This window comes from Streptomyces sp. NPDC021019 (assembly GCF_044333295.1).
Lineage (GTDB): Bacteria > Actinomycetota > Actinomycetes > Streptomycetales > Streptomycetaceae > Streptomyces.
Genome location: NZ_JBIRQR010000012.1, coordinates 1 through 57,671 on the forward strand (window position 1 = coordinate 1; position 57,671 = coordinate 57,671).

Genomic DNA, 57,671 nt, shown 5'->3' on the forward strand with positions numbered 1-57,671 from the left:
ACCCCCCGGATCATGGTTAACAAGGGGGGGAAGTCATGCCGGGCCCGGAGGCCGGCAGCCCCGTTGCGAGGCCACCAAAAAGGTAATGGGGGGGGCCGCCGGACGCGCACCCGTCTCTCGAAGGACGCGAGGTGCCCGGGGGCGCGACGGTGGAGAAGTTCTGAAGCGGGGGCGGCCGGTGCGGGACGACCCGGTCCGGGCCCGCCGCCGTCACCCGGCCGCGCGCCGGAAAAGGGCTGGCTCCCCCCGCCCTCGTACCGCAGAGTGACCGCATGACGCCGCCCGACCCCGTGTTCCTGCCCGGACTCGCCCTGTCCCGGATCCTCTACGAGGAGGCCGTGCGGCCGATCCTCGACGCGGAGTACCCCGGCCTGCGGTACGCCGCCGCCCGGATCGGCTCCGGCTCCGAGGTGCTCGGCTTCGACACCGCCCGGTCGGCGGACCATGAGTGGGGCCCGCGCCTGGACCTGTTCCTGGAACCGGCCGATGCCGCCGCGCACGGGGAGCGTCTGCACCGCCTGCTCGCCGAGCGGCTGCCCAAGCAGGTGCGCGGCTGGCCGACGCACTTCCGGCACGCCGACCCGGACAGCCCCGTCGGGCACATGGAGCTGACGGACGGCCCGGTCCACCACCGCGTCCTCGTGGCCGACGTCGGCGGGTGGCTGCACGATCGGCTCGGCCTCCGCCCCTGCCCCGGCGGGGAGCCTCCGTCGCCGGAGACCCGCGACTGGCTGGCCATGCCGCAGCAGAAGCTGGCGGAGACCACGGGCGGCGCGGTGTTCCACGACGGCATCGGCACGCTGACCCGGGCGCGGCAGGTGCTGGACTGGTACCCGGACGAGGTCTGGCGCTACCTGCTGGCCTGCCAGTGGCAGCGGATCTCCCAGGAGGAGGCGTTCGTCGGCCGCTGCGCCGAGGTGGGGGACGAGCTGGGGTCCGCCGTGGTCGCGGGGCGGCTCGTGCGCGACCTGATGCGCCTGTGCCTGCTCCTCGCGCGGGAGTACGCGCCGTACGGCAAGTGGCTCGGCAGCGCCTTCGCCCGGCTGCCCGGGGCCGACGAGCTGCTGCCCGCCCTGCGCGGGGCCGTCACGGCCACGGACCACCCGGCGCGGGAACGGCACCTCGGCGACGCGTACGAGGCCTTGGCCGCGCTCCAGAACGGCTCGGGCCTCGCGGAGGCGGTGGACCCCGGGCGGCGGCCGTACCACGGCCGCCCGTTCCAGGTGCTGCACGCCGAGCGCTTCGCCCACGCCCTGGCCCGGAGCATCACCGACCCGGAACTGCGGGCCCTGCCGCTGACCGGGAGCGTGGACCAGTGGGCGGACAGCACGGACTTCCTCGGGCGGCAGGGGCCCGTGCGGGCCGCGGTCGACGCGCTCGGCGGCTGACGGGGCCCGCGCCACCGGACGGCGGTCAGGTGAGGGCGATCACCAGGAGAAAGCCGATGACGACCGCCGCGATCGCGAGGAGGGTGCCCACGAACCAGTTCTCCCAGGGGAAATCCGGCCGCCGGGGGCTTCTGTCCCTTTCCGAGGGGGACGGCTGCGCCGCCTTCGGCGCGGGTGTGACCGGCCTCGCCGCGGGCATCGGCGCCATCTTCGGCGACGGTGTGGTGGACGACACCGATGTGTACGAGGACGGGAGAGGCACCGGCGGCTTGGCGGGGGCCGGCCCGGCGGTGGGCCGCACGGGTTCCTGTGTCCGTGCCGGTGCCGGTGCGGGTGGGGACGCGGGTACGGACGCGGAGCGGGGAAGGATGTCCGCCACGACCTGCTGCCACAGCTGCGGGGGCAGGTCGGGGGCCCGGCCGCCCGGGGGCGTGACCAGGATGCGCCGCAGCCATTCCATACCCGTGTCGCGACCGTCCTTGAGGACGATGTTGAACAACGGCCGGAGATCGGGGGCCCGGAGGGGGTCCCGTGCGAGCGGGGCGACGGCCCAGGAGAAGAGATCGGCCGCCCGCTCCCGCATCTCCGGGGCGGACGGACCGTCCGCCCCGGACCTGGCGGGCCGGAAGTACAGGTTGTGCCGCAGCACTTCGGTGCAGAGCGCGTGTGCGGTCGCTTCGTCGCGGGACCGCTGTCGCGCCTCGTCGGCCAGTTCGGCCAGGACGAGATCGCGGGAGGCCCACGGCAGCCCGTCGGCGGACAGGAGGGTCAGCAGCGCGGCGTCCAGGAGGTCCCGGAGCCGGGCGGCCAACCGCGCGGACTGGGCGGTGCCGGCGCTCCGGTGGACCAGCAATTCCTCGCGCAGGCGCTGGAGTTCCTGCTCGTGACGGGCCTCCCGGTCCTGGCGCGCGTACCGGTCCTCCTGCGGTTCCCGACGCGCGTACCGGTCCTTCTCCAGGGGTTCGATCGCGTACGGGTCTTCGCGCCGGGGTTCGATCGCGTACCGGCCCTCCTGCCGGTCCCCGCGCCCATGCCGGTCCTCCTCCCGTACACGGCGGTGGCGGCCCTCCTCCCCCGGTGCGGGGGCGTGCCGGGCGTCCAGCATGCGGCGCAGGGCCTCGCGCCGTTCCCTCCGGGGCAGGTGGGCCCCGGAGAGGAGTTCACCGGTCAGATGGGGCACGCCCGGAGGTGCGTCGGGGCGGTCGAGCACGTACTCGACCATCTCCTTCGCCGCTGCCATCTCGACGTCCCCCTCGGCGGGCAGCCGCAGCCGGATGCGGGCCAGCGACCGGGCCCCCGTCGCCTGTGACGACCACTCGGGCACGCAGGTCAGGCGCAACGAGTGAGTGTCCACGGTGTCGAACGTGGCGTAGCTCCACTCCGTGCCGAACCAGTCGCCGAACACCGACAGCAGCCCCAGATACAGCAGGGAGGCCGTGTTCCGGCGCGGCCAACCGGGCAGCTCGTGTTCCCTGGCGAGGACTGAGAGCCGCCGGGAGGGGTCGCGCAGCCACTCGGCGGTCACCACCATCAACGGCTTCTTCACCGCGGGGAGTTCGTCGAACATGTCGGCTAGCCGCTCGGCCGCCGTCGCCCGCAGCAGGGCCCCGTCCAGCGTCGGCAGCCCCCCGGCGGCGGTCTTCGCGACGGAGGGGTCGCTCCAGGCGGTGCCGCCCAGAGCCAGGCAGCGCTGCGGCGTCAGGGTGTCCGCGTCGCCGAACACCGCGTGGCAGGCCATGCTGGGCCGGCCGCCCCGGTCCAGGGTGGGCCACCGCTGGAGGAGCACGGTCCCACAGGTCTGGGAGGAGACCCGGACGCTGCTCCGGCGGGGCGCCGGGACGGGGCCCGGCACCCAGAGCAGCGGGCCCAGGTCACGGAGGAGGGACTCCGCGCGCTCGGCCGAGCAGGAGTGCGCCACCGCCGTCATCCCTGAAATGGAGCGGCCCTGGTTCCCGTTCCAGCGGAAGACCACCTGGTCGAGCCGGCCGCCCGGGCCGCTCTGCTCGCGCCGATCTAGGGCGTCGTTCACCACTTCTACCTTCCCACGCCGAATGATGCGGCGCCCCCGGGCGCCTCGATGATCCCGTGCATCGCCAGCAGCGACACCAGGGGTTCCAGCACCCGGCGTGGCCCCGCGCCCGCCGGGTAGCGGCCCTGGCTCTCCTGGCCCCCGGTCGCGGACGCGATGTGCAGGGTGCAGCGGCGGAACGCGTCGAAGGGCCGCAGCCAGGCCTGTCCGGCGTGCTGCCGCAGCAGTGCGTAGACGTCCCCGCTCTCCTCCCGGAACTGGTCCGGGCCGATCGCGGCGGGCGGTGGTTCGCCCAGCCAGCGGTCGACCGGCGGCTGGAACCGGAGCAGGTCGGACTTGCCGAGCACCATCGCCGCCGGGGTCTCCAGATAGGGGCCCCGGCGTGGCAGCCGGTCGAGGACCGTGCCGAACGCCGCGTCGCCGTCCCGGTCCACCTCGGTGCCCCAGCGCTCGCGCACCCCGTCGAGCTGCGGCAGCGGCAGCGCGAGCGCCGGGTCGACGACGAAGACCAGGGCGTCGATGCCGAGCAGGAAGCGCAGCGCCCCGTCGGTGCGGACGAGGTCCTCGCCGCCGAGGTCGAAGAAGGCGACCGGGCGCACCCGCCCGCGCGCGTCGGTGAGCAGCAGCGACTCGACGAACTGGGCGAAGCCGTCCAGCCCGACCCCGCTCGTGTGTTCGAGCACCTTGCCGCTGCGCAGCGGCTGCACCCGCTCACGTACGAAGCGCGCGTGCTGTTCCGGGTTGACGGACTGCCAGCCCACCCCGTACCGCTCCAGGCCTCCGTCGGTGATCTCGGCGATCATCTGGGTCAGCAGATGGCTCTTCCCGGTGCTGGACTGGCCGATCATGGCGACCGTCAGCGGGCGGCCGTGGGTGAGGTAGGGCACCGGGATGTGGTGGTCCGGGAAGCCCTCCGTGTCGGCCGTGCACTGCTGGACCGCGCCCCGCATCACGTCCTCGCGCCGCACCGGGTTGCCGATACGGGAGAGATCCAGGGGCCGGTACTGCATCTGGTCGTCCGTCACGAACAGCGCGCTGAGGTCGAGTTGGATGCCTTCCAGGCAGTAGGGGCAGAGCACCTCCCCGGGCGGCCGGTCCTCGGATGTTCCGTCCGCCGGGTCCTCCGGGGGAGCGGGCGTCCGCCGCTTGGCGTCCAGCGCCCGGTCGAACGCCTCCTGGTGCGGGCGGGAGCCGTCCGCCGGGGTCGCGGACCCCAGCCGCCGCGCGTCCTCGGGGGCCAGCAGCTCCAACAGCGCCCCGGGAGTGGGGCGTCCGGCCGCCGTGGGGGCGAAAGCGCGGGGCAGCGTCCCGGCGAGCACGCGGTGCCGGTCGAGGTCGGCGGGTGCCCGGTCGGCGGGGCCGGGCCGACCGGTCACGAGCTGGTAGAGCACCTGGGCGGCGCTCCACACCGCGTCCCGGGGGTCGACGAGGCCCTCGCCCCGGTGCTGTTCCGGCGAGGCGAACGGGGACCGGCCCCACGGAACCCGGGGCCGCCCGGCGCGGGTGACGCCCTCGACTCCCCAGAGCTGCACCGACGTACCGTCCCAGAACACGGTCGCGGGGGAGATCCCGCGCGCCACGAGACCCTGGGTGTCCAGCAGGCACAGGGCCAGCGTCAGGTCCCGGGCGAACACCCGCTGGTCGGACGCGGACATCACATGGGTGCGCCCGACGGGGGCGCCGCGCGGGGCGGCGTACAGCAGGAACGGCTCGGCGGTGTCCAGCTCGTAGCCGATGACGGTGGGGAACAGATACGCGTACGGGGTGTTCTCCAGGGTCCGTTCGAGGCGCAGGGCGGTGCCCGCCTCGGTGTCCAGCAGGGTGCGGGCCGCCGGGTTGGCGGCGTCGGCCGCCGACAGGAACACCTGGACGCACCGCCGTCCCGGCTCGTCGAGCAGCCCGTTGCGGATGCGCTGGGGCAGCGCCGGGTCCCGCCGCGAGTCCGGGCCGAAGCGGGCCGGGACGGTGCGTCGCCGCCCGGTGGGGTCGGCGAAGACGAGGTGGGGGCGCGGGGCCCCCGGTGACGCGGGCCGGCCCGGCGCCGTGGTGTTCACCACCGGTCGTCCTCCCCGAACTCGGTGTCGACGGCGGGCTCGGCGCGGTCGGCGCCGGTCCGGGGATCGCCACCGGTGCTCTGCCGGGGCAGGACGGTGTCGACCACGCCCATCCGCAGCGGGGTGAGCCGGATCAGCCCCGCGTACCGTCCGGAGGAGGTCCACAGCGCCTCCTCGGCCGACGACGAACCGGTCTTGCGCCAGGCGGCCTCGATCTCGGCCTGGAGGGTGGCCGGGGCGAACCGGATCCACCGGGCGGCCTCCGGGTCGCGGCTGAGGAGGGCGCCCTGTTCCGGCGAGGACAGCTGGACGACAGCCCCCCGGTCCGCCTCCCGGCCCACCAGCTCGGCGACCCGCAGCGCATCGGTGCCCAGCAGCCCCGCGGCGGTGGTGCGGGCCCGGTGGTCGGCCGGGTACGGCGGTGGGGCCAGCACCCCGTAGCGCCAGAGGTGGTGGCGGGCGGCGGACAGCAGTTCGCGGACCCGCTCCTCGGTCCGCGCGAGTGCGAGCGTCCCGGCCTGACCGCGTTCGACGGCGCCCCAGTAGGGGGCCATGGCGGCCATCGCGGTGTTGCGGAGGTCCCCGGCGAGGGTGGCGACCAGGTCCGGTCCGCCCTCGCCGATCTCCCGGTCCAGCCAGCGCGGTGCGCGGTCGCCCTCGCCGCTCTCCCACGGGGCGACGTCAGGACCGGCCGGGTACGCGGCCGGGGAAGGCGCGCCGTACGGTCCGGGGTCCCCGCCGTCCCGGTCGCCGTAAGGAGTGCCGTACAGGTCGCCGACCCGGTCGGCCCCCGGATCGCCGTGCCGGTCCGGGGTGTTGTCCCAGGCGTAGGCGGCGGCCCAGTCGTCGTCGTCCGCGCTCCCGTCGGCGGCGTCGGGCTCCTGGCTCTCCAGCGCGGAGCGCTCGTTGATCCAGCAGGTGTCCTCGTACGGATCGGCGCCGCTCGCCACGGCCGGGGCGGGGGGCTCCGGTGAGGCCTGGGCGTCGGCGGCGGCAGCGGTCGCCCGCAGCATCCCGGCGACCGAACGCGCCGCGTCCGCGCAGTACAGCCGCTCCTCCGCCGCCCAGTGCTCGCGCACCAGCTCCGCAAGGAGGGTGTCGAGCCCGTCCAGCGCGGTGCGCAGCGCCGTCGTACCGCGCCCGGCGGCCCAGGAGTCGGCGGCGTCCCGCCAGAGCCTGCGGACCGCCTCGGCGGTGAGACCGAGACCGACCAGCAGCCCGGTCCCGCCGAGCCAGAGCGGCGGGGCGGCGGCGTGCGCGACCGCCGCCCCGGCCACCGCACCGACGACGGCGGCGATCCGGGGACCCATCGGCCACCGGGCGGCGCGCCGGCCCGTGCGCAGCCGGTTCGCGCCCAGCAGTGCGACGACCACGAACAGCACCGGCACCAGCAGCGCCGCCAGGACGGCGGGCCACTGCCACAGACCGCCCAGCAGCCCGGCCGCGCCCGCCATGAGCAGCACCGCGCCCGGGGCTCGGGGCGGCGCGGCGTACTCGGTGGCGGAGCCGCGGGTCACCGACTCCTCGGAGTGGTCGGCGAGCCGGTGCAGCAGGGCGGTGCCCGGCACCGGCTCGACCCGCCCGGCCAGCGCGGTGAAGTGCTGGGCCACCGAACGCAGCGCGAGCCCGTCGCCCAGCAGCCTGCCCGCCAGCTCGCGGAGCCCCTCGCCGACGCGTTCCCCCGCACTGTCGGCCGCCGGCACCCGCAGTCCGAGCGCGCCGAGCCGGGCGGCGGCCTCCGGGGTGGGCGCCGTCGCTCCGCCGCCGCCCTGGAGGGCCCGTTCCACCAGGGCGCGGAACCCGTCCAGATCCTCGCGGGCCTGGTGCAGATCCGCCTCCAGGGCATCGCGCCGGGCCGGGTGCAGCAGACCGGGGAAGGACCGCAGCGCGACGAGGTCCTCGTCCGCGCGGTCCAGGGACTCCGCGCACGTGCGGTGCGCGAGGTTCGCCCGGCCGTCCGGCCGCCGGTGCCCGTGGCCCCGGCCGTCCCGCCCTGTCACGAGTGCGCGCAGCGGTTCGGGCAGCTGGGAGTCCGGGACGATGTCGACCGGGTCGACCGCCCCGCTGTCCTCACCCGCGAACCGGGTCAGCGCGTCCCGCCAGGCCCGGTCCCTGACCTCCGTCGGGAGATCCTGCTCCAGCAGCCGTACCCCGGGGGCGGCGACGGAGTCGGGCAGCGTCCGCAGGTCCTCCAGGACCCGGACGAAGACGTCCGGGACCGACAGGAGGTCCACCAGGACGGCGAGCGCCGCGGGGTCGTCCGGCTCCACCCGGTCCAGGGCGGTACGTGCGGAACGCAGATCACCGGCCCACACCAGGCCGGTCGTGGCGGCCCGCAGAGTCGTGGGCCGCACCAGCCGGCGGTCGGGGAGGTACGCCTCCTCCCCGCCGGTGTACGAACCGGGGGAGCTGCCCACCAGCAGCACCAGGATCCGGGTCTCGCCCACCGCCCGGTAGCCGGAGAGCAGTTCGTACTGGAGCTGGTGGTCGGTCAGCCCGGCCGGGGTGTCCGTGACCAGGAACAACGGGTAGTCCGGTTCCGGCAGTCCGGCCCGGCCCAGCTGCTCGGCCACCCGGTCGCGCACGGCCTGCGGGGTCGCCAGGGCCGCGGCCCCGGCGCGCAGGTCGAGACGGACCACGGCGGTGGTGTCCTCGGGAGAGGTCACTGCGGGCCCCCGTTCCGGCGCCCGGCGTCGCCCTCGTCGTCCGTGCCCCAGCCGTCGGTGTCCCAGCCGCCCTCGGCCGGAGGCCGGACCGGCGGCGTGTCCTGTGCGCCGAACCCTTCGGCGGCGCCGTCGTCCCTGCCGCCGAAGCCCCTGGCGTCGATGTCCCTGCCGCCGATGCCCCGTGCGCCGGCGGGCTCACCCCCGCCGAACCGGCCGTCGTCGGACCGGGAGCCGGTGTACCGGTCGTCGCCGGAGCGGGAATCGGCGAACCGGCCGTCGCCCGCCCGGGAGCCGGTGTACCGGTCGTCGTCGTCGAACCGGGCGTCGCCGGGGAAGTCGGTGAACCGGTCGTCACCCGCCCGCGGCTCCGCGTACGGGTCGGTGAACCGCTCGTCCCGGGGCCGCTCGTCCGCGAACCGCTCGTCCCGGCGTCCCTCGCCCCGGACCGGCCGGTCCTCGCGTGAGGCGTCCGGCCCGTACCGCTCCTCCCCGTACCGGGCGCCTGCGGGCCGGGCGCCTGCGGGCCGGGTGTCCGTGTGCCGGGCGTCCGTGTGCCGGTGCGCGCCGGCGTACCGCTCCTCCGGGTCGTACGGGGCCGAGGGGGGAGCCGGGCGCGGACCGGGCAGGGTGTCGTCGCCCGGCCGTTCGTCGGTGCGCGGGGCCGAGGTGCCCCAGTCCTCGTCGTCCTCCACGACGCGTCGGCGCTCCGGCGCGGGCCGGGCGGGGGGCGTCTTCGGGACGCCGCCGCGTGCGTACTCCAGCAGCGTGCGCAACGTGGGCTGGATCGCCTTCTTGTCGCCGAACTCCATGTCCAGGGCCGCGGGCAGGGTCTCCGCCCAGAACTCCCACAGCGGCCTGATCCAGCCGTCCACGCGCCGGCCTCCCAGTTCCCGGCGCTCCTCCAGGAGCTCCAGCTGGCGCGGGGCGATGCGCTCGACGAGCTCGACGAACATCGGGTGCGGCTCGGTGCCCGCCCGTCCGACCCCGAGGGGCTGGGCGCTCATCAGCTTGCTGCAGTAGTCCTCGACGGTCCGCTCGTCGTCCAGCACCGTCCAGCGTTCGTAGGAGCGCAGCAGCTCCGACCAGCTGGAGATGGAGCCGGGGAAGTCCCCGAGCCGCAGCCGTACGCCCGGGACGCTCGCCCCCTTCTCCGGGAACAGCCGCAGCCGCACCCGGGAGGGCGAGGCGGTGTCGCCGTCCAGGACGTCGACCTGGCCGTTCCACATGCAGCACAGCAGGCGGTGCAGGATCGTGCGCCGGTCCTCCTCGCTGCTGACCATCCAGTCGTCCTCGAACCCGAGGCGCTGCCGCCAGCGCAGCACGTCGTGGGCCTGCTCGTCGTCCTTGGCCCTGGCCCACTGGCGCAGCACCTTGCGGGCCTCGGGCACCTGGGTGAGGCTCATCTCGCTGCGGAAGAGGACCACGGTGATCGAGTCGCTCTCCACGCCCCGGTACTCGACGGAGTTCTTCGCGTCGGACGGCAGCCGCAGCGCCTTGGAGAGGTACTCCTGAACCTCCTCCGCCGCCTGGACCCGCGGGTGGGTGACCAGGACCCGCAGTGGACCGGTGCCCTCCGGGGTGAAACCGACCGGCAGCAGACCGGCGAGCTTGCGGCTGAACAGGTCGAGTGCCTCCTTGCTGACCTGGTCGGTGGCGTCCGCGTCACCGGCGGCGGCCGCCAGCAGGGTGCTCATCGAAGGCAGCAGGGGCCGCTCCTCCAACTGCGCGCCGCTCTCGGCGAAGAGCCGGGTGATCCGCGCCTCCAGCCGCGCCTTGACGGCCCCGACCGCCCCGTCGGGGTCGCGGTGGCTCCGGGTGTGCACCTCCCGCCACGTGTCCCCGTCGACGAGCCGCAGCAGCAGCGACGCCTCGTCGTCGCTCTCGCGGAGGCCCTCGCCGCGGACGAGCCGGTCCACGACGTCCTCGTAGAAGTGGTTGAGACTGCGCTGCGGCGGCAGGAGGTAGGAGATGCCGGTGCGCTCCGCGTACAGCTCCAGGCCCTTCTGCTGCGAGGCCTTGGGCTCACGGTCGGCGTGTTTGCGGAAGGCGGTCACCAGCCGCGCCAGGTCGGTGCCCGCCGTGTCCGCCTGCGACTGCCAGCGCTGCTGCTGCTCCCGCCAGGCCTCGTGCCACACGGCCCGGCTGCGCCAGCGGTACCAGCTGTCCTGGGCCTGGAGGGCGGCCCGTACGTCGTCGTCGCCCCACCGGGCCGGGGACAGTCCGGCCATGCTGCCCTTGATCCGGGGGGTCTTCGGCGGCTGGTCGGTGACGCCCGGGGGCCGCTTCGGGGAGCGGGAGCGGGCGGTGAGCATGCCGAGGAACCCGAGCCGGGTGATCTCGTCCTCGCTGTCCGGGACCCCCCGGACGAGACGTTCGGCGAGGAACGGGTCGACGCTCTGGAGGAGCTTCTCGATCGCCGGGCGCGGGCTGAACCGGGCGGCCATCGCGGCGGCCTGCCGGTCGGCGACGGACTGGAGCTCGGACAGCAGGCGCTGCATGTCCCCGATCCGGTTGTTGAGCGCCTCCTCGACCGCCTTGCCGCCGCGCGGCAGCGGCTGCGGGTCCTCGACGGGCAGCTGCTTGCGCTCCCACAGCTCTTCGAGCTGGGAGTCCGCGAACAACTGCCGGACCAGCGGCACGGTGTCGTCCTTCACCGGATTGCGCGGCCGCTCCACCAGTTCGGTGACCGCGACCCGCAGCAGCCGCCCGGCCACCAGGTCGGCCAGCTGCTCCATGGGCGCGGTCATCGAGGCGACCAGGCTGGTGGAGACGCCCTGACGGCCGATGCCGGTGGGGGACAGGGCGCTGCGGTGCACGCCCCGGTTGATGAAGCTCGCGGCGAAGGTCTGGAAGTCGTCGTCGCCGGCCATCGACCGGCCCTGGGCCCGGCTGTCGCCCAGTTCGGTGCCGATCAGCGACATCACCAGCGAGACGATGGAGCGGCGCAGGTCGTCCTGGCGGATGCCTGCCGTCGGGCTGAAGAGGAACGCGGTCGGCAGGATCCCGGTGCGCAGCCGCACCGGGGTGGCGCCCGGGTAACGGATGCCGAGGCCGGTCTCCTGGTCGAGTTCGCCGATCTCCGCGCCGGCGGTCGGCGCGTTCTGCCCGTCGACCAGCCGGAACAGGTCCACCAGCGCGCGGGCGGCGTTGAGGTCCGCCTCGCGCCCGCCGCCGGTGGAGGCGGAGAACGAGGACGGCATGACGACCAGCGGATAGATCTTCACGCCGTTGAAGTTGCGGATCTTGAACGCCTGGTTGATCAGGTGCAGATAGTCCAGGAAGATCCCCGCCCCGGTGCCGCCGGCGACCGAGAACGCGACGAAGACATCACAGCCGGCGACCCGGCCGCCGCCGAGTTCGCTCAGCTCGCCCGCGGCCCTGGCGATGGCGTCGATCGCCTGGAGGAGGGGTTCCAGGACCGGCTGGAGGGAGTGCCGCAGCGTGGCGAAGAGCGCGGCGCGGCCCACCGTGGGGAGCTGGCCCGCGCCGTTGTGCAGCGGAGTGACGCGCGGTTCGCCGTCGCGCGGGGGCAGCCAGCCCGCGACCTCCTCGCGCAGGCCGGCCCGCAGCATCTGCGTCACCTCCGGCGAACTGTCGAAGTTCGGCAGGAGGTTGTGGGTGGCTCGCGAGGTGCGGGCGTACGCCGCGCGCAGCGAGGAGTCCACATTGAACTGGGGCAGCCGCTGGAGGTCGGACTCGCTGAAGTCCGCGTACACGAATTGCAGGCAGTCGGGCAGTTGGTAGGGGGCGAGGCCGCCGATGTGCTGGAGGGCGGTGCCGTCGGGTCCGCACAGGTCCACGCGCAGCTTGCGCTCCAGCTCGGCGCCGACGAGACCGCCGGTGCCGCCCAGGCCGACGAAGAGCATCGGCTGGAAGATCTTCATGGGTTCCTCCCGCTTCCGGCCGGGGTGGGGCCGGTTCGTCCATGGGCGTCACCGCACGGCCGCGAGGAGCGCGGCCGTGCGGTGACGCCGGGTCCTGCGGCGCCGGCCGCCGGGTGGCGGGCGGCGCGCGCCTCACAGGTAGTCGTCGCTCCCACCGGTCGTGGGCGCCGGGTCGGGCCGCCCGGGGGCGGTGGTGCGCACGGAGTCCTCGCCGAGGGAGAGGCTCAGCCGGTCGGTGAGGTCGAGCCGTCCGGTCGCCGTGAGCCGCTCCCGGGTGCGGCCGCCGTGTCTGCGCAGCACCGCACCGCCCTCGGGGCTGCGCTGCACGGCGTACCGGCCGTTGGTGCGCCGTTCGATGCGCGGGTTGCTGTGCGCCTCGGCGATGTCGAACGCGTACCACTGCTTCTGGCCGTGACCGGCGGTGTGGACGCCGAGCACGTCGCCGTCCTCGGAGAGCAGGTGGAGCGTCAGCCCGTGCGGGTCGCGGCGGGCCCGCCGCTGCCGGAGCCAGGCCAGCGCCACCAGGACGCCGACGACGATCAGCGCGACGGCGCCGACCAGCACCCACCAGTACCGGTCCAGCAGGCTGGGTTCGGGGGTGACCTGGACGGACAGCGGGGTGCGCACCAGGGTGCGGTCGCCGTCGGTCGCGTCCTGGACGGTGATGGTGCCGCCGATGCCGAGGGGGCCGTCGTCGAGCCGCCCGTCGAAGGACTTCTCCGGGCCGATCCCGAGCCTGATCTCATGGGTGGAGGACGCGCCGGGCTTCACCACGATCTCGGCGGGGCTCACGGTGAGGAGCCCGGCCCGGACGTCCGCGAGGGACAGCTTCAGGGTGTGCGGGGCGTCCGTGGTGTTGGTGACGGAGAGGTTCGCGGTGACCGTGTCCCCGGGGTGGCCGTCGCCGCGGACCGGGCCGAGCGCCGTGGTGACGGGCAGGGCCCCGGGGGCGACCTGGCCGCCCTCGCTGCGGGTGTCGGCGCTGAGCCCGGAGGCGGTGAGGGTGCCGCTGACCTTCAGGGCGCCGTCGGCGCTCTTCGGGACGGTGACCGTACCGCTGAACGAGCCGTCGCTCCCGGTGGGGTCGGGCCCCTTGCCGTCGTCGGTGAGCCGCAGCGGCAGCGGGGCGAAGCCGTCGCCGGTGAGCCGGCTGCTGACCTTCAGACCGGCGTAGTCGGCCGGGTCCTTGATCTCGTAGCCCTCGCGGGTCTGGAGCCGCATGGTGACGGTCGCCTTCTCCCCGGCCTGCGGGGAGGGCGGGTCCATCGTGATGGAGCCGCGCAGCTCCCCCTGCCACAGGACGCTGACGCCGACCGGCAGTGAGCGATGGCCCTCGGGGGCCTTCACGTCGACCTTCCACCGGCCGGGCACCGGGTCGACGATCTTCAGCGCCTCCACGGTGCCGCCGCCACCCGCGAGTTCGAAGGTGGAGTCCTGGAACTTCCCGGCGGTGGGCACCTTGTTGCCGAGCGGGTCGGTGTAGGTGACGGTCACCTCGGGGGAGCCCTTGTCGACGACGATGCTGCCCACGGTCGCCAGCGGCGAGATGGTGATGGGCAGGGTGGCGGGCGGGCGCTTGCTCGGACCCGCCTCGTAGCGCAGACAGTGCGCGGCGGCGAAGATCTTCTCCAGCGCCCGCCCGACGTCCTTGGCGCCGGACACCTTGCGGGCGGTGGGGCGAGCGGACGGCAGGTCGACGCAGCCCTTCTGGAAGCCGCCGGCGGCGATCGCGTCGAGCTGCTCCTTGTCCGGGTCGGAACCGAAGCCGAGCGGCCAGATCTGTACGTTCTTGGCGGCGGCGTTCCTCAGCTCCAGCTCCAACTGCCGCTTCCCCTCGGCCTCGCGGTGCGCCGGGTCGCCGTACTGGGGGCTGCCGGTGACGTCCATCTGCCCGTCGGTGAGCAGGAACAGCACCCGGGGGGCCGACGGGTCGGTGCCCGAGCTCAGTTCGTGCACGCCCTGGCGTATCGCGCTCGGGAAGTCCGTCCCGGTGCCCTCGCTCTTCTTGCGGCCGCGCAGCTTCTCCACGCAGCCCGCGACCGACTCCCGTCCCGCCGCGTCCAGTCGGGTACGGGGGCACACGGGGTCCACCGCCCGCTGGTCGGCGGACTCGGCGGCGGCGAAGCCGAACACGCTGATGTGGGAGGTCGCCGAGACGTCTCCGAGCGCGATCCGTGCGGCGGCCGCCTTCTCCGCCTTGATGTCCGCGGGCGCGAGGCTCGCGGACTGGTCGACCGCCACCGCGTAGTTGACGGCGGTGGAGACGGGCGCGGCGGCCGCGGCGGGCTCCGGATCGGCGGCGGCCGGTGCCGTCAGGGAGGCGAGCAGGGCCGCACCGGCCAGGACGGCCAGCGCCGCCCGCCCGGCCCGTCCGGTGGAGGCCGGGCCTCTTCTTCGGTCATTTCGCACGACCGTCCCCTTTTACTGTCGTTGCCGTGTCTGCGTGGTGTCGGTTTCGGTGTCGCGAAGCGCTTCTCCGGCTGCTCCGCGCAGCCGTCGGTGGTGTGCCCCTGGACGCGGCACACCCGTGCGGGGCGGTCAGCGTCCGGCCAGGCTCCAGGCGAGAGCCAGCGCGGCCGCCGGGGCGAGCGTGGCGACCGCCCAGCGGATCGCCCGGTACTTGGCGGACAGGATGGCGCTGACGTCCACGGCCTGGACGAGCAGCCAGCCGACCGGGTCGCGGCCGGCCTCGTTGACGCGGGCGGTCAGCACGTCGTAGTCGAACGGGGCCAGCAGGTCCCCGAAGTACGTCACCCCCTCCTGGTCGCGGACCGTGCCCGTACGCGGCAGGAGCGCGCGGACCAGGGCGGCCACCGCGACCACCCACAGCACGCCCGCGGCCACCAGCGCCAGGTCACCGGGGCCCCGCCAGTCGGGCGAGCCGTGCCGCCCGATGAGGAAGGCGGGCAGGGCGAGTGCCCCCGAGAGCAGCACGGCCGCCTTCGAGTCGGCCCTGCCGAGGTCCTCCCGGACGGTGACCAGGAGCCGTTCCGCGATGCGTTCCCCCGCCCTGTCCGGCCCGTGCTGACCCCCGTCCGGCACCGGCGCGGTCGGGGCGGGGGAAGTCCTTGTGGTTCCGTCGGCGCTCATCCGTCGCCCTCCACCCAGCCCCAGCCGTCGTCGCGGTTGCGGTCGCGCGGCGCGGGCGGTTCCGGTTCGGCGTCCCGGACGGGCGGGCGGGGCTGCCGCACGGGAGGCTCGTCCGCCACCCAGTCGGGGATGAACGGCTCCTCGCGGGCGGGCGTCAGCTCCCGGGGGGTGCGGCGGGCGGGCCGGGTGCCGAGGGGGCCCTGGACGCCGAGATGCTGCCTGCTGAGGTCGTCGAGTACCCGGGTCTCGATCTCGTCGGAGTGGATCTGGCCGTCGGCGATCATGGCGAAGAGCCGGTCGACCCGGTCCCTCTCGTCCTGTCGGCCCTCCTGGCGGATCTTCTCCAGGAAGTTGTTGGCCTCCTTGGGGTCCGCGGCCAGCATGTGGCTGAGCTGCTCCAGCTCACCGCCGCGCAGCATCCTGAGGTAGTTCTGCTGCCGCATCGCCGCCAACTCGTCGGCGCTCCGCTGGCTGCGGACCTTCTCCTCGTGGCCGATCGTCCGGTCGTCCACCCGCAGCCGTACGTACAGACGCACCCGCAGCCCGAGGTCGGTGCCGAGGTCGTTCCACCGGCCGGAGACGCACGCGTGGGTGATGGCGTTGTTGGCCTGCTCCGCCTGGTGCACCGGGAACTGCGCGGAGATCTCCCGCAGCCGCTCCAGGGTCGGCGCGGTGAGCCGCTGGGCGATGTCGGTGACCACCTGCACCGCCACCAGGTGCGGGTCCTCGACGGTCCAGTGGATGTCCACCTCCGCCTTGAAGAACGTCGCCCCGCCGGACGCGGGCAGCTCCATCCGCAGGGTGGTGACGAAGGTGCCGGTGGCGATCTCGCAGATGGTGTGCGGCCGCCAGGCCAGCGGCGGTTTGTCGTAGTGCTCGATGCCCGAGACACCGGCCACGCTGTAGCCCCGCCGGTAGAAGAGCACCGACGTGGTGCGGGCGCCGCCCTGCCGGAACGCACCCGTCGGCGTGTACTCCCGCAGGAACGGGCCCGCGGGCCGCGAGGGGTCCACCGCCCCGTTCCCCGCCACGCCGTTCTCCTCAGCCATGACTCTCCTCCTCTTCGGACCGCCGCTGCCGCGCGGGCACGGCGAGCCGCCACAGGGCGCGCGCCCGTTCCTCGGCGAGCGGACGGTCCTGATCCCTCATCATTCGGCGCAGCAGCCAGTCCAGCCGCCGCCGGTCCTGCTCCTCGGCGGTCAGGGCGGGCAGCAGCGCGGCCAGCCCCTCCCGCGTCCACTCGCGGCCGTCCTTGCGCGAGGCGGAGCGCAACAGGGTCTCCAGGGCGTCGAGCGCGACGTCCCGGGACCGCGCGGTGTTGAGCGCCGTCCAGAACAGGTCGGCCAGCTTCCCGGTCAGTTCGGGCCGGGTCGCGGCCAGCGCGAGCAGCAGCGGCCAGTCGCCCCGGTCGCCCAGCGGGGTGCCGGGCTCGTCGTCGAGGACCTCGTCCACATCGGTCAGCGCCAACCGGACGATGCTCACCAGCGCGAGGTCCTGGTACTCCTCGCCGCGGTGCCCGGTCCAGTCGGCCAGCCGCCGCAGTACGGTGGCGCACTCCGGGAGCGTCAGCAGCCGGACCACGTTCAGCGAGGCCACGGCCAGCTGTTCCCCGTCGTCGCGGACCCCGATCCCGGCCAGTGCGTCCAGGGTGTCGTCCATCGAGTCGGCGGACCGGCCGTAGCCCAGCGCCATGGCGGCGGTCCAGCGCAGGGCCGGTGTGCCGTGCCGCGACCAGGTGTCGACCACCTTGCGCACCGCCCGGCGGTGCGAGGCGTGGCCGGCGGCCTGGTCCAGCGCGGTGGCGGCGAAGACCCTGCGGCGGGGCGTGGGGGCTTCGGCGAGCGGCCGGATCAGCTCCGCGTACCCGTGCTCGAAGTCGCGTACGGACAACTCCCCGGCGGCCACCGCGGCGCGCATCGACACCTGGGGCCGGGGGTCGTCGGCGAGCAGCCGCAGCCAGCGGACGACCGGGGCGCGGACGGGGAAATGCCGGTCCCAGAGCTCGGCGAGCACGGCGGCGGGCAGCGCGGACCCCCGGTAGAAGATCAGCCGCCCCGCCACCTCGCTGCCCGCCACGTCGACGACCCCGTCGGCGGGACGGGCGCGCGAGAGCGCCAGGTCGGATTCCGGGTCGTCGCAGAAGAGGGGGCGCGCGGGGGTGCTGTCCGGATCGCTCTGTACGGACAGTTCCCAGGTCAGCAGGTGGGCGGCGGCGGACACCGCGCTGTGCGACGCGCCGCCGAGTACCGCGAGCGCGATCCGGAACGCCACCGGGTGGAACAGGGCGGCGGTTCCGGAGCGCACGGGCTTCCGGCCGTCGCCGGGCGGCGGCGCGGCCAGGGCCCGGTCCACCCCGGCGAACCACTCGTACGCCTGGACGGCCGCGAGACCGCGACAGCCGGACAGCAGCTCCGCACGGCCGACCGAACCCAGAAGGTGCCCGGCCAGCAGCGAGGCGAACAGCTCCGCCTCGGCGGGCCGCAGGTCGTCGAGGCCCACCGCCTCGGTGACCTCGGGGTCCTCGCGGAGCTCCGCCGCACGCTCCAGCAGCCGGGAGAGCGAACCGTCCCCGAGGGGGCGGCGGTCCCGGTCCCGGTCGGGGCTGCCGTCCCGGCCACGGCCCCCGTCCCGGTCGGGGTGCCCGTTCGGGCCGCTGCCCCCGCCCCCGTCCCCGGCCCCGTCCCGGCTTGCGTCGCGGTCCGGGGCGGGGTGCCTGTTCGGGCCTCCGTCCCGGGCCCGACCCCCGTCGTGGTCCCGGTCGGGGTGCCTGTTCGGGCCTCCGCCCCCGTCCCGGTCGGAGTGCCCGTCCCCGTCCAGGCCCCCGTTCCGGGCGCCGCCCCCGCCCCGTCCCGGGTCGCCGTGTTCCTCCTCCAGCCGCTGGCGCAGCCGGACGGCGACCAGTTCATGGGTGGGGGCGGGCGGGCAGATCGCCCCGTACCGCCCGGCCAGCAGCGGGTTGGCCGCCGAGCCGACGCTCACCACGACCACCGCGTACGAGCCCTGCTCGGCCAGCGCCGAAGCCAACTGGTCCAGGTCCATCCCGTCGGGCGGCAGGGTGCCCGGCCGGTCCAGGGACGCCTCCAGCAGATATCCGGTGCCGCGCGGGTGGCCGCCCTCCCCGCCCACCACCTGCGCGGCCAGCCCGCGCACCCCGCGCTCCGGGTCGGCGCGGCGCACCCGCTCGCTGTTCTCCCCGCCCTCGCCGTCGCGGGTGACCTCCTCCAGGAGCGCCAGCGCGGTGCTGGCCCGGCCGGTGCCGGGGGCCCCGCCGAGCACCAGCAGCCGACGGGCTTCCAGCGCCCGGCGCAGCCGTACGTACCCCTCCGGCTCGATGTGGGTGCGGCGAATCCGCAGCAACTCCTCCTCGGGGACCGGGCCGTCGCGCGTCGTGAGACCCGAACGCCGGGCGTCGAGACCGATGTTGATGTCGCCGATGTGGAGCTGGCCGACGTCGGAGCGGTCGAAGCCGATGAGGTCCCGGCCACTGGCGAGGAGCTTCTGCCCGGACCGCCGGGCGCGCGTGGCGGCGGCGGCGTCGGTCGGCTCCTCCTCCCCCTGCTCCTCGGCGAGCGGGTCGCGGGTCCGGTCCTTGAAGCGGTCCGCGGCGCGTTCGCGCTCCTTCTCCCGCTCGGCGGCCTCGTCGTCGGTGGAGTCGGACGAGCCGGGGGCGTCGGAGGAACCGGGCGCGTCCACGCCGCCCGGGGCTTCCCCGGCCCGGTCGTCCCCCCGCGCCCCACCGCGCGGCGGGTCCTCGGGGGAGCGGGCGTCCTTCGCCTTCGGGGCGGCGGGCTCGGCGGGGCGCTCGGCCACTGCTTCGTCGGCCATGTTTCAGTCCTTCCGGGGGCCGGAGCCGGTGACGCGGCCGATGTGCACGGGCTGCTGGTAGACGTTGTGCTGGTGCACGGACAGGTCGCCCTGCGCGGTGTACCGGGCGTCCCCGTCCCCGGCCTCGCCCTCCTCGTCCCGGTCGTCCCGTACGCGTTCTGGAGCGGCGGCGGCCGGAGCGGTGCCCGTCCCCGCGGCCGGAGCCGCGACCGTCCCCGCGGCCGGAGCCGCGACCGTCCCCGCGACCGGAGCCGCGGCGGACGGAGCGCCGACCGTGCCGGATGCCCTCGTGCCGGATTCCGCCGTGCCGGATTCCGCCGGGCCCGCTGCCGCCGGGCCCGCTGCCGCCGGGCCCGGCTCCTCCGGGGCGCTCGGCCCGATGCCCGGCGCGGGCCGTCCCGGCAGGTGGAACCAGGCGGAGACCTCCCCCTCCTTCAGGGGGAGCCGCGCCCGGGAGAAACGCGTGGGCTCGATGAACTTGCCCCCGGCGGAGACCACGTCGACGTAGAGGGAGTCGGAGACGGCGAGCACCAGATCGGCCTGCTCGCGGTCCAGCAGCTGCCGGGCGACGGACGAGTCGGCGAGCCGGCAGGTCAGATCGACGGCACGCCCGCTGATGCCCCGGCTGTCATGGCGTACGGGACCGACGTGCATGGCCACCCGCAGCCCGAGCGGCACGAGCAGGGAGCGGTTCTCCTCACGCAGGTTCTCGTGGACCTCGACCATCCACAGGCCGAGCAGCCGCGTCACCGCGATCCGGCCGGCGACGGACACCAGCACGCCGTCCCCGCGGTCCTCCATGTGGACGGCGTCCCGGCCCACTCCGGCCTGCGCGAACGCGGTCTCCAGGACCCGGTAGATCCGCTCCCTCATCCGCGGCTTGTCCGCGTCGCCGTACTGCCCGGAACGTCTGGCGTCCACGCTGATGACCAGCTCGTAGCGTGCCTCTCCGGCATCCAACGCGTCGTGCTCCACCGCGAGTCCCCGTTCTCTCTGCGCTTGCCGTCCCGTACAGCTTCCGGCCCGGGACGAAGGCCGTCTGTAGCCGTTTACACACGGCGGGGCGGAGCTTTCAGTCCAGGTGTCCCTCCGCGAGGAGAGCGAGCAGCGCGGGGTCGAGGATCTCCACCATGCGCGTACCGGTGCGCACGATCTTCTGGGTGCGCAGCAGCCGCAGGGCCTTGGCGACCGCTTCGCGGGTCGCCCCGACCGTGGCGGCCAGTTCGTCCTGGGCGAGGTGGACGACGGCGCCGGTGGCCCCGGGGCCGGGCGCGGACGGCGCGTAGGGGCCGGTGGGAGCGGTCCGGGAGAGCTCGGTGAGCCGGCTCGCCAGGCGCTGGAGGACGGTCAGGGAGGCGAGGGCGGAGCGCTCCTGGTCGGCGCTGCGCAGCCGGAAGGTCAGCTGCCGGATCACCAGTCCGCTGACCCGGGGGTGGGTGGCGAGGAACCGGCGGAACGCGTCGCCGCCGATGACGGCCGCCTCGACGGTCCCGAGCGCCCGCACGGTGGCGCTGCGGGGGTGCTGGTCCAACGCGGCCATCTCTCCCAGGAGTTCGCCGGGGCCCCGTAACCCGAGTATGAGCCGGGTGGTGCCGCGGTCGGTGACCTGGGAGACGGTCACCCAGCCGCGCAGCACGATGACCACATGGCCGGTCCGGTCGCCCTCGGTCAGGAGTGGGGTGTCGGCCGCGTACTCCTTGCGGTGCCCCAGGGCCATGACGCTCTCGTACTCCGGGGCGGTCAGAGCCCGCCCGAACGCCAGCTCATCGCCGAGCAGCCCCATGGCCACTCCCCCCGCGGCGGTATGTATGGCCCGATCTCGTTGGCGTAGATGTTTCCAGAACCACCCCTTGAGGGGAGTGAATTGCGCCACACATGCACTACGCATGAGTAACCGATGCGTTGCCTGGTCGGCTGCGGTGACTGCCGGGAGCGCCTCCTCCGCAGCCGCGTTGCGGAGGGGTGCCTTCCGTGGGGCCCCGGGCGGCGTGGGTACGCCTGGTCGTGTCCCTGACCGGCGGAGTCGTGGGGCGGACGGGAGGAGCGGCCGCGAAGCGGCGGTACGGCGGGGCGGGGTTACGGGTGCACGGGCGAGTTGGCGAGAACTCGGGTTTCGTCCCGGCATGCCGCCGGCCCCGGGAGCACCTCCCGGGGCCGGCGGAACGTCACGGTACAGAGCGCTGCAACGCGGCGACCTGCAAAGCTAGTTGGCGTTCACCAGGTGGTGGGCGGGGACCTTCACGGTGCGGGCGCCCTTCTTCCCTCCGAGGACGACCTTGCGCAGCGCGCTGTTGTTGTTGTGGTTGGTCTCCTTGAGCCGGTTCTCCGGGTTGGCGAGGACCTGGATGTAGTACGTGCCGTTCGGCAGGTCCGTGATGTCGAAGGACTGGCCGGGCAGGTCCTGGGTGTAGGTGTCACCGGAGCCGACGTCGAGCACCTCGCGGACGGAGATCGAGTTCTCCTGGCCGCACGCGGTGGACAGGTCGGTGTTGTCCGGGTGCCAGTTGGCGTTCTTCACCGTGTAGTCGACGGCGTCGGTGTTGGCCAGGCAGAACGCCTCCTTGCCGCTGCGCACCGACTCCTTCTGGTCGGCCTTCAGCAGCCGGTAGCTGGCGAAGTCCGTGAAGTGCCAGTGCTCGTGGCCGGGGCGCGGGTCCCACTCCATGGTGCCGGTCGGGGTGTAGCCGACCTGCTTGCCGGCGGCGTCGTAGAAGTACTGGTAGGCGTCCATCAGCTCCTTGCCCGGGGAGCGGAAGCCGTCCACGACGAGCTTGGCCGGGCCCGCGTTCCACACGTTGGCGCTGAAGGCGAGGTAGTCCTTGCCGGGCACCTCCTGGTAGCCGTCGCTGACGGTGATGCCGTACGCGGGCAGCGAGCGCAGGTCGGGCTTGGGCACGTCGGGCACGACCGCCTTGCCGGTGGGCCGCTTCGCGTTGGGCTCGGCTCCCGGCGCCTGGCGCGACCCGTCGGTCTGCCCGGCACGGTCGCCGGCCTTGGCCGCGGAGAAGGCCTCCCGCTGGAGCGACTCCTTCTTCAGCGCCCAGGGCAGGGCCGCCGGAGCCGGCGGGTAGGGCCCGTGGCCGACGTTGAACGTGGCACCGGCGCCGGTCGTCCGGGCGGTGGGGGCCTCGGTGCGGGCCGGGGCGCCGTGCGCGTGCGCGGCGGGCGCGGCGGCCTTCCCGTGTCCTTCGTGCCCTGCGTGTCCGGCGTGTCCTGCGTCCTCCCCGTGCCCCTGGTGCGCGGACGCGGCGCTGCGGCTGCCGGCGGGAACCGGGGGCGGCTCCTCCCAACTGCGCTCGCGCACCGTGACCTTGACGGTGCGCGTCTGGTTGGCGATGCCGAAGAGGTCGCGGTACTTCTTGGTCACGTTGATCTTGGCGGTGTACGTGCCGGCGGCCAGCTGGACCGGCTTGGTGTAGTGGCCGGCGTAGGTGTTGGACGCCCACCCGTTCTCGACGCCCCACACCGAGCCGAGAGTGAAGGGGTTCACCGGACAGCTCTGCGGATACTTCGAGTTGGCGGGCGCGTCGGGCCGGACCCGGCCGGAGGCGTTGTTGGGGCAGAACGCCTCGGTCTGGCTGAGCACCGTCCTGCCCGCCGCGTCGGTGAGCTTGATCTGCGCGAAGTCCGGCAGCCCGGAGAAGTCCTTCACGAGCCCGGCGGGGAGCGCCTTGGTCGTGGTCTTCTTCCCGTTCCGGAAGACCTGCGAGGCGACGACCGGGTCCTTGTAGGACTTCCGGGTCACCTTGAGCTCGAAGGCGCCGTTCTCGGAGGTGAGGTACGTCCCGAGATCCAGATAGACGCCCGGATCCTCCTTCCACGAATCGAGCGTCACCGAGGTGGAGGCGGCGATCAGGCTGAGCTTCGGCGTCGGCTCCGCCGTCTTGGCGTCGGGCGCGGCGGCGACGACGCCCGCGGTCACGGCGACGGCCGCGGCGACGGCGACCGAGGGGCGGGTCAGGCGGTTCGTGCGGCCCTGCGGGGATCTGGTCATCATTCCTCGTACTTCTGGCTTCCGGGTGCGTGACGGAACGTGGACGAGCAGCACGGCCCCCACTCCAACTCCCCTGTGGCGACGCTGTGTCCGGCCTGTGAGAAGCGGAGTGGCCCCCACAGGTTGTCTGCACTCACCCGGACGGCCCACAGTTGTCCGAAAAGTACCGCCCGGGTCTCCGTGGCGGAGTCCGGCGGGAAGCCTCGGCGCGGCTACTGCGCAGCGGTTCCGCCGGACGGCGCCCTCGCTCGCTTTTCGGCCAGGGGCGCCGCCGGCGGACCGGCTCGTCCCGTGCGGCGCCGGGTCGTGGCGGTCGTGCCGGTCGTGCCGGGGCCCGGGGCAGTTTGTTCACGGCTGCGGACCGGGTGACCGAACAAACCGTGCCGCGCTGAACTGGTCCTGCTGCGCCGGGGTGCGGCCGACGAAGACGAGTCACAGCACGGAGAGAGAGGTCGTCGGGATGTTCACCAGGGGACGCGTCGCCATGGTCGCCATGGTGGCCGCGGGGCTGGTGTCGGCCGTCGGAGGTTGCGCGGGCGGAGCGGACGGCGAGGCAGGCGCCTCGGACCAGGGGACGGCCGACGCGGCGGCGGCACGGCCACCGTCCAGGGGACTGGTGCGGTGGGCCGCCGGGTTGTGCGAGTCGACGACCGCGGTCGAGGACCTCCGGAAGGACAGCGCGGCGAAGCTGCGGGAGATCCGGAAGCCGCGGGAGCCCGGCCCGTCGGCCGAGCTGCTCGCCATGAGCTACCTCTCCGGGACGCCGAACGCGGTGGAGAGCGTGGACCGCGACCTGAGAGGGCTCGGCCGGTCGGGCATTCCCGCGGCCGACCGGCTGCTCGCCGCCTGGCTGAAGAAGCTGGCGGCCGTCCTGCCCGAACTCGTCGAGGTCTCCCCGGCCGCGGCGATGGACGACACCGAGGGCAGTGCGGCCGGGGCCGACAGGCTCGTGCGGTCCCTGACGCCGCCCGAGCCGGACCTTCCGGAGCTGACGGAGAAGGATGCGCGGCTCGCAGCAGCGACCGAACCGTCGAAGCCCGCCGTGGCCAGGGCGTCCCCGTCCGGGGCGAACGCGACAGCGCGGACGCTGCCTTCCTCGGGCCCGTCGGCCTTGACGGGGGCGCCGAGCGGCGTGAGCCGGTCCGGGGCGCTCAGGCCAAAGAAGGGGAAGGAGGCCCTCGCGCACACCAGCGGCTCCTCGACGCGTACCCGGACGAGCCGCTCGCCGGCAAGGCGCGCAGCGGCGCGAAGAAGGCAGCCCCGGCCAAGGCACTCGACGACGTGCGCACTCTGATCGGTGCCACCTGCAGCGCGGGATCCGGCTACTGCGACAAACCCGCCAAGTACAGCGCCGCCCCGCCGTACCGCAAGGGCACCGATCGCGCGTTGTTCCTCGGCGAAACCGACTACACCGGCAGGCTCCCCGCCGGCTGGCGCACCGGCGATCCCGTCAGGGCGGCGCTCGTGGTCTGCGCGGACACGGCGAAGAGCGGACACGGCGAAGAACGGCCCCGCCGTCGCGTCCTGCTCCTACGAGAACAACCGGTTCAAGCACTTCCCCCACCGGGTCACCTCCTCCAAGGGCAAGGTCCCGCTGAAGGTCTACGAGCTGCGCACCGGCAAAGCGCGTCGATCCGCGCTCGGTGCAGATCGGCGGCAAGAGCTGCCCGGCCGTGCTGCGCTACGAGTACTACGGACCGTACGAGGTCGGACCGGGCGACCAGTTCGTCTCCACCACCAAGTCCGGAATACGGGACGCCTTCAGGCCGGTCGTCACACGTTGACCACGCCGGGGCCGCCGGTTCCGGGTCAGGGAGAACGGCTGTCAAGGGAGGCGGGGCAAGGCCTCAGGCCGCCGCCCGAGGCTCCGCGTTCTCCTGCCACTCCCGGCCGATCGATCGCATCAGGGCCGGATAGACCCCCAGGTACCGGAAGGGTTTGATGCCCAGCATGTACAGGGAGCCGAGCCTGCCGTTGGGCTTCACCAGGACGGCCAACTGGCCGCGGAAGCCGCCGTTTCCGTCGGGGACCCAGCCGATGTGCAGCACCCCGTGCATGGTCTTGTTGGCGCACTCGGCGGCCCACTCGTCGTGTGTCTGGAAGACCGAGGTGAAAGGCGCCGTACTGAGGTCGGGGCCACGCGGCCCGTCACGCAGGTCGTCGGGCAGCCGGTCGCGCAGCGTCGTCACCCGGCCGCCGACGCCCGCGTCCGCCTTGTCCCACCCGAGGAGCGCGCCGAGCTTCCACCGCACCGCGAAGAGGAAGCGGCCCACGGGGTTGCCGCCGTCCGGACCGCCCTTGCCGTTCGCCATCTGGTCGACCAGATGGCGCAGGTCGTCCGGCCCGCCCGGCGTCGGCAGCGCCCACACGTCCTCCAGCCGGAATTCGGCGGCGATCGAGTGGATCCGCCAGGGGCGGGACGTATGGTCGCTCAGCGGAAGGCGCAGGTCACTCATGGCGGTTTCCTGTCTATACGGCGGCGTATAGAACGAGCATAGACCCATCTGTACGGCCCCGTATATCGGGCGGGTGCGTGAGGAGGGACACGGACCGGCCGCGATCCGTACGCCACGCGACAGGTGGATCGAGCACGAGCCGCGCCGTACCAGCGGTCTCCGACCTGATCGCCCAGTGGACGGCCGTCGGCCGGTCGGTGATCTTCACCCGCTACTTCAACTACCCCGGTAGCTCCTACGAGCGCTTCTTCCCGTGGCGCCGGCTCCGAGAATCGCCCGAGGCGACATCGTGCCCGAACGTGCCGAGGCCGCTGCCCGAGCTCACAAGGTCATCGGCAAGACCGGGTACACGCTGTTCACTCCCGGGGCTGACGAACTGATCCGCCAGGCCGACTGGACCGACCTGGCCCTCTGCGGGGTCGCCACCGAGAGCTGCGTCCTGAAGTCCGCCGCCGATGCCTTCGAGCGGGACCACGCACCCTGGATCGTCATCGATGCCTGCGCCACCGAGGCGGGCCCGGATGTCCACGACGTCGGCCTCGTCGTCGCACGTCGCCTGATCGGATCCAGCCAACTCGTCACCACCGATCATGTGGTGCGGCAACTCGCCGTGTACCCAGGGGCGTCGGTGCTGGAATAGCCCCATGGCCGACACCTCGCCCCGCACCGGTTCGCCCGCGTCCCAGAGCGCCGACCTGATCATCGTCGGAGGCGGGCCGGCCGGCTGCGCCGCCGCCCGCACGGCCGCCGGCGTCGGCATGCGCTCGATCCTGGTCGAGCCGGACATACTGTGCCGCAACCTTCACCGCATCGGGGCCCTGAACAACGTCCTCGGCGGCCACACCAGCGGCCCCGCGCTTGCCGACGCCATCACCGCCGAGTTGAAGAGCACGGCGCTGTGCCGCCTGGAACTCGGCCGCCGCGCAGTCGAGCTCCGCGCCGACGACGACCACGTCACCGTCATGCTGGACACCGGTGCGCGCCTGACTGCCCCGTACGCGGTCGTTGCCACCGGCGTCGGGCCCCTCCAGCCCCGCGACGCCCCCTGGCTCACCGCCCCCAGTGGGTTCACCCCGCCCCCGCTCTGGCAGGCCGACCCGGACGACGCTGAAGGCCGCACGCTCCTCGTCCTCGGCGGTGACCGCCCGATCGGCACCTTCCTGCGCGCCCATCCGGACACGGACACCCGCCTGCTCGTCGCCTACCCGGAGACCGACACGTACAAGGTCGAGGAGATCCGAGACGACCCCCGCATCACGCTCCTGCCCGTTGCGCATCTGGCGCTCCGCCTTCCCGCAGGGGGTGGGGCGACAGCGGACGTCGTGAGCCAGGACGGCCAAGGGCACACGGTCACTGCGGACGCCACGTACGTGAGCATCGGGAACGCACCCACCGCCCCGTCAGGCGACCTCGTCCGGGGTGTCGACGGCTACTGCCCGCCGACCGGCCAGCACCCCCGCATCGGCGTGGCCGGAGACCTGCGCTCTGCCCGTTTCCAGCGGATCATGACCGCCCTGGGCTCTGGAAGTGAGGCCGCGTTGCACGCCTACTATGCAGCCCGAGACCTTTCGTTGCCCTCGTGAACCCCTGAAGGGCCGGTGGTGTGGGCGGCTCGGCCAGCTCATGGGAACTGCGGCCGTAGGCGGCAGTCCCAACGGCTTCCTCGAGGAGCCGGTGGGCTGGGTGGCCGTCGGCTTCGGCGTCGGCGAGGACGGTGGCGAGGGCCGGCCAGGCGGGGTCGGTGAGGATCCGGTCGTTGTGGTCGGGGAAGGCTGCGCGTACGTCGTCGGCCAGGGTGCGACGGCTCTCCTGATCGGGGCGGCGGGTTTCGAGTCCGGTGAGCGTCGGGGCGGGTGCGGTGGCCTCCCTTGCCTGGGGGTGGACGGCTGGGCGGGCGGTCGGGGCCTCGACCGAAGTGGTCGAGGTCCCGCTTCCTGTCTCCCAGAAGGCGCCGAAGCCTGCCGGGAAACGCGCCGAATGCCGCCGAACCCTGCCGAACGCTGCCGGACATGGTTTACTTGGCCAAGGCGGAAGGAGGTGGGAGTCCGTGGCGGATCCTCAACTGCCCGACTGGACCAACGAGAAGTTCGGGACCATGGTTCGCGCTGCCCTGTGGCTCGTGACGGTGGTCGGCGAAGGAGGCGTCTTCACCAGAGAAGACTTGAAGGCAGCCTTTCCCGGCGTCTCGCAGATCGACCGTCGGGTGCGAGACCTGAGAGATCACGGTTGGTTGATTGCGACCAATCGCGACGAGGCGATCCTGGGTGCTCATGAGACCCGGTTCGTTCGAGCTGGCGACCCCGTTTGGCGGCCCGGCTTCCGCCGTCCGCCCCGCAAGCAGGAGCGAGCCGGCGGACTGCCTTCGGTGGCCCGGGGCGCGCGGATGGGCGGAGGGGAACTTCTCCGGCTCCGACAGGTCCAGGACCCGGATACGGTGCTGGACAGGCTGAAGGATCTTTCGCCCAAGGAGCGGTCACTCATTCTTGCCTGGATCGCCATGGGCCACCGGCCGAGCTCACCCGCCGAACTCGCATGGCGTGCCTACCGCAGCCTGCCCGACGATCAGCGCCACGACGTGGCCGCGAAGCTCGGTGAGCTGGTCAGCGCCGAGCTCTACGAGGAGCTGCCGACGCAAAACGGCGGTGATGAGCGCTAACCCCCAATGCTTCCGCCGGATCCCGTGTCACCTACCAAAGATCTACGGGGTCCGGCGGACGGTCCAACCCATCTGATGAGGAGAAGAACCATGTCCAGTATGCGGGTACCCCTGCCTGGAAGCGAGCGCCCGCCCAGGCTCGAGATGTTTGTTGCTGCCGTCGCGGTCGGGTATACGGCGGGTTATACCGCCGGTGTCGGCAACGGCGCGCAGCAGGCGCTGGGCTTCGTGACGGTCACGGCCGTCGCGTGGCTCTGGGACAGGTGGCGTCGCTGACCACCTCCGGCGGTTGGTGACTCACCAGTCGCCTCCGTTCGTCGGCCCCGTCGCATATTCCGGGGTCGGCGAGCGCCGTCATCCGCTTACGCGCCCCGGTGGAGCGTGGTGGTCGTTCGTATCGTTGATGGATGGCCAACGGGGTGTGGCATACCGAGTACGGCATCGAGATCAACTTGGGGGGACATCTCGTTCTTCAGGACTGACGTGATCAACTCTGTCTGATCTGGCTGACGCAGGAGGAGTTGGCGGCACGCCTGAACGTCGCGTTTCAGGAGATCACCGGTCGGCCTGGCGGCATCTCCTCCCGGACGGTGCGCAACCTGCTCAACGGATCAAGCCGACGCCCAATCGGACGCACTTGCGCCGCACTTGAGCGTGTGTTCGGCTGTCCCGTGGCGGACTTGGGGTTCAGCGCACCCAGCTCCATGCAACATCCCCCGGAGGGCCCCGTGCGGCGTCGCGACTTCATCGCTTCCACCACCGGGACGGCAGCCGCAGTCGTTCCCGCGGTCAAGCAACGTCGGTCGGTGGGCATGTCGGACGTGGCCCGAGCATCGGCCGGCATGAACCAGCTCGTGGAGGCCGACGACCGTCAAGGCGGGCACGCCTCCCTGGCGACCGCAGCCCTCGAAGCGGCCATAGTCAGCGGCTACAGGCGCGGTGACCTGTGATGTACGCCCGCGAATGAGACCCGGACTGAGACCAGGCGCTTGTTCATTTACCGGCCTCCGGGCCGTACCACTGCATGGCCTGGCCGGTGACGGCGGCGATGCACCCGAAGTCGTGGTCGTGGTGCAGGAGGGTCAGCCCTTGAAGCTCTGCGGTGGCGGCAACGATGAGGTCTACTGCACCGGCGCTGCGGTGTTGGCCACGCTGGGTCAGCAACTCCTGAACCTGCCAGGCGCGATCGTGCGCGCGATCGTCGATGGGCACCGAGCCGAAGAGCGACTTGAGGTCCCCGATGCCGCGTGCACGGTCCGCAGCGGAGCGCGCGCTGTAGAAGAGCTCCAGCTCGGTGACGGGGCAGGTCGCGATGAGTCCGGCTGAGGCGGCCTGGTCCCAGCCGAACTGTTCGGCGCCGCCGTGGAGGAAGCGGGCGAGCGCACTGGTGTCGATCAGGAATTGTGCCCCACTCACCGCCGGTAGTTCCTTTTGTCCTCGAAGAGCTCCAGGTCGAAGCTTCCCTCGCTTGCCGCCGTCCGTAGCCGAGTGAGAGCGAGGGCCCGCCGACGGTTCTCGAGCACCTCGCGCAGTGCGGTGTTGACCGTCTCCTTCTTGGTGCTGGTCCCCAGTGCTTGAGCCACGTCGGCCAGCAGTTCGTCATCGAGGTCGATCACTGTGCGACTCACGTGTGCACCTCCGTGGATATCAACTGCGGCATCAGTTACATCCTCCTTGGTCGCTGGCCTGGTCGAGGCCGGTTCCGTGTTAATGATGTTCACAACCTGATGAGAAGCTGCGAGCTGGCCAGCCCCCTTCGTTCGGGATGTATAAGCCCACATAGATGGGCAAACTGGCCAAATTCGCGGCCTTCTCGGATCTCGTGTTACACACGTAAGGCCAGAGTGGCATGGAGAGCACTGCACTGCGCTGTTGGTGCCACACGTCTGTTCTCTCTAGCATCCAGGCATCGGACTCGCCGCACCGGCGATCCGCTCTGCCGTGGGAACGGGACAGCATGACTATGACGAGGGATCAGAAGCAGCAATTGGTGCCGAGGGCGGCTATCGCTGTGATGGCTGATGTGCAGCGCTCAGCGATCACCAACTGGGAGCGCAGGCACAAGGACTTCCCCAGCCCGACGAGGGCCGGTGGCACGGACTACTTCAACCTGTCCGATGTGCTCACGTGGCTGAGCGGCCGTATGGTTCCGGCCCGGGCGCGCCGGAGCGACGAGGCTGCGGACGTCACGTACGCCGACCGGGTCCGGACGTACCTCACGAAGGCGTCGGAGGCCCGAGCGGTAGAGGACGTCGAAGCGGACGGCCTTCCTGCCGCGCACGCTCTCGCGGTTGATGAGATGGAGGGAGGACGTACCGGCGCGGTGGACGTCCTGCTCCGCGAGCAGAACAGCGGGAGCTGGGGGACAGGGTCGCGGGCCGACTACCTGTACCTCCTGTTCTCCCTCACCTTCCTCAGGTGGGCCGAGCCGAAGAGGTGGGCAGCTGTACGGCGGGCCGTCGCACGGGATCAAGCAGGAACGCACCTCCGCAGATTCCTGCCCGCAGTTGGCCGTCACGTCGAGGAGGCCCTCGCTGAGCAGGGGGTGATCAGTGCGGTGGCAGGCAGGCTCGAAGGGCTCGAACCCCGTAGCTCGCAAGCCATCCTCCACCTCTTGGGCCTGACCGAAGATCTGGGGCGTGGTGCTTTCACGGAACTGCTGAGCCACCACGCGCACGAGGCCGGGCTGGGAAGCCGTGACGCCTTTACCCCGCCGGGGATCGCGCGGCTGCTCGCGGTGCTGCTCGGCGCGCATTCCCCGGTGCGGAGCCTTTACGACCCGAATGGCCGGGGCGGCGAACTGCTGTCGGCCGTGTTGGCCGCCGGGCCGGAACCGGCAGGCGGGGCCGGCGGACGGGTTCCGGCTGTCGCCATGGGAAGCGCCCACCCGGAGACACGCGACCTTGCTGCCATGAACCTGATGGTGCACGGTGCCCGTCCGGAGTGGCTGAACCTGACGCGTGCGACCCGCCCCTGGACGACGGGGCCTCGGCAACGGCACCGGGCAGATCTCATTCTCACGAATCCCCCGTTCAACGTTCCGGTGGCGCCCGGCGACGCCGACTGGTGGATCTACGGAGAACCACCGGCGTCCAATGCCAACCTGGCGTGGCCGCAGTACGCGGTCAGGTCCCTCAACGAGGGAGGCCGGGCGGCCGTCATCCTGCCCAACAGCGCCGCCACGTCCTCCAACCCGAAGGAACGGCGTATCCGGCACACCCTGGTGGACCGCGGCGTTGTGGAATGCGTCATCGCGCTGCCGGCCAAGTTGTTCAGTGCTACCGCGATCTCCGTCAATGTCTGGATCCTGAAAGCCGAGGACCAGGAGCGGAGTCCGGGAGAGGTCCTGTTCATCGACGCGTCCGGCCTCGGTACGAAGGTGTCGAGGAAGCTGTCCGTCCTCGATACCGGAGACTCCGCACTCATTGCGGCTGCCTACCACGCCTGGCGTGCGGCAGACGGAAACGATGAGTTCCTCCGGGACTCGCGACTTCCCTGCGCGGTTGTTCCGACGGACGTTGTCAACGCAGCCGGTTCCTCGTTGCGGCCTGCCGACTACGCCAGGTCCGCGAGTCGGTCGAGTACAGAAGCCGAAGGACCGACAGAGCACTACGGCGCTCTGCTGAGGGCACGACGGGCAGCTGAACAGGCCGACGACCGGATTGCCGAGTTCCGGGACATCGACGTCGCGCTCGGCAGGTTGCACGGTGACGCACCCATGGGCGGAGAGTGGTCGACCCTGGGCGAGTTGTGCGAGATCCAAGCCGGCCCTTCTCCGTCGCTGTTGCCGAAAGAGGCCTACGTCCCTGAGGGCGGCGCGGTGCCGGTCGTGCTGCCCAAGCACCTACGCGATCGACGCGTCGACGACGCGCGGGATACGGCTGTGTCGTACGAGACAGCGCGGAGGATGCGGCGCTTCGCTCTGGAGGACGGGCACATCCTGTGTGCGCGGACAGGCACGGTCGGGCCCGTGGGTCAGGTGCGGGCGGACCAGTCGGGTTGGTTGTTCGGCAGCAATCTGATCCGCCTCCATAGGTTCGCGCCCGAGGTCTGTCCCGCGTATCTGCTGGCCTACCTCTCGCTTCCGCAGACCGTCGACTGGATCAGGAGCCGTGCCGAGAACACCACCGTCCCCTCCATCAGTACAGCGGATCTGCGGGCAATGCCGGTACATCTGCCCACGTGGTCCGAACAGCACCGCATCGCTGAGACACTCGGTGCGCTCGACGAGCAGATCGCCATCCACCTGGAGATTGTCCGGGCGGCATCCCGGATGTACGGGAGTCTGGCCGAGCAAATGATCCGACCTGGCGCTCTGCCCGGTTCGACTCCGTCCGCCGCGGTCGGCACCCTCCCCGAGAGGAGCGCCCGATGAGTGGCCTGCCCACCGCCGTGAAGTGCGCGTGGCTCCTCGTGGTCCTGTTGTTCTCCGTCGTCGTCGCGCTGGCGGCCTTCATCTTGAAGACGCGCACCGGAGCACGCTCGGCCGAGGCCGCACTAGTGGCAGGCTCCGCGTTCGCCGGAGGTGTGTTACTGAGCCTTGGCCTCATCGCTGCGGCCATCGGCGTGTGACGCAACCCCCAGACACCATGGGGACAACGTCGAAGGGCCCCACCGCAAGCGGTGGGGCCCTTCGACGTATTGCCCGGTGAGAGCAGTGGCGGAGGATACGAGATTCGAACTCGTGAGGGGTCGCCCCCCACACGCTTTCCCATTGTTCGTCCGGGGGTTCGGAGAGGGACGGGATTGTTCTGACCTGGGACGGAGCCGCGCGTCGGAGGGATGGTGAACGGCACTGGACGGGGGCGAATGAGACCAGGACTGAGACCGGAGCGCCGGGTCATACCTTCTTGACGACGATCGACTCCGGAACCAGCCTCTCCAGGTCGTCCACGTCCGAGGTGAAGACGGTGACCTGCCCCTTCTGCTGGCGCGCGATGACGGCGAGTATCGCGTCGATCGCGTACTTGTGGCCGTGCAGCCCGGCATCCGACAGCAGGCGGCGGGCCCGGCGGGCCTCGTCCTTCCCGATGTCGGCGACTTTGAGCCGGGAGAGTACCCAGTCCCAGCGCTGCTCGGTGGTTCTGCCGTCGTACGCCTCGACCAGCGTCATCGGAGACGTGACCACCTCGGCTTCACCCCGGGCTGCGAGGTCGAGCCACGCGATCATCTTCCGGTCGCCGCGCACGGCCAGGGACAGGGCTTCGCAGTCCAGTACGAAGACGCGCAGCGGCCGCTGCCCGGGTTCACCGGACCGCTTCCTCACGCGGCTTCTCCGGCGCCGTGCGTTCCGGTGGCGCGCCGGCGCTCGTGCTCGGCGTCGAGGCCCTCCAACTCCTCGAACGCTGTGGTGCGCTCTTCCTCGGTGAGAGGACCGTGCTCCTCCTGCAGCCAGTCCGACAACTCCCCCAGTCGGTCCCGGTCGCGCTTGAAGCGCAGCGCCTCGGCGACGTACGCCGACATCCCCCGTTCTGCCGCCTCCGCACGGATCTCGTCCAGGAGATCCTCGGGAATCGTCACCGTTACCTTCTTCGTCGCCATATAAGCGACCATACTCTTGGTATCACGCCCCTTGCCAGTGCAGTCTCGTGGCCGCCAGGTCGGCGGTCAGGCGGTCGTGGCGGGACGTGGGCTGCCATGGAAGACCTGGCTGGTGTGCCAGGAACGGTGGGCGGCGGCGATGGGGCGGACGCCCGGCTGGGGGCCGATGAGCGGACGGCCGGCGAGCGTGATGACGTGCTCGCGGGCGGCGGTGCTGTGGCCGACGAAGCTCTGCGGGACCAGGATGCGGTGGCCCTTGCCATGGCCTTCGCCGAGACCGAGTACGCCTTTGTCGAACAGCTTGTGGTGCAGCGAGCACAGGCACAGCCCGTTCTCGACGTCGTCCGGTCCGTCGAACGCCCACCAGCGCACATGGGCGGCCTCAAGCCCGACCGGCACCGCGCCGATCCTGCCGTCATACCCGCAGAAGGCGCACTGGTACTCGTACGCCGTCAGGACCATCTCCCGCATCCGCCGGTCCCGCTGCCTGCGCGCGGCCGAGAGCAGTGCGGTCTCGGCCTCCTCCAGCTCCAGGCCGACGGCTTCGCACAGCTCGCCGTGGAGGGAGGGCGGGAAGTTCAGATCGAGCAGCACCCGTGTCATCCGGCCGAGAAGAGACGGCTCCCGCCGCAGCGCCGCCCTCAGCTCCGGCGTCAGCCGCCCAGCGGCGCCGGTTGCGCGCAGTTCCCTGACCCCGGTCCCGGGGCTGCCCGGCCCGCGCTCGGTGCGCACCTCCCACACGCCGTCACTCACCAAGTGATGGAAGGGATAGGCGGGCGTCGTCCGGTTAGCAGGGCCGTATTCGGCGAGCAGTCCCCGCAGGTCCTCCTCCACGGCGCTGTACCGCAGCTCGTCATCGGCGTCCCGCTGGAACCGGCTGAGCGCGTACAGGAACAGCAACGGCTTGTGCGGAGCCCGCGTCCCGCTCCTCGTCCACTGCCTCAACTGCGCGGTGCGCTCGACCCAGTCCATGGTCGGCGATCGTAGTGGCGGCTCGTAGCAGCGCTTGGCCGTGGGGCATCGCCGCAGTGGCCGGCCGAACACCGAACCACGACGCGGATCCCGGCTACCCGGGCATGACGCCGTGGATGCGGGAGAGGGTGAAGGCCCGTTCGTCGTCCCGCAGGTGGCACCACGCATGCAAGTAGGGCGGGTCGAGCACGAGCTCGCTGAGGGTACGTACGGTCCGGTTGCCCGAGGCGGCGACGTACTCGACCGCGATGGCTGTGCCGGCGTCGATGGTATGGGCGAGCCGGCGGACATCGCTGTACGCCAGGTTCTTCGCGCATCCGGTGAGGATCTCCTCGGTGTCCGTGCCGTAGGGGGCCCCGGTGCCGAACGGGTCGGGAGCCGGAAGTATCGGCGGGGCGGCCCGCAGCCTGGCGGCCAGCGTGCTCAGGCCGACTGTCACCGGGGTCACCGTCGGCACGGACCGTCGCCGCTGGCCTGGGAGTGGGGGCGGGGGCGGGACCGGTACGGCGGCGCGTCGGCGCCGGGTCTTTTCGACGCGTACGGTTCCGTCGGCCCTCTCGGCAACGGGGGCGTAGCCGGCGGCCCGGAGCGTGGCGAGGGTCTTGTCGAGTGGGGTCCGGCTGACCAGCACGGTCGGTGCCAGCAAGCGCTCCGCCCGCTTCCAACGGATCACGACCGCCCTGAGCTCAGGCAGCGAGGCCGCACTGCACGCCTACTACGCGGCCAGGGACGTGCCCACCAAGGGCTGAGACCGGAGCGGCGGGAGGCGGCGTCCCTGCTCCTCAGCGTGCGCCCATGGCCCACGCCGCATCGAGCGGCGCAGGGCCCCGGACCAGGGGAGGATGGCAACTGAGACCACGCACGTCGAAGGCCCCCGCAGCGAGCTGCGGGGGCCTTCGACGTATTGCCCGGTGAGAGCAATGGCGGAGGATACGAGATTCGAACTCGTGAGGGGTTGCCCCCAACACGCTTTCCAAGCGTGCGCCCTAGGCCACTAGGCGAATCCTCCGCCGCAAACAATACAAGACGTTGGAGGGTGCTCGCGAACACGTTCGCCGGAGATCGTCCGGAGAGGGGGTCGGGGGGCGGTTCGGCTGTCGTTCGGTGGGGAGGGCGGGTGGACCGGAGGGGGTGGGGATCCGCTAAGGTGGGCGTCAGCCCCTCACGTGGCGCTATCTGACTGAACTCCCCCAGGGCCGGAAGGCAGCAAGGGTAGGTCGGCTCTGGCGGGTGCGTGGGGGGCCCTTTGTGTTTCCGGGGCGTTGTCGCGAGGGAGCCGGGGGAGCCCCGGTGGGCCGGGCGGCGTCGGGTGGGTGCTGTGCCGTGGCCTGGCGGTGAGGGGATCGGGCGGCGTGGGGCCGGTTGTCAGTCGGCCCCGATAACCTCGTAGGTGTGTCGTCCCTTGCGCTGTACCGCCGCTACCGCCCCGAGTCGTTCGCCGAGGTCATCGGTCAGGAGCATGTCACTGACCCGCTCCAGCAGGCCCTGCGGAACAACCGGGTCAATCACGCGTACCTGTTCAGCGGGCCGCGCGGCTGTGGAAAGACGACCAGCGCGCGCATCCTCGCCCGCTGTCTGAACTGCGAGCAGGGGCCCACGCCGACCCCGTGCGGGGAGTGCCAGTCCTGTCAGGACCTCGCGCGCAACGGGCCGGGTTCCATCGATGTGATCGAGATCGACGCCGCCTCGCACGGTGGTGTGGACGACGCCCGTGATCTGCGCGAGAAGGCGTTCTTCGGGCCCGCCTCCAGTCGTTACAAGATCTACATCATCGACGAGGCCCACATGGTCACCCCGGCGGGCTTCAACGCCCTGCTGAAGGTGGTCGAGGAGCCGCCGGAGCACCTCAAGTTCATCTTCGCGACGACCGAGCCCGAGAAGGTCATCGGGACGATTCGGTCGCGTACGCACCACTATCCGTTCCGGCTGGTGCCCCCGGGGACCCTCCGCAGCTATCTCGCCGATGTCTGCGGGCGGGAGAACAGCAGCGTCGAGGACGGCGTCCTCCCGCTCGTCGTGCGCGCCGGCGCCGGGTCCGTGCGTGACTCGATGTCCGTCATGGACCAGTTGCTGGCCGGTGCGGGCGATGACGGTGTGACGTATGCCATGGCCACTTCGCTCCTCGGGTACACCGATGGTTCCCTGCTCGACTCGATCGTCGACGCGTTCGCCGCCGGCGACGGTGCCGCCGCCTTCGAGGTCGTCGACCGGGTCATCGAGGGCGGCAACGACCCTCGTCGGTTCGTGGCGGACCTCCTGGAGCGGCTGCGCGACCTGGTGATCCTCGCCGCCGTGCCCGACGCCGGGGAGAAGGGGCTCATCGACGCCCCCGCCGATGTCGTCGAGCGCATGCAGGCCCAGGCCTCCGTCTTCGGCGCCGCCGAGCTGAGCCGCGCCGCCGATCTGGTCAACGACGGGCTCACGGAGATGCGCGGGGCCACCTCGCCGCGGCTCCAGGTGGAGCTGATCTGCGCCCGGGTCCTGCTGCCCGCCGCCTACGACGACGAGCGGTCGTTGCAGGCCCGCCTCGACCGGCTGGAGCGCGGGGCCTCGGCCGCCGCTGCCGCCGGGTTCGCCGCGCCGCCCGCCGTCGCGGCGCCGATGGGGTACGCACCGGGCCCCGGCGTCCACGCCCCGCAGGCCCACGTCCCCCAGGCCGCGGGCCCGGACGCGGCCCGTGCCGCCGTACGGGGCGAGGAGCCGCCCGCCGCTCCCGCCTACGCACCGCCCGCCGCCCAGCCCGCCCCGCAGGCCCCCGCCGCGGCCTACCCGGCCGGCCCACAGGCCGCCGAGCCCGCCCAGCGGCCCGGTTCCTGGCCGGCAGCGGCCGGCGGGGACCAGGGCCGTCGCCCCGGCGGCTGGCCCACCCCGTCCGCCTCCGGCAGCGGTCCGGCCCCCGCCGCCTCCCCGCCGCCCGCCGCCGCCCCGCCCGCGCCCGCCGTTCCGGTCGCGCCCGAAGGGGGCCAGGACATGGCCCAGGGCGCTGCCCAGGTGCGGAACATGTGGCCGGACATCCTGGAGGCGGTCAAGAGCCGCCGACGCTTCACCTGGATCCTGCTCAGCCAGAACGCCCAGGTCGCCGGGTTCGACGGGACGACGCTCCGTATCGGCTTCCTCAACGCGGGAGCCCGGGACAACTTCGCGAGCAGCGGCAGCGAGGAGATCCTCAAGCAGGCCCTCGTCGAACGGTTCAACGCCCAGTGGCGCATCGAAGCGGTCATCGACACCTCCGGTGGTGGCGGGGCGCCCCCGGGCCCCGGTCCGGGCGCCGGACGCCCCGCCCCGCAGTACCAGCCAGCCCCGGCAGCCCCCGCCGCCCCGGTCGCGTACGAGCCCCGGCCCCAGCACTCCGCCCCGCAGCAGCCCCCGCACTCGCCGCAGGGGCAGCACACGCCGCCGCCCCAGCAGCAGCCGCCGTCCTCCGCGCCGCCGCAGGGTCGGGAGGCCGCGCCCGCTCCCGAGCCCTCCCACAGCTCTTACGGGACGGAGCCGCCGCGTAACGTCGCTCCCGAGGACGACACCCCGGAGGCCGACGATCCGGATCTCGTCGACTCCGCCCTCTCGGGCCACGAGCTGATCGTCCGCGAGCTGGGCGCCACGGTCGTCGAGGAGTTCACCAACGAGCAGTGACGAACAGTGACGAGCAGTGACACGCAGGTAGCGCTGCCGCGCACAGTGACGCGGAGGACGCGCTGCCGCGCACAGTGACGCGCAGGACACATCGCCGCGCGGGACGTGTCGACGCGGTGGCGGCGAGAACGGAGGCCGCCCGTCCACGGACTGGTGGCCGTCCGAGCCCCCCGCGCCCGGCGGCTAGGCTGCACCCGTGAAGGTCCTCGTCATCGGCGGCGGCGCCCGCGAACACGCCCTGTGCCGCTCTCTGTCCCTCGACCCCGATGTCACCGCTCTGTACTGCGCCCCCGGCAACGCCGGCATCGCAGAGGTGGCCGAACTGCACCCGGTGGACGCGCTCGACGGTGACGCCGTCGCGCGCCTCGCGACCGAGCTGGGCGCCGGGCTGGTGGTCGTCGGCCCGGAGGCGCCGCTCGTCGCCGGGGTCGCCGACGCCGTGCGCGCGGCCGGTATCCCCTGCTTCGGCCCCTCCGGCGAAGCCGCGCGGCTGGAAGGCTCCAAGGCGTTCGCCAAGGACGTCATGGCCGGCGCCGGCGTTCCCACCGCCCGCAGCTACGTCTGCACCACCCCCGCGGAGATCGACGAGGCGCTCGACGCCTTCGGCGCCCCGTACGTCGTCAAGGACGACGGTCTCGCGGCCGGCAAGGGCGTCGTCGTCACCGACGACGCGGCCGCCGCCCGCGCCCACGCGCTGTCCTGCGACCGCGTGGTCATCGAGGAGTTCCTCGACGGCCCCGAGGTCAGCCTCTTCGCGATCACCGACGGCACCACCGTCGTGCCGCTCCAGCCCGCCCAGGACTTCAAGCGCGCGCTCGACGGCGACGAGGGCCCGAACACCGGCGGCATGGGCGCCTACTCCCCGCTCCCGTGGGCCGACCCCAAGCTGGTCGACGAGGTCCTCGCAACCGTCCTCCAGCCGACCGTCGACGAGCTGCGCCGACGCGGCACGCCCTTCTCCGGGCTGCTCTACGCGGGCCTCGCGATCACCTCGCGCGGCGTGCGGGTCATCGAGTTCAACGCCCGGTTCGGCGACCCGGAGACCCAGGTCGTGCTGGCCCGGCTGAAGACCCCGCTCGCCGGTGTCCTGCTCGCCTCCGCCAACGGCACGCTCGACACCCTCCCGCCGCTGAACTGGCGCGACGACGCCGCGGTCACCGTGGTCATCGCCTCGCACAACTACCCGGACACCCCGCGCACCGGCGACCCGATCGACGGGCTCGCGGACGTCGCGGCGCAGGATGCCCCCGACGCGTACGTCCTGCACGCCGGGACCCGCGCCGAGGGCGGCGCGGTGCTCAGCGCCGGCGGCCGGGTCCTCTCGGTGACCGCGACCGGCAAGGACCTCACGGCCGCCCGGGAGCGTGCCTACGCCGCGCTCGGCCGGATCCGCCTGGACGGCTCCCAGCACCGTACGGACATCGCCCTGAAGGCCTCCCGGGGCTGACCCGTCCCGGTCACCGGCTCCCCGTGCACCGTGGCCCCTCCGCCCGCCCCCGTACGCCACCGGCGTACGCGGCAGGCGCGAGGGGCTGCCCCATGTCCGGGCGCGGCGGCGAGCGGTCGGCCGGGGCGCTTGCCCATGGGCGCGGACACGTCAGCAGCTTTACCCAAAGCCATTCCATCGGGTGACGGCTGGGCCATCCGGATGACGGCTGCCAGGGCCCCAACTAGGGTGCGGCGCAAGCATTCGGGCACTTGGCCCACCGGCATTGCGATGTCGGTGACGGGTGCCACAGTGGGGGAGTGAGCAACACCGTCGCGTGGCAGAGGGGGTGACGTCCGGCCGTGTCCGGTATCGATGTGGGTGAGGAGCTGGGGGCGCGGGCCGCACAGGCCCGAGCGCTCTCCCTGCTGCGGATCCGCAGCAGAGCACTGGCCGTGGCGATCCTGCCCGCGGCCGTCGCCGTCGTGCTGTTCGCGGCGGGCGCGCAGGGGCATCTGGCCGGCCCGCCCTGGGACACCGTGCGCTGGGCGGCCCTCGGCGTCGCGGTCGTCGTGCTGCTGGTGACCGTCCTGGTCGCCGTCGCGGTGGCCCGCGCGCGGCCCGCCATGAGCCCGACCGTGTCCGTGCCGGAGGAAGGGGCCCCCGACCTCTACCGCCTGGTCCGGGACCTGGCCGACCGGCTCGACGTGCCCGCGCCCTCGGCCATAGCGCTGACCCCGGACTGCGACAGCTGGCTGGAGGACCGGACGCACCGGACGCACCGGGCGCTGCGGAGGGGCGCGGGGGTCGCGGCGGAGGCCGGGGACGCCGCACCCGTCCTGGTCATCGGCTCGCCGTTCCTGTGGTGGATGCGGGTCGCCGAGCTCCGCGCGGTCCTCGCCCCCGTGGTGGCGGGCACCGGCCCGTCCGCGCACCCCGACATAGCCGCCGCCCGCCGCTTCGTACGTGGCCTGGACGCCTCGATCGCCGATGCCGCCGCCCCCGGCCGGGGACCGGTGCGCGGGGCGCCGCTCGCCTTCGCCGGCTGGATCTCCCGGCTGCTGCTGCGGGCCTGCCGGGACCATGCCGCCGAGATGGAGCGCTGTGTGGCGGCCGCCGCGTCCATGCGGGCCCAGACGGTCGACCACGGGCTGCGGATCGCCGCCCAGGAGCAGGTCGGCCTCGCTTATGCCGGCTGGGACCGGCTGCTGACCCGGGTCGCGCTGCCCGCCTGGCGGATGGGCCGCTGGCCCTCCCGGCTGGACGCCGGGGTCGTCTCCGCGCTCACCGAGCTGTCCCGCCGGGACCGGCTGGCCGACGGCTTCGCCCTGCGCCTCGGCGAGCGGCCCGCCTGCGACCTGCTGGAGGAGCCCGGGATGGCCGACGAGGCGGCGTCCCTGCTCGCCGCCCGGCTCTTCCACGGCGGCCCCGCCGAGAGCGGTCCGGGCTGGGCGCCGGTGGACTGGCAGCAGTATCCCGACGAGGTCGTCGACCGCAAATGGCGTACGGAAGCGGCCCGGCTGCACCGGGTCCTGGACACCTTGGGTGTCCCCCGGGCCTCCGCCGCCGATCCGGCCGTCCCCACGCTGGCCAGGGTCATGGAGCATCTGTCCGGTTCCGGCGGCCCCGGCGGTCCGGGCGAGGAGCTCGCGGCGGGTATCGGCGCGGCGGTCGCCCGTGAGGCAGCCGAGGCCCCCGGACGCGGAGGTATGGGGTCCGGCGGTATGGGGTCCGGCGCGGCCGACGACCCCCTCGACCTCTGGGGGCCGGGACCGCTGCCCCTCTTCCCGCTCCAGCCCCCGCGTACGGACCCCGAGTTGCTCGCCGACCACGTCGCTGCCATGGTCTGCTGCGCGGCCGTGGACACGGCGGGCGCGGCCCCGGGCCTCGATTGGCTGGACGGCCCCGCCCTGCTCGTCGGCGGCGAGCGCCGGGCGGACCTCGCGGCCCCGGTCCTCACCCTCGTCGAGGACGGCGATCCGGACCCGCTGCTGTCCTGGCTCGCCGAGGTGGGAGTGCGCTCCGACAAGCCGGTCCGACTGGTCTGAGTACAAGCCGGCCGGGGCTGGCCCGCGTACGAGCCGGACCAACTGGTCCGCGTACAAGCCGGCCGGCTGATCCGGCCGCTAGCCCGTCCGGCTGGTCCGACCACAGGGGCGACCGGTCGACGACGAGCTCCGGCCTGGTCCGACGACCACGACGACCAGGTGCAACAGGCCCACCGCCAGGACCTGGAGGCTTCCCGGCCCCGTCAATTAGCGACGAAGGGTGACGAACCGCGTGCGTTATGTGATGTGCTGGGGATCGGCGCTGACATTCGGCGCACCAGAGTTGTCCGGGGGATCCCCAGAGCTGTCCGGGGGATCCGAGGGAGGGGCGCGGCATGGGGGCGGAGCAGATTCGCCGGTGGGAGTCGGGCGCCCTCGCGCACGCGGTGAGCGATCCCTTCGGGCAGGGCCCGCTGCCCTGGCTGCGCGGCAGTGAGAACTACTTCGACGACACCGGCCAGGTGGTCCCCTGGTACGCCGACCTCGCCCGCTCCACCGGCGGCGGCACCCGGACCGCCGACGACGTGCACCGCCAGATCAAGGGCTTCGTCTCGCCCGGCGCGGCGGCCCCCGGCGAGGCCATCGACTTCCACATCACCGTGGACCCGCCCCAGCAGTTCTCCGTCGACGTCTACCGGATCGGTCATTACGGCGGCGACGGCGCGGCCAAGATCACCACGAGCCCGCGGCTCTCCGGCATCGTCCAGCCCCCGCCGCTCGCCGCCGACCGGACCGTCTCCTGCCACCACTGGTGGATGTCCTGGCGGCTCCAGATCCCGAGCTACTGGTCCGTCGGCGCGTACGTGGCGGTCCTGACCACCGTCGACGGCTACCGCTCGCACATCCCCTTCACCGTGCGCCATGACCACCCCGCCGACCTGCTGCTTCTGCTGCCCGACATCACCTGGCAGGCGTACAACCTCTACCCGGAGGACGGCCGCACCGGCGCCAGCCTCTACCACGCGTGGGACGAGCGGGGGCGGCTGCTCGGCGAGGAGGACGCCGCCGTCACGATCTCCTTCGACCGCCCGTACGCCGGGGCCGGGCTGCCGCTGCACGTGGGGCACGCGTACGACTTCATCCGGTGGGCCGAGCGGTACGGCTACGACCTCGCCTACGCCGACGCCCGCGACCTGCACGCCGGCCGCGTCGACCCCAGCCGCTACCGGGGCCTGGTCTTCCCCGGCCACGACGAGTACTGGACGCTGCCGATGCGCCGGGCCGCCGAGCGCGCCCGGGACTCCGGCACCTCGCTCGTCTTCCTCTCCGCCAACACCATGTACTGGCAGGTGGGCCTCGCCCCGTCGGCCTCCGGCGAGGCGGACCGGCTGCTGACCTGCCGCAAGCGCCGGGGGCCCGGCAAGTCCGCCCTGTGGCGCGAGGTGGACCGGCCCGAGCAGCAGCTCCTGGGCATCCAGTACGCGGGCCGGGTGCCCGACCCCCGTCCGCTCGTCGTGCGCAACGCCGAGCACTGGCTCTGGGACTCCACGGGCGCGGTCGAGGGCGACGAGATCCCGGGCCTGGTCGCCGGCGAGGCCGACCGCTACTTCCCGCGCACCAGCCTGCCCGAGCACGACAACCGCATCCTGCTCGCCCACTCCCCCTACGAGGACTCCGAGGGCGCCACCCGGCACCAGGAGACCTCGCTCTACCAGGCCCCCTCCGGCGCGCTCGTCTTCGCCTCCGGCACCTTCGCCTGGTCCCCGGCCCTGGACCGTCCCGGGCACACGGACCCCCGGATCCAGCGGGCCACGGCCAACCTCCTCGACCGGATCTGCAAGCGGGACTGACCGGGCCCGGGGGAACACAACCGGCCCGAGGCCTCGAAACACGGAGCGGCCCGGGCCCGAGGAACACAACCGGCCCGGGGCCTCGAAACGCGCGTCCGACCCGGGTGAGAGGAACACGACCGACCCGGGCCCGAGGAACGCATGACCGGCCCGGGCCCCGAGACACGCGACCGGGCACCGGGCCCGGGCGCGAACCCCGCCGCGGATACGGGACAATCGGAACCGCTCCTGGATCAATCTACGCGGAGGCACCGTGTCCGGTTTTGTAGAAAAGCCCGAGCCCGTACAGGTACCGGGCCTCACCCACCTGCACACCGGCAAGGTGCGCGACCTGTACCGGAACGAGGCGGGCGACCTCGTCATGGTCGCCAGCGACCGCATCTCCGCGTACGACTGGGTCCTGCCCACCGAGATCCCCGACAAGGGCCGTGTCCTCACCCGGCTCTCGCTCTGGTGGTTCGACCAGCTCGCCGACCTGGTGCCCAACCACGTCATCTCCACCGTGCTGCCCCCGGGAGCCCCGGCCGACTGGGCGGGCCGCACCCTCGTCTGCAAGTCGCTGCGGATGGTCGAGGTCGAGTGCGTGGCCCGCGGCTACCTGACCGGCTCGGGACTCGTCGAGTACGACGCCACCCGGACGGTCTGCGGCATCGGTCTCCCCGAGGGCCTGGTCAACGGCTCCGAGCTGCCCGGCCCGATCTTCACCCCGGCCACCAAGGCGGCCGTCGGCGACCACGACGAGAACGTCAGCTACGAGAGCGTCGCCCGCGAGGTCGGTGCGGAGACCGCCGCCGAGCTGCGGCGCACGACGCTCGACGTCTACCGCCGGGCCCGGGACATCGCGCGCGGGCGCGGGATCATCCTGGCCGACACCAAGTTCGAGTTCGGCTTCGAGACCACCGAGGACGGGACCGAGCGGCTGATCATCGCCGACGAGGTGCTGACCCCGGACTCCTCCCGCTTCTGGCCCGCCGCGACCTGGGAGCCCGGCCGGGCGCAGCCCAGCTACGACAAGCAGTTCGTGCGCGACTGGCTCACCTCACCGGCCTCCGGCTGGGACCGCGCGAGCGAACAGCCGCCCCCGGCGCTGCCGCAGGAGATCGTGGCGGCGACCCGCGCCAAGTACATCGAGGCGTACGAGGTGCTGACCGGCACCAACTGGACGTAACGGCAGCCGGATACGCGAGGTCGTAACGGCAGCCGCATACGCGAGAAGCCCCGGTCCGAGAGGACCGGGGCTTCTTCATCCGGAGCGGACGACCAGGTTCGAACTGGCGACCTCAACCTTGGCAAGGTTGCGCTCTACCAACTGAGCTACGTCCGCAGTGCGCCGAAGCGCGATGCCCACTATACCCAACCCCGCTCGCGGGCGAGACGCACTGCCGTGTGCCGGTTCTCCGCACCGATCTTGGTGGCGGCCGAGGAGAGGTAGTTGCGGACCGTCCCCTGCGAGAGCGAGGCCCGCTCCGCGATCTCCGCGACCGGAGCCCCGTCCGCCGCCAGTTCGAGCACCTCGGCCTCTCTGGCGGTCAGCGGGGAGTCCCCGGCGGAGATGGCGTCGGCCGCCAACTCGGGATCCACGTAACGGTTTCCGGCGTGGACGGTGCGGATGATCTCCGCCAGCCGCCGGGCGCTGACCGTCTTCGGCACGAAACCCCGCACGCCGGCGGCCAGGGCCCGCTTGAGGTGTCCGGGGCGGCCGTGGCTGGTCACGATCATGGTGCGGCAGTGGGGCAGCTCGGTCCGCAGCGATGTGGCGACCTTCACACCGTCCGCGCCCGGCATCTGGAGGTCCAGGACGGCGACGTCGGGCCGGTGCGCCAGAGCCATCGCCAGGGCCTCGGGGCCGCTCGCCGCCTCCGCGACCACGACGAGGTCATCCTCCAGGGCGAGCAGTGCGGCCAGCGCGCCGCGGATCAGGTGCTCGTCGTCGGCCAGCAGGACCCGCAGGGGCTGCGCGGTGGTCATCGTTCCTCCGGGAAAACGGAAGGGGCGGCGGGAGGTGCGGGGGACGGTGCGAGCTGACCGTTCGCGTCCGGGCGGGGAGCCGTGAGCGGCACTGTCGCCGTCACCCGGAAGAGGTCGTCCCCGGCGGATCCGGCGGTGAGCGATCCGCCGAGCGCGCCGAGCCTTACCCGCAGCCCGGCCAGGCCCGAACCGCCGCTGTCGCCGTCCGCGCCGTCGAGCGGGCGGGTGGCGCCGGCCCCGTCGTTCTCGACCTCCAGGACCACCGCGTCCCGCGTCCGCGCGAGCCGGATCCAGCAGTGGCGCGGGTCACCGTGGCGCAGGACGTTCGTCGCGGTCTCGCGGACCACCCAGCCGAGCGCGGCCTGGACGGCGGCGGGAGCCCCGATGCCGGCCGGGCCGTCCGCGCCCTCGACGGCGCAGGTGATTCCCGCGGCCTGCAACACGCCTTGCGCGCCCATGAGTTCGGTGGGCAGGTCGGCCTCCCGGTAGCCGCGCACGACATCGCGGACCTCCTGCTGGGAAGCGCGCGCGATCCGCTGCACCTCGACCATCTGGTCCATCGCCGCGGGGTTCCCGCGCTGGGCCAGCTCCACGGCCAGCTCGCTCTTCAGGGCGATCACCGACAGGTTCCGGCCCAGTACGTCGTGCATGTCCCGGCCGAACCGCAGCCGCTCCTCCGCCACCGCCAGCCGGGCCTGCATGTCCCGCGCCTCCTCCGCCTGCCACATCACGGAGAGGCTCCAGACGCTCGGCCGGGCCGAGACGAGCACCAGCAGGGTGACGACGACCAGCGAGACGACCGCCCCGAACAGCAGTCCGCCCGGAATGCCCACGGCCGCCAGGAGCGCCACGACGGCCACCGTGAAGGCGGCGGAGTGGAGCAGGAACCTCCGGACGGGAACGAGCAGGACGTACGGGATGGTGAACGCCACGGGCAGGTCCAGCACCAGCAGCACGAGCCCCTCGTCGTTCACGCCGCCCACCGCCGCGAGCGCCACCAGAAGGCCGGTCATCAGCACCTGGAGCGCGGCGGGCAGGCGCAACCGCCCCGGCGGGAACGGCTCCGTTCCCCGGTAGTCGTCGAAGGCGGGGGACAGATTCCGGTTGCTCAGCACGGACTGGGCGATGTTGGCGGCGAGGAAGGCCCCTCCCAGGGCCATCGCCACCGGCCCCTCGTCCAGGGTCTCGCCGAGCGGCAGCAGGCCCCAGGACACGGCGAAGCCCCAGGTGATCGAGCAGAGCGTCACCCGCGTGTAGAGGTCGATGCGCTCCAGCTTGCTGCGCTCGTGCCAGCCGCGCCGCCAGCCGCGTACCCGACCGATCACACCCCTCAGCCCCTTCATGTCAGCCGCGCGGGTCCCAGCGGAACCACCGTCGCACAGCAAACACGCCGAAAGCGGTCCAGGCCAGCGCGGTCACCCCGGCCGTGAACAGGTCGCCGCCCTCCACGCCGCCGAGCCAGCCGTGCCGGATCAGAGTCATCACGCCCGTCATCGGCAGCAGCTCCAGTACGGAGGCCAGCTTGTCCGGGAAGATCGCCAGCGGGATGAACAGCCCGGAGCCGAACATCGAGACGAAGAACAGCGGCAGCGTGGTGAGCTGCGAGGTCTGCACCGTCCGGGTGAGCACGGTGGTCGCCGCCGCCAGGGCGGACATCAGGACGAAGGCCAGCAGCAGTCCGGCCAGCAGGAGGTCGGGGCGGTGCGGGGCGTTCAGGTCGAAGGCGATGGCGCCGGCCACCACCAGCAGCACGCACTGGGCGAGCGCCAGCGCGACGGACGGCAGCGCGGTGCCGACGAGGATCTCGCGGTCGGAGATCTCGCCGGTGCGCAGCCGCTTCAGAACGAGCTCCTCCCGCCGGGCGACGTACGCGGAGACGAGGTTCATGTAGACGACCTGGACGAGCACCATGCCGATGCCGCCGGTCAGGGTGGCGCCCGCGACGGTGAGCCCGGTGCCGCCGAGGTCGATCTGTTCGAGCGAGGACCGCATCGCGAAGATCATCGTGATGGGCAGCAGCAGGGCCACGACGATCGCGGTCCGGTTGCGCAGCAGGAGGATCAGCTCGGCGCGGCCGAGGGCGGTCAGCCGCCGGGCCGCGGCCGCCGCGCCCGTGGGGGAGCCGGCGGACGTCCGGTCGCGGACGGGGGTCGTGGTGGTCGTCATGCCGTCACCTTCTTCGTGCTCTTCGTGCCGCCGGAGCGGGCAGAGCGGTCGTGGACCTGGCGCGGGTCCTGGTCCCGGGGCGCGTGCTGGGCCTTCGCGATGTCGAGGAACGCCTCCTCCAAGGAGGCGGAGCGGGCGTCGAGGCCGTGCAGCCGTACGCCGGACTCGCGGGCCCACTCCAGGAGTTCGTGCAGCGACTCCTGGAGGGCGGGGGTGCGGATCTCGATCCGGGACCCTTCCGCCGCCGCCCGCAGGGAGAGCGGGAGGCGCGCCGCCGGCACGGCCTCGGGCAGCACGAACCGGATCCTGGCGGGCTGCCGCGCGGTCACCTCGGCGATGGTCCCGGTCGTCACGATCCTCCCCTGATGCATGATCGCCAGCCGGTCCGCGAGCGCCTCGGCCTCCTCCAGGTAGTGCGTGGTCAGCAGCACGGTCGTGCCGTTGTCCCGCAGCGCCCGGACGAGCTCCCAGGTCTCCTGCCGGCCCTCGGCGTCCAGCCCGGTCGTCGGCTCGTCGAGGAAGAGCACCTCGGGCCGGGACGTCAGGGCCAGGGCGAGGTCGAGGCGGCGCTTCTCACCGCCGGACAGCTGCTTGACCCGTACGTTTCCCCGGCCGGTCAGGCCGACCATCTCCAGGGCCTCGCCGGCCGGGCGTGCGCCGGTGGTGCAGGCCGACCACATGCGTACGGTCTCCATGACCGTGAGGTCGGAGGGGAAGCCGCCTTCCTGGAGCATCACCCCGGTACGGGGGCGGACGGCGGCGCGTTCGCGGTACGGGTCGTGGCCGAGGACCCGCACCGTCCCGTCGGTCGGTGGCGCCAGGCCTTCGAGGAGCTCCACGGTGGAGGTCTTGCCCGCGCCGTTCGTCCCGAGCAGGGCGAACAGTTCGCCGCGGGCCACGGAGAAGGAGATCCCGGACACGGCCTCGAAGCCGCCGGCGTAACGCCGCCGGACTCCGTTCGCCTCGATCACGGGACCGTCCGCGCGGTCGCTGAGAATGTCGTCGCTGGTCATGCTCCAAGGCTTCCGCCGGAACAGGCCCGCGAGCAGTGCGCGCTGTCACCACTGTGCATGACAAACGTCATGAGGGCGGGGGGAGAGAGAGCGGCGGGAGCACGACAAAGGCCCTGACCGAGAAGGTCAGGGCCTTTGATGCTGAGCGGACGACCAGGTTCGAACTGGCGACCTCAACCTTGGCAAGGTTGCGCTCTACCAACTGAGCTACGTCCGCAGTGCAGCCACTCGGCTTTCACCGGTGGAGCGAGCACCACTCTACCTGATCCAACGATGTGGTTCGAAGAGTTGTGCAGAGCGGGTGACAGGAATTGCACACTGCGCCTTCCCCCTGGAAGGGGGATGTTCTACTACTGAACTACACCCGCACGCTGCGTGGGATTCGGCTTTGCGGCCTCGCCCCTCGGCGTGCTCCAGACTCTAGCCGACCTGCGGGGGTGTCGCGCAAGTCGGCTCCCCCGGGACTCTGCGGAACGGCCCTCGGGACCCGGCCGACGGGCCGCCCGGGGGTGCCTGACGGAGCGTCCGGCCTCCGGACCCACCGTGCCCGACGGGGCTCCCGGCGCGGAACCACCGCGGCTCGTCCGCCCGGCGCGGAACCACCGCGGCTCGTCCGCCCGGCGCGGAACCACCGCGGCTCGTCCGCCCGGCGCGGCCGCGGTCCGGCCGGAACCACCGCGGCGGCTCAACTCGCCGCGTCGAACGCCTCGTAGACCTTCTTCGGGATGCGGCCCCGGGCCGGCACCTCCATCCGGTGCGAGCGGGCCCAGGCGCGGACGGCCGCCGGGTCCGGCGCGAGGGAGGTGTGGTGGTAGGCCGTGGGTGTCCTGCCGTGCTTGCTGGCATATGTCTGCTTTCGGCCGGCGGCCACGTAAGGAGCCAGGGTCTTCCGCAGTTTCTTCGCATTGGCGGGATTGAGATCGATCTCGTACGTCTTCCCGTCCAGGGCGAAGGTCACCGTTTCCGCCGCTGCTCCCCCGTCGATGTCGTCGGAGAGCGTCACCACTACGCGCTGAGCCACGGATATCGGTCCTTTCCTACGGCGCCCGCGCGTCCATCGTGCGCGGGCGCCTGCCTTCCGGCTGCCAGGCGGGCGGATGTGGATCGACGAGATGTCGACTGTTCCGTTGTCCCGGGGGCAATGTTGCTTTCCCCGGTAATCATTTGTACAGCGGTGGGTGCCGCATTGTGAAGCCCAGTCAATTGCATCCGCGTGTCCGTGTGCAATCCGTGTGCAATCCGGACGTGATTTTTCCAGACCTTTTCCCGTGCGGTGTCGCGCCTGATATCTCGGCGTGATCCGCACAGGGCCCCGCGGTGTCCGTCCCGCCCGATATCTACCCGCGTAGAAATTTTGGCCAGGTACGCTGAGTGGACCCGCGGGGGTCTGGGGAACCCCCCGGAGAGACAGCCGCACCACACCACCACACCGGGAGTGCCAGTGGCACGCGTCGTAGTCGACGTCATGCTCAAGCCCGAGATCCTCGACCCGCAGGGACAGGCGGTGCAGCGCGCACTGCCCCGTCTCGGCTTCGAGGGAATCGCGGACGTTCGTCAGGGAAAGCGTTTCGAGCTGGAGGTCGAGGGACCGGTCGACGACGCCGCCCTCGCCCGTATTAACGAGCTGGCCGAGACGTTCCTCGCCAACACCGTCATCGAGGACTTCATCGTGAAGGTGGAGGAGAAGTGACCACCCGTATCGGCGTCGTCACTTTTCCCGGCACCCTCGACGATCAGGACGCCCTGCGCGCCGTCCGGATCGCGGGTGCCGAGCCCGTGTCCCTGTGGCACCGCGACAAGGACCTGCACCAGGTCGACGCGGTCGTCCTGGCGGGCGGTTTCTCCTACGGGGACTACCTCCGCGCCGGTGCGATCTCCCGCTTCTCGCCGGTCATGGAAACCCTCATCGAGCAGGCGAAGGCCGGCATGCCGGTCCTCGGCATCTGCAACGGCTTCCAGATCCTGACCGAGGCGCACCTGCTGCCCGGCGCGATGCTGCGCAACAACCACCTCCACTTCATCTGCCGTGACCAGAAGCTGCGGGTGGAGAACGCGGAGACCGCCTGGACCTCGGACTACACCGCCGGCCAGGAGATCAGGGTCCCGCTCAAGAACATGGACGGCCGGTACACCGCCGACGAGCACACGCTCGACGAGCTGGAGGCCGAGGGCCGCGTCGCCTTCCGCTACCTGGACGGCAACCCCAACGGCTCGCTCCGCGACATCGCGGGCATCACCAACGCCGCGGGCAACATCGTCGGCCTGATGCCCCACCCGGAGCACGCCGTGGAGCCGCTCATCGGCACCGGCCGCACCGACGGCCTCGGTTTCTTCACCTCGATCATCAAGAAGCTGGTCAACGCATGAGCCTGGATACGGTCAAGCACGCGGCCGAGACCCCGGACACCGAGCAGCCCTGGAAGGAGCTCGGCCTCAAGGAGGACGAGTACGCCCGGATCCGCGAGATCCTGGGCCGCCGTCCCACCGGCGCCGAGCTCGCCATGTACTCGGTGATGTGGTCGGAGCACTGCTCGTACAAGAGCAGCAAGGTCCACCTCAAGCAGTTCGGCGAGAAGGTCCCCGCCAACGACGCCATGCTCGTCGGCATCGGCGAGAACGCCGGCGTCGTCGACGTCGGCCAGGGGTACGCGGTCACCTTCAAGGTCGAGTCGCACAACCACCCCTCGTACATCGAGCCCTACCAGGGCGCGGCCACCGGCATCGGCGGCATCGTCCGCGACATCCTCGCGATGGGCGCCCGCCCGATCGCGGTCGTGGACCCGCTGCGCTTCGGCGCGGCCGACCACCCCGACACCAAGCGCGTCCTGCCGGGCGTCGTCGCGGGCATCGGCGGCTACGGCAACTGCCTGGGTCTGCCCAACATCGGCGGCGAGGTCGTCTTCGACGCCTGCTACCAGGGCAACCCGCTGGTCAACGCCGGCTGCATCGGCGTGATGAAGCACGAGGACATCCACCTCGCGCAGGCGTCGGGCCCCGGCAACAAGGTCATCCTGTACGGCGCCCGCACCGGCGGCGACGGCATCGGCGGCGTCTCCGTGCTGGCCTCGGAGACCTTCGAGTCCACCGGGCCCGCCAAGCGCCCCGCCGTCCAGGTCGGCGACCCGTTCCAGGAGAAGCTCCTCATCGAGTGCACCCTGGAGATCTTCAAGGAGAGGCTCGTCGCGGGCATCCAGGACCTCGGCGGCGCCGGGCTCTCCTGCGCCACCAGCGAGCTGGCCTCCGCCGGTTCCGGCGGCATGCGCGTCGAGCTGGACACCGTCCCGCTGCGCGACTCCTCCCTCTCGCCCGAGGAGATCCTCATGAGCGAGTCGCAGGAGCGCATGTGCGCGATCGTCGAGCCGCAGCACGTGGACCGCTTCCTGGAGATCTGCGAGAAGTGGGACGTCATCGCCACCGTCATCGGTGAGGTGACCGAGGGCTCCCAGCTGGAGATCTTCTGGCACGGCGAGCAGATCGTGGACGTGCCGCCGCGCTCGGTCGCCCACGACGGCCCGGTCTACCACCGCCCGTTCGCCCGCCCGTCGTGGCAGGACGCGCTCCAGGCGGACGACGCGGGCAAGCTCGCCCGCCCGGCGAACGCGGCCGAGCTGCGCGAGCAGGTCCTCAAGCTGGTCGCCTCCCCGAACCAGGCCTCCAAGGCGTGGATCACCGACCAGTACGACCGCTTCGTGCAGGGCAACACCGTGCTGGCGATGCCGGAGGACGCGGGCATGGTCCGCATCGACGCCGAGTCGAACCTGGGCGTGGCCATGGCGACCGACGGCAACGGCCGGTACGCCAAGCTCGACCCGTACACCGGCGCGCAGCTCGCGCTGGCGGAGTCGTACCGCAACGTCGCCGCCTCCGGGGCCAAGCCGCTGGCCATCTCGGACTGCCTGAACTTCGGTTCGCCCGAGGACCCGGACGTCATGTGGCAGTTCGCCGAGGCCACCCGCGGTCTCGCGGACGGCTGCCTGGAGCTGGGCACCCCGGTCACCGGCGGCAACGTCTCGCTGTACAACCAGACCGGTGAGACGGCGATCCACCCGACGCCGGTCGTGGCCGTGCTCGGCGTGATCGACGACGTCAACCGGCGTACGCCGGTCGCCTTCGCGGAAGAGGGCCAACTCCTCTACCTGCTGGGCGACACCACCGAGGAGTTCGGCGGCTCGGCCTGGTCCGAGGTCGTCCACCAGCATCTGGGCGGCCTGCCGCCCAAGGTGGACCTCGGGCGCGAGAAGCTGCTCGCCGAGATCCTCATCTCGGCCTCCCGCGACGGCATGATCGACGCCGCGCACGACCTGAGCGACGGCGGCCTGATCCAGGCCGTCACCGAGTCCTGCCTGCGCGGCGGGAAGGGCGCCCGGCTGGTCGTGCCGGACGGCCTGGACGCGTTCACGTTCCTGTTCTCCGAGTCGGCGGGACGCGCGGTCGTCGCGATCCCGCGCAGCGAGGAGCTCCGCTTCAACGACATGTGCGGCGCGCGCGGTCTGCCCGTCACCCGCATCGGGGTCGTGGACGGCGAGGAGATCGAGATCCAGGGCGAGTTCAGCATCCCGCTGAGCGAGCTCCGTACGGCGCACGAGGCGACGATCCCCGCGCTGCTCGCCTGAGCCGCGCGCCGACCGGCACCGCTGAAGCCCCCGCCCGGGTCCTCCGGGCGGGGGCTTCGGCCTTCCCCCCTATCTCTTGATAGTAATTACGTAATTACGTAAGGTTGGTGTCATGGAGCTGGAGCAGCGGGTCGCCGAGCTGGAACGGCGGCTCACGGCACTGGAGCGGCGGGACTCCGAGTCCCCCCGCCTGGGTGACGGCGACTTCTGGGCGCTGGACGGGCTGAAACAGCAGCTCACCGAGGTCGGAGAGGCCGCGGCCGACGGGGGAGTGCTCTACACGGGCGCGATCCGGCTGCCCACCGGCGAGAGTTACGAGTGGCAGTACGGCGCCCTCACCGAGGCCCTGTTCGGCGGGGACTGGGCGGACGCCGCCGATTCGTTCGCCGCGCTGGGTCACCCGGTCCGGCTGCGGCTGCTCCGCGAGATCCTCGGCGGCCTGAGGACGACCGCCGAACTGGCCGCGCTCGACGAGCTGGGCACCACCGGCCAGATCTACCACCACCTGCGCCAGCTGACCGGCGCGGGCTGGCTGCACGCGGCCGGGCGAGGCAGGTACGAGGTGCCGCCCACCCGGGTCGTACCGCTGCTGGTGGTGCTGACGGCGGCGCGGCCCTGACCGACGAGAAGACACGAAGCCATGGGGGAAACATGTCCGTCCGCACCGCTGTCCCGATCGCCATGCGGCTGTCCTGGCTGGTCCTGTTCGCGCTGGTGATCGGCGAGTTCGTCACGGATCTGCCCGGACCGGGTTGGGCGACGACCTTCGTGCCCGCGACGGTCGTCGTCGCCCTCATGGTGGCGACGACGGTCCTGCAGGCCCGTGCCGCGGCACCGCGGGGCGAGCCGAGGCCTCCGGTGGAGGTCGACCCGCCGGTCACCGGACGCTGGACGGCCCTGAACAGCCCGGCGGACAAGGTGCCGAGCCATGGGACGCACGGGTACGGGCAGACGTACGCGATCGACATCGTGGCCGACCCCCGGACGGGGGAGGGCAAGCCCCCGGCCCGGCCGGCGTTCCGTCGGCTCTGGCCGGTCTTCCGCCGCAACCGCGCCTTCCCGGCCTTCGGCGCTCCGCTGCTCGCGGTGGCCGACGCCACGGTCGTCCGGGCGAGCGACGGCCAGCGCGACCACCTGAGCCGCAACTCGCTGCCCGCTCTCGCCTATCTGATGGTCATCGAGGGCACCGTCCGGTCGATTCGCGGCGTGCACCGGATCATCGGAAACCACGTGATCCTCGACCTCGGGGACGGTACGTACGCGGCCTACGCCCACGTCCAGCGCGGCTCGCTCCAGGTGAAGGCCGGGGACACGGTCCGCGCCGGGCAGCGGATCGCGCGGTGCGGCAACTCCGGGAACACCACCGAACCGCACCTTCACTTCCAGCTGATGGACGGCCCGGACCTGGACAACACCCGGGGCATCCCGTTCACCTGGCGGGGTGTGGGAGTCCCCGCCAACGGCGAGGCGTTCGCGGTCGAACAGGCTGACGAGCAGGCCGCGGAGCAGGTCAAGGAGCGGACCGCACCGGCCCGACCGGGCGATGTCGGTGGGGCCCGCTAATCTCGGCCCCATGCCCCCGGCCAAGAAGCGCCCGCGCGTCTACGACCACCTCAGGACCCGGACGGCGGTCCTCGCCCAGTTCGCCCATGTCCGCGACGCTGTCGCCGCGTTGACGCCCGACCAGCTCGCCCGGCCGACCCGGCTCGGCGCGTGGACGGTGCGCGAGCTCGCCGTGCACGTCGCGATCGGGCTGAGCAGCGTCGCCCGGGCCCTGGCCCTGCCGGAGCCCCCCGAGCCCAAGCCCCAGCTCGCCCTGCTGGAGTGGCCGTCGGCCACCGCCGCGCACGCCGCCGGCATCGCCGAGGGCGTCGAGGACCTGGTGGCCACCGGCCCCGACCTCGCCGCGCTGTTCGAGGAGGCGGAAGCGGGGTTCACCGGCGCCGTCCCGGCCACCGGCACGGGGGAGCGGCTGCTGTCCGTCCGGGTCGGCTCCATGCGGCTGACCGACTACCTGGTCTCCCGGGCCGTCGAGCTGATCGTCCACACGGACGACCTGAACGAGGCGCTCGGCTCGGAGATCCCCTACGACCGCCAGGCCCTGGCCGCCTGCACCCGGCTGCTGGCCGACACCCTCGCGGACCGGGCGCCGGGCGGCTCGGTGGAGGTGCGGGTCCCGCCGTTCGCGGTGGTCCAGTGCATCGGCGGGCCCAAGCACACCCGGGGCACCCCGCCCCATGTCGTGGAGACCGGCCCGCTGACCTGGATCCGTCTCGCCACCGGGCGTACGGAGTGGGCGCGGGCCCTGGAGAACGCCGAGGTCAGCGCCAGTGGAGAGCGCGCCGACCTGGCCGCGCTGCTGCCGCTGATGGGCTGAGGCGGCCACCGGGGATGCGGAGTGGGCGGAACCGGATCGGCCTCCCGTTCCGTCACATCGCCATGCGCACACAACGGATGACCCTCAGCGTCAGTGTCCTGGCCCTCCTCACCCTCGCTGCCTGCGGTACGGAGTCGGGCTCCGGCTCCGGCAAGGGATCCGGCGAGGGCGGCGACAGCGTGCGGAGCGACGTCCCCGTCACCGGGGTCGCGTGGCGCGTCGACTCCGTGACCGTCGGCGGGAAGAAGACCGAGGCCCCGGAGGGGGCCCGGCTGGAGATCGACCCGAAGGGCCGGGCCACGGCCGATTTCGGCTGCAACCACATCAGCGTGGACGCCCGGGTGAAGGGCGACCGGATCACCCTGGGCAAGCCCGTGACCACCCAGATGGCGTGCGAGGAGAGCATCGAGAAGTTCGAGAAGGCGGCCATCGACGCGATGGGCGGCGAGCACACCGCGAAGCTCTCCGGCGACCGGCTGACCCTCACCGCCGAAAGCGGCGACTCGATGGCGCTCAGCGAGGAGAAGCCCGCCGATCTGGTCGGCACCGGGTGGGCCGTGACCACGCTGCTCAGCGGCGAGACCGCCACGACCGTACCGGCGGACCTGCCCGAGGAGAAGGCACCCCGTCTGACCCTCTCCGAAAACGGCACCGTGCAGGGCGACTCCGGCTGCAACTCCTTCCGCGGCCGGGCGACGGTCAAGGGCTCCACGATCACGTTCGGACCGATGGCCGGCACCCGCAAGATGTGCCCGGAGGCCGAGATGGAGACGGAGCGCGCCGTCCTCGCCGTCCTGGACGGCAAGGTCACGTACACGATCAAGGGCAAGGCCCTCACGCTCACCGCCGCCGACGGCACGGGCATCGGCGCCACGGCCGCACCCGCCGGGGCCGAGAACAGCTCCCAGCACGGCTGAATCCGGCTCCCCGGTGTGAGGCTCACCACGAAACGAGCGTTCGGCCAGCGGTCGGGGCGGCGCTCGGGCAGGCTCACCGAGCGCTACGCCCGCCCGTCCGCACCTGTCGGCCCCTACCTGTCGGTAACTGGCCCCCCGGCCCGGAAGTGAGCCCCGCACTCGACTCACGGGGCCCGCCACGCCCGCGCGATGGTCACACAGTGTCACCGATCGAAGTCCCGCGAATCGCCCGCCCCGGGTGGCGGGCGGGCCCGTCGCCCAGGGACCGCCGTCGGTTTGCCCGCCGGTCCCCAATTCGGACCAGTGGTCGATCTCGCCTACACTCGGTGCCGTGCCCCGTGGTGATGGACGACTCAACCACGACCTGCTCCCCGGAGAGAAAGGCCCCCAGGACGCTTGTGGCGTCTTCGGTGTCTGGGCTCCGGGTGAAGAGGTCGCCAAGCTCACCTATTTCGGACTGTATGCCCTGCAGCACCGCGGACAGGAATCCGCGGGCATCGCAGTGAGCAACGGGTCCCAGATCCTGGTCTTCAAGGACATGGGACTGGTCTCGCAGGTCTTCGACGAAACGTCTCTGGGTTCTCTCCAGGGCCATATCGCGGTCGGTCATGCCCGCTACTCCACCACCGGCGCCTCGGTGTGGGAGAACGCGCAGCCGACGTTCCGTGCCACCGCGCACGGCTCGATCGCCCTCGGTCACAACGGGAACCTGGTCAACACCGCCCAGCTCGCGGAGATGGTCGCCGACCTCCCGCGCAAGGACGGCCGCGCCACCCAGGTCGCCGCGACCAACGACACCGACCTGGTGACCGCGCTGCTCGCCGGGCAGCGCGACGAGAACGACAAGCCGCTCACCATCGAGGAAGCCGCCGCCAAGGTGCTCCCCGAGGTCAAGGGCGCGTTCTCCCTGGTCTTCATGGACGAGCACACGCTCTACGCCGCCCGCGACCCGCAGGGCATCCGCCCGCTGGTGCTCGGCCGTCTCGAGCGCGGCTGGGTCGTCGCCTCCGAGTCCGCCGCGCTCGACATCTGCGGTGCCAGCTACGTACGCGAGATCGAGCCGGGCGAGCTCGTCGCGATCGACGAGAACGGCCTGCGCACCTCGCGCTTCGCAGAAGCGAAGCCCAAGGGCTGTGTCTTCGAGTACGTCTACCTGGCCCGCCCCGAC

At 72.6% G+C, this 57,671-nt stretch carries 45 protein-coding genes, 4 tRNA genes, 1 other RNA gene and 1 pseudogene (1 of these 51 running past the window's edge); 24 read left to right on the forward strand and 27 right to left on the reverse strand.

Annotated features, from left to right (window positions below; all coding sequences use genetic code 11):
- The first annotated feature begins 272 nt into the window (after positions 1–272).
- A complete protein-coding gene (locus ACH4RG_RS35355; RefSeq protein ID WP_398540863.1) occupies positions 273–1,388 on the forward strand; it encodes a DUF4037 domain-containing protein in 1,116 nt (371 codons plus the stop codon).
- Positions 1,389–1,413: 25 nt separating this feature from the next.
- Here the strand turns inward: ACH4RG_RS35355 and ACH4RG_RS35360 are convergent, their stop codons facing one another.
- From ACH4RG_RS35360 to ACH4RG_RS35410, 11 genes are all read right to left on the reverse strand, one after another.
- Entirely contained in the window at positions 1,414–3,417 is a 2,004-nt protein-coding gene (locus ACH4RG_RS35360; protein ID WP_398540864.1) for a hypothetical protein, read from the reverse strand.
- A 5-nt stretch (positions 3,418–3,422) separates the two neighbouring features.
- Positions 3,423–5,471: a hypothetical protein gene (locus ACH4RG_RS35365; RefSeq protein WP_398540865.1), complete on the reverse strand. Its 2,049-nt coding sequence runs from the start codon at positions 5,469–5,471 to the stop codon at positions 3,423–3,425.
- On the reverse strand, positions 5,468–8,137 hold the full coding sequence (locus ACH4RG_RS35370) for a hypothetical protein (RefSeq protein WP_398540866.1): 2,670 nt from the start codon (positions 8,135–8,137) through the stop codon (positions 5,468–5,470). Before ACH4RG_RS35370 ends, ACH4RG_RS35365 begins: the two co-directional genes overlap by 4 nt.
- Positions 8,134–12,021: a tubulin-like doman-containing protein gene (locus ACH4RG_RS35375; protein ID WP_398540867.1), complete on the reverse strand. Its 3,888-nt coding sequence runs from the start codon at positions 12,019–12,021 to the stop codon at positions 8,134–8,136. The genes ACH4RG_RS35370 and ACH4RG_RS35375 overlap by 4 nt, the downstream gene beginning before the upstream one ends.
- Before the next feature lie 132 nt (positions 12,022–12,153).
- A complete protein-coding gene (locus ACH4RG_RS35380; RefSeq protein ID WP_397919065.1) occupies positions 12,154–14,430 on the reverse strand; it encodes a VWA domain-containing protein in 2,277 nt (758 codons plus the stop codon).
- Positions 14,431–14,559: 129 nt separating this feature from the next.
- Positions 14,560–15,111 carry a Pycsar system effector family protein gene (locus ACH4RG_RS35385; protein WP_361876703.1) on the reverse strand — a complete coding sequence of 184 codons (552 nt, stop codon included), beginning with the start codon at positions 15,109–15,111 and terminating at the stop codon, positions 14,560–14,562.
- Positions 15,108–16,160: a hypothetical protein gene (locus tag ACH4RG_RS35390; RefSeq protein WP_397919067.1), complete on the reverse strand. Its 1,053-nt coding sequence runs from the start codon at positions 16,158–16,160 to the stop codon at positions 15,108–15,110. The genes ACH4RG_RS35385 and ACH4RG_RS35390 overlap by 4 nt, the downstream gene beginning before the upstream one ends.
- Positions 16,153–18,936 (reverse strand): hypothetical protein, encoded by a 2,784-nt coding sequence (locus ACH4RG_RS35395; RefSeq protein WP_397919069.1) that lies wholly within the window; start codon positions 18,934–18,936, stop codon positions 16,153–16,155. The genes ACH4RG_RS35390 and ACH4RG_RS35395 overlap by 8 nt, the downstream gene beginning before the upstream one ends.
- Positions 18,937–18,939: 3 nt before the next feature.
- Entirely contained in the window at positions 18,940–19,911 is a 972-nt protein-coding gene (locus tag ACH4RG_RS35400) for a hypothetical protein (RefSeq protein WP_398540868.1), read from the reverse strand.
- A gap of 97 nt (positions 19,912–20,008) precedes the next feature.
- Positions 20,009–20,719 (reverse strand): Crp/Fnr family transcriptional regulator, encoded by a 711-nt coding sequence (locus ACH4RG_RS35405; RefSeq protein WP_397919073.1) that lies wholly within the window; start codon positions 20,717–20,719, stop codon positions 20,009–20,011.
- 420 nt (positions 20,720–21,139) lie between these two features.
- Entirely contained in the window at positions 21,140–22,933 is a 1,794-nt protein-coding gene (locus ACH4RG_RS35410; protein ID WP_398540869.1) for a lysyl oxidase family protein, read from the reverse strand.
- A 457-nt stretch (positions 22,934–23,390) separates the two neighbouring features.
- Here ACH4RG_RS35410 and ACH4RG_RS35415 point away from each other — a divergent pair, with 457 nt between their 5' ends.
- Positions 23,391–24,224 carry a hypothetical protein gene (locus tag ACH4RG_RS35415; protein ID WP_398540870.1) on the forward strand — a complete coding sequence of 278 codons (834 nt, stop codon included), beginning with the start codon at positions 23,391–23,393 and terminating at the stop codon, positions 24,222–24,224.
- 349 nt (positions 24,225–24,573) lie between these two features.
- On the forward strand, positions 24,574–24,714 hold the full coding sequence (locus ACH4RG_RS35420) for a hypothetical protein (RefSeq protein ID WP_398162262.1): 141 nt from the start codon (positions 24,574–24,576) through the stop codon (positions 24,712–24,714).
- A gap of 63 nt (positions 24,715–24,777) precedes the next feature.
- Here the strand turns inward: ACH4RG_RS35420 and ACH4RG_RS35425 are convergent, their stop codons facing one another.
- Entirely contained in the window at positions 24,778–25,386 is a 609-nt protein-coding gene (locus ACH4RG_RS35425; protein ID WP_398540871.1) for a DUF2867 domain-containing protein, read from the reverse strand.
- 289 nt (positions 25,387–25,675) lie between these two features.
- On the opposite strand from ACH4RG_RS35425, the gene ACH4RG_RS35430 reads away from it, so the two are divergent.
- The 4 genes from ACH4RG_RS35430 to ACH4RG_RS35445 all read left to right on the forward strand — a co-directional run bounded on the left by ACH4RG_RS35430 (position 25,676) and on the right by ACH4RG_RS35445 (position 28,318).
- Positions 25,676–26,026 carry a cysteine hydrolase family protein gene (locus ACH4RG_RS35430; RefSeq protein ID WP_398540872.1) on the forward strand — a complete coding sequence of 117 codons (351 nt, stop codon included), beginning with the start codon at positions 25,676–25,678 and terminating at the stop codon, positions 26,024–26,026.
- A 4-nt stretch (positions 26,027–26,030) separates the two neighbouring features.
- Complete coding sequence (locus ACH4RG_RS35435) at positions 26,031–26,969, forward strand: FAD-dependent oxidoreductase (RefSeq protein ID WP_397919084.1); 939 nt, start codon at positions 26,031–26,033, stop codon at positions 26,967–26,969.
- A gap of 464 nt (positions 26,970–27,433) precedes the next feature.
- Positions 27,434–28,042, forward strand: a complete 609-nt coding sequence (locus ACH4RG_RS35440; protein WP_397919086.1) for a hypothetical protein — start codon at positions 27,434–27,436, stop codon at positions 28,040–28,042.
- A 90-nt stretch (positions 28,043–28,132) separates the two neighbouring features.
- Positions 28,133–28,318, forward strand: a complete 186-nt coding sequence (locus tag ACH4RG_RS35445; RefSeq protein ID WP_397919088.1) for a hypothetical protein — start codon at positions 28,133–28,135, stop codon at positions 28,316–28,318.
- Between the two features lie 717 nt (positions 28,319–29,035).
- Here ACH4RG_RS35445 and ACH4RG_RS35450 read toward each other — a convergent pair.
- Complete coding sequence (locus tag ACH4RG_RS35450) at positions 29,036–29,458, reverse strand: PIN domain nuclease (RefSeq protein ID WP_398540873.1); 423 nt, start codon at positions 29,456–29,458, stop codon at positions 29,036–29,038.
- On the reverse strand, positions 29,455–29,670 hold the full coding sequence (locus ACH4RG_RS35455) for a type II toxin-antitoxin system VapB family antitoxin (RefSeq protein ID WP_397919092.1): 216 nt from the start codon (positions 29,668–29,670) through the stop codon (positions 29,455–29,457). The genes ACH4RG_RS35450 and ACH4RG_RS35455 overlap by 4 nt, the downstream gene beginning before the upstream one ends.
- 386 nt (positions 29,671–30,056) lie before the next feature.
- Between ACH4RG_RS35455 and ACH4RG_RS35460 the strand changes: the two genes are divergently transcribed.
- Both ACH4RG_RS35460 and ACH4RG_RS35465 read left to right on the forward strand, forming a co-directional pair.
- A complete protein-coding gene (locus ACH4RG_RS35460) occupies positions 30,057–32,417 on the forward strand; it encodes an N-6 DNA methylase (protein WP_398540874.1) in 2,361 nt (786 codons plus the stop codon).
- Positions 32,414–32,614 (forward strand): hypothetical protein, encoded by a 201-nt coding sequence (locus ACH4RG_RS35465; protein WP_380961832.1) that lies wholly within the window; start codon positions 32,414–32,416, stop codon positions 32,612–32,614. The genes ACH4RG_RS35460 and ACH4RG_RS35465 overlap by 4 nt, the downstream gene beginning before the upstream one ends.
- A 268-nt stretch (positions 32,615–32,882) precedes the next feature.
- On the opposite strand, the gene ACH4RG_RS35470 is transcribed toward ACH4RG_RS35465, so the two are convergent.
- From ACH4RG_RS35470 to ACH4RG_RS35485, 4 genes are all read right to left on the reverse strand, one after another.
- Positions 32,883–33,308: a type II toxin-antitoxin system VapC family toxin gene (locus ACH4RG_RS35470; protein WP_398540875.1), complete on the reverse strand. Its 426-nt coding sequence runs from the start codon at positions 33,306–33,308 to the stop codon at positions 32,883–32,885.
- Positions 33,305–33,583, reverse strand: a complete 279-nt coding sequence (locus tag ACH4RG_RS35475; protein WP_030595375.1) for a CopG family transcriptional regulator — start codon at positions 33,581–33,583, stop codon at positions 33,305–33,307. Before ACH4RG_RS35475 ends, ACH4RG_RS35470 begins: the two co-directional genes overlap by 4 nt.
- A 66-nt stretch (positions 33,584–33,649) precedes the next feature.
- On the reverse strand, positions 33,650–34,555 hold the full coding sequence (locus tag ACH4RG_RS35480) for a phosphorothioated DNA-binding restriction endonuclease (RefSeq protein WP_398540876.1): 906 nt from the start codon (positions 34,553–34,555) through the stop codon (positions 33,650–33,652).
- Positions 34,556–34,649: 94 nt separating this feature from the next.
- A complete protein-coding gene (locus ACH4RG_RS35485) occupies positions 34,650–34,994 on the reverse strand; it encodes a hypothetical protein (protein WP_398540877.1) in 345 nt (114 codons plus the stop codon).
- 193 nt (positions 34,995–35,187) lie between these two features.
- Here ACH4RG_RS35485 and ACH4RG_RS35490 point away from each other — a divergent pair.
- A pseudogene (locus ACH4RG_RS35490) lies at positions 35,188–35,304 on the forward strand (pyridine nucleotide-disulfide oxidoreductase); the annotation flags it as partial.
- Positions 35,305–35,476: 172 nt separating this feature from the next.
- Here ACH4RG_RS35490 and ACH4RG_RS35495 read toward each other — a convergent pair.
- Positions 35,477–35,564, reverse strand: a tRNA-Ser gene (locus tag ACH4RG_RS35495).
- A gap of 144 nt (positions 35,565–35,708) precedes the next feature.
- On the opposite strand from ACH4RG_RS35495, the gene ffs reads away from it, so the two are divergent.
- The 6 genes from ffs (at position 35,709) to ACH4RG_RS35525 (ending at position 44,617) form a co-directional block, all read left to right on the forward strand.
- Positions 35,709–35,805, forward strand: an RNA gene (ffs, locus tag ACH4RG_RS35500) — signal recognition particle sRNA small type.
- 142 nt (positions 35,806–35,947) lie between these two features.
- Positions 35,948–38,185 (forward strand): DNA polymerase III subunit gamma and tau, encoded by a 2,238-nt coding sequence (locus ACH4RG_RS35505; RefSeq protein WP_398540878.1) that lies wholly within the window; start codon positions 35,948–35,950, stop codon positions 38,183–38,185.
- Between the two features lie 196 nt (positions 38,186–38,381).
- Positions 38,382–39,632, forward strand: coding sequence for a phosphoribosylamine--glycine ligase (gene purD / locus ACH4RG_RS35510; RefSeq protein ID WP_397919130.1), 1,251 nt, complete (start codon positions 38,382–38,384; stop codon positions 39,630–39,632).
- Between the two features lie 341 nt (positions 39,633–39,973).
- Complete coding sequence (locus tag ACH4RG_RS35515) at positions 39,974–41,659, forward strand: hypothetical protein (RefSeq protein ID WP_397919132.1); 1,686 nt, start codon at positions 39,974–39,976, stop codon at positions 41,657–41,659.
- Between the two features lie 335 nt (positions 41,660–41,994).
- The gene (locus ACH4RG_RS35520) at positions 41,995–43,449 is read left to right on the forward strand and encodes a N,N-dimethylformamidase beta subunit family domain-containing protein (RefSeq protein ID WP_397919134.1); all 1,455 of its coding nucleotides are present in this window, start codon (positions 41,995–41,997) and stop codon (positions 43,447–43,449) included.
- Between the two features lie 253 nt (positions 43,450–43,702).
- Positions 43,703–44,617 carry a phosphoribosylaminoimidazolesuccinocarboxamide synthase gene (locus tag ACH4RG_RS35525; RefSeq protein WP_397919136.1) on the forward strand — a complete coding sequence of 305 codons (915 nt, stop codon included), beginning with the start codon at positions 43,703–43,705 and terminating at the stop codon, positions 44,615–44,617.
- 83 nt (positions 44,618–44,700) lie between these two features.
- Here the strand turns inward: ACH4RG_RS35525 and ACH4RG_RS35530 are convergent.
- The 8 genes from ACH4RG_RS35530 to ACH4RG_RS35565 all read right to left on the reverse strand — a co-directional run bounded on the left by ACH4RG_RS35530 (position 44,701) and on the right by ACH4RG_RS35565 (position 49,617).
- Positions 44,701–44,773 (reverse strand) — tRNA-Gly (locus ACH4RG_RS35530).
- Positions 44,774–44,796: 23 nt separating this feature from the next.
- Complete coding sequence (locus tag ACH4RG_RS35535) at positions 44,797–45,417, reverse strand: response regulator (protein WP_397919138.1); 621 nt, start codon at positions 45,415–45,417, stop codon at positions 44,797–44,799.
- Positions 45,414–46,760: a sensor histidine kinase gene (locus tag ACH4RG_RS35540; RefSeq protein ID WP_398540879.1), complete on the reverse strand. Its 1,347-nt coding sequence runs from the start codon at positions 46,758–46,760 to the stop codon at positions 45,414–45,416. Before ACH4RG_RS35540 ends, ACH4RG_RS35535 begins: the two co-directional genes overlap by 4 nt.
- A gap of 1 nt (position 46,761) precedes the next feature.
- Positions 46,762–47,583 (reverse strand): ABC transporter permease, encoded by an 822-nt coding sequence (locus tag ACH4RG_RS35545; RefSeq protein WP_397919142.1) that lies wholly within the window; start codon positions 47,581–47,583, stop codon positions 46,762–46,764.
- Complete coding sequence (locus ACH4RG_RS35550; RefSeq protein ID WP_397919144.1) at positions 47,580–48,596, reverse strand: ABC transporter ATP-binding protein; 1,017 nt, start codon at positions 48,594–48,596, stop codon at positions 47,580–47,582. Before ACH4RG_RS35550 ends, ACH4RG_RS35545 begins: the two co-directional genes overlap by 4 nt.
- 144 nt (positions 48,597–48,740) lie before the next feature.
- Positions 48,741–48,813, reverse strand: a tRNA-Gly gene (locus ACH4RG_RS35555).
- A 79-nt stretch (positions 48,814–48,892) separates the two neighbouring features.
- A tRNA-Gly gene (locus ACH4RG_RS35560) sits at positions 48,893–48,964 on the reverse strand.
- A gap of 317 nt (positions 48,965–49,281) precedes the next feature.
- Positions 49,282–49,617 carry an Lsr2 family protein gene (locus ACH4RG_RS35565; RefSeq protein WP_397919146.1) on the reverse strand — a complete coding sequence of 112 codons (336 nt, stop codon included), beginning with the start codon at positions 49,615–49,617 and terminating at the stop codon, positions 49,282–49,284.
- 420 nt (positions 49,618–50,037) lie between these two features.
- On the opposite strand from ACH4RG_RS35565, the gene purS reads away from it, so the two are divergent.
- The 8 genes from purS to purF form a co-directional block, all read left to right on the forward strand.
- Complete coding sequence (gene purS, locus ACH4RG_RS35570) at positions 50,038–50,286, forward strand: phosphoribosylformylglycinamidine synthase subunit PurS (protein WP_397919148.1); 249 nt, start codon at positions 50,038–50,040, stop codon at positions 50,284–50,286.
- Positions 50,283–50,963 carry a phosphoribosylformylglycinamidine synthase subunit PurQ gene (purQ, locus tag ACH4RG_RS35575; protein ID WP_397919150.1) on the forward strand — a complete coding sequence of 227 codons (681 nt, stop codon included), beginning with the start codon at positions 50,283–50,285 and terminating at the stop codon, positions 50,961–50,963. Before purS ends, purQ begins: the two co-directional genes overlap by 4 nt.
- Positions 50,960–53,209, forward strand: coding sequence for a phosphoribosylformylglycinamidine synthase subunit PurL (gene purL / locus ACH4RG_RS35580; RefSeq protein ID WP_398540880.1), 2,250 nt, complete (start codon positions 50,960–50,962; stop codon positions 53,207–53,209). Before purQ ends, purL begins: the two co-directional genes overlap by 4 nt.
- Positions 53,210–53,321: 112 nt before the next feature.
- Positions 53,322–53,828 (forward strand): ArsR/SmtB family transcription factor, encoded by a 507-nt coding sequence (locus tag ACH4RG_RS35585; RefSeq protein ID WP_397919154.1) that lies wholly within the window; start codon positions 53,322–53,324, stop codon positions 53,826–53,828.
- A gap of 32 nt (positions 53,829–53,860) precedes the next feature.
- A complete protein-coding gene (locus ACH4RG_RS35590) occupies positions 53,861–54,772 on the forward strand; it encodes a M23 family metallopeptidase (protein WP_397919156.1) in 912 nt (303 codons plus the stop codon).
- 10 nt (positions 54,773–54,782) lie between these two features.
- Positions 54,783–55,586 (forward strand): sterol carrier family protein, encoded by an 804-nt coding sequence (locus ACH4RG_RS35595; protein ID WP_397919158.1) that lies wholly within the window; start codon positions 54,783–54,785, stop codon positions 55,584–55,586.
- Between the two features lie 62 nt (positions 55,587–55,648).
- Complete coding sequence (locus ACH4RG_RS35600; protein WP_398540881.1) at positions 55,649–56,503, forward strand: META domain-containing protein; 855 nt, start codon at positions 55,649–55,651, stop codon at positions 56,501–56,503.
- 331 nt (positions 56,504–56,834) lie between these two features.
- On the forward strand, positions 56,835–57,671 hold the 5' portion of the coding sequence (gene purF, locus ACH4RG_RS35605; RefSeq protein ID WP_397929640.1) for an amidophosphoribosyltransferase. 690 nt of this gene lie beyond the right edge of the window; 837 of the gene's 1,527 nt are visible here — the first part of the coding sequence; its start codon is at positions 56,835–56,837; its stop codon lies beyond the right edge, outside the window.

Bases quoted from the DNA above. Each gene is read 5' to 3' on its own strand.
- ACH4RG_RS35355 (WP_398540863.1), top strand. From the start codon at position 273: ATGACGCCGCCCGACCCCGTGTTCCTGCCCGGACTCGCCCTGTCCCGG.
- ACH4RG_RS35375 (WP_398540867.1), bottom strand. From the start codon at position 12,021: ATGAAGATCTTCCAGCCGATGCTCTTCGTCGGCCTGGGCGGCACCGGC.
- ACH4RG_RS35385 (WP_361876703.1), bottom strand. From the start codon at position 15,111: ATGAGCGCCGACGGAACCACAAGGACTTCCCCCGCCCCGACCGCGCCG.
- ACH4RG_RS35390 (WP_397919067.1), bottom strand. From the start codon at position 16,160: ATGGCTGAGGAGAACGGCGTGGCGGGGAACGGGGCGGTGGACCCCTCG.
- ACH4RG_RS35395 (WP_397919069.1), bottom strand. From the start codon at position 18,936: ATGGCCGACGAAGCAGTGGCCGAGCGCCCCGCCGAGCCCGCCGCCCCG.
- ACH4RG_RS35405 (WP_397919073.1), bottom strand. From the start codon at position 20,719: ATGGGGCTGCTCGGCGATGAGCTGGCGTTCGGGCGGGCTCTGACCGCC.
- ACH4RG_RS35410 (WP_398540869.1), bottom strand. From the start codon at position 22,933: ATGATGACCAGATCCCCGCAGGGCCGCACGAACCGCCTGACCCGCCCC.
- ACH4RG_RS35415 (WP_398540870.1), top strand. From the start codon at position 23,391: ATGTTCACCAGGGGACGCGTCGCCATGGTCGCCATGGTGGCCGCGGGG.
- ACH4RG_RS35425 (WP_398540871.1), bottom strand. From the start codon at position 25,386: ATGAGTGACCTGCGCCTTCCGCTGAGCGACCATACGTCCCGCCCCTGG.
- ACH4RG_RS35435 (WP_397919084.1), top strand. From the start codon at position 26,031: ATGGCCGACACCTCGCCCCGCACCGGTTCGCCCGCGTCCCAGAGCGCC.
- ACH4RG_RS35445 (WP_397919088.1), top strand. From the start codon at position 28,133: ATGTCCAGTATGCGGGTACCCCTGCCTGGAAGCGAGCGCCCGCCCAGG.
- ACH4RG_RS35460 (WP_398540874.1), top strand. From the start codon at position 30,057: ATGGCTGATGTGCAGCGCTCAGCGATCACCAACTGGGAGCGCAGGCAC.
- ACH4RG_RS35465 (WP_380961832.1), top strand. From the start codon at position 32,414: ATGAGTGGCCTGCCCACCGCCGTGAAGTGCGCGTGGCTCCTCGTGGTC.
- ACH4RG_RS35475 (WP_030595375.1), bottom strand. From the start codon at position 33,583: ATGGCGACGAAGAAGGTAACGGTGACGATTCCCGAGGATCTCCTGGAC.
- ACH4RG_RS35480 (WP_398540876.1), bottom strand. From the start codon at position 34,555: ATGGACTGGGTCGAGCGCACCGCGCAGTTGAGGCAGTGGACGAGGAGC.
- ACH4RG_RS35520 (WP_397919134.1), top strand. From the start codon at position 41,995: ATGGGGGCGGAGCAGATTCGCCGGTGGGAGTCGGGCGCCCTCGCGCAC.
- ACH4RG_RS35535 (WP_397919138.1), bottom strand. From the start codon at position 45,417: ATGACCACCGCGCAGCCCCTGCGGGTCCTGCTGGCCGACGACGAGCAC.
- ACH4RG_RS35540 (WP_398540879.1), bottom strand. From the start codon at position 46,760: ATGAAGGGGCTGAGGGGTGTGATCGGTCGGGTACGCGGCTGGCGGCGC.
- ACH4RG_RS35545 (WP_397919142.1), bottom strand. From the start codon at position 47,583: ATGACGACCACCACGACCCCCGTCCGCGACCGGACGTCCGCCGGCTCC.
- ACH4RG_RS35550 (WP_397919144.1), bottom strand. From the start codon at position 48,596: ATGACCAGCGACGACATTCTCAGCGACCGCGCGGACGGTCCCGTGATC.
- purL (WP_398540880.1), top strand. From the start codon at position 50,960: ATGAGCCTGGATACGGTCAAGCACGCGGCCGAGACCCCGGACACCGAG.
- ACH4RG_RS35585 (WP_397919154.1), top strand. From the start codon at position 53,322: ATGGAGCTGGAGCAGCGGGTCGCCGAGCTGGAACGGCGGCTCACGGCA.
- ACH4RG_RS35590 (WP_397919156.1), top strand. From the start codon at position 53,861: ATGTCCGTCCGCACCGCTGTCCCGATCGCCATGCGGCTGTCCTGGCTG.
- ACH4RG_RS35595 (WP_397919158.1), top strand. From the start codon at position 54,783: ATGCCCCCGGCCAAGAAGCGCCCGCGCGTCTACGACCACCTCAGGACC.
- ACH4RG_RS35600 (WP_398540881.1), top strand. From the start codon at position 55,649: ATGCGCACACAACGGATGACCCTCAGCGTCAGTGTCCTGGCCCTCCTC.